The sequence below is a fragment of the Pseudomonas sp. MPDS genome (assembly GCF_013283895.1).
In the GTDB taxonomy this organism is placed as follows: Bacteria; Pseudomonadota; Gammaproteobacteria; order Pseudomonadales; family Pseudomonadaceae; genus Aquipseudomonas; species Aquipseudomonas rhizophila.
On sequence record NZ_CP054128.1, the window covers coordinates 1 to 57,671 of the forward strand.

Annotated in this window: 51 protein-coding genes and 2 pseudogenes (1 of these 53 running past the window's edge); 28 read left to right on the forward strand and 25 right to left on the reverse strand. The window is 61.5% G+C overall.

Translation table 11 applies throughout. The features are described from left to right. Together rep and HQ912_RS00010 are read left to right on the forward strand one after the other, a co-directional pair. The gene (gene rep / locus HQ912_RS00005; RefSeq protein ID WP_107321364.1) at positions 1-2,010 is read left to right on the forward strand and encodes a DNA helicase Rep; all 2,010 of its coding nucleotides are present in this window, start codon (positions 1-3) and stop codon (positions 2,008-2,010) included. A 69-nt stretch (positions 2,011-2,079) separates the two neighbouring features. Then, a complete protein-coding gene (locus HQ912_RS00010; RefSeq protein ID WP_047226147.1) occupies positions 2,080-2,652 on the forward strand; it encodes a xanthine phosphoribosyltransferase in 573 nt (190 codons plus the stop codon). A 122-nt stretch (positions 2,653-2,774) separates the two neighbouring features. Here HQ912_RS00010 and HQ912_RS00015 read toward each other — a convergent pair whose 3' ends face one another. The 6 genes from HQ912_RS00015 to dadA all read right to left on the reverse strand — a co-directional run bounded on the left by HQ912_RS00015 (position 2,775) and on the right by dadA (position 8,902). Next, on the reverse strand, positions 2,775-4,697 hold the full coding sequence (locus HQ912_RS00015) for an acetyl-CoA hydrolase/transferase C-terminal domain-containing protein (protein WP_076383086.1): 1,923 nt from the start codon (positions 4,695-4,697) through the stop codon (positions 2,775-2,777). Positions 4,698-4,833: 136 nt separating this feature from the next. Continuing rightward, the gene (locus HQ912_RS00020) at positions 4,834-5,244 is read right to left on the reverse strand and encodes a c-type cytochrome (protein WP_047226149.1); all 411 of its coding nucleotides are present in this window, start codon (positions 5,242-5,244) and stop codon (positions 4,834-4,836) included. A 183-nt stretch (positions 5,245-5,427) separates the two neighbouring features. Next, a complete protein-coding gene (locus HQ912_RS00025; RefSeq protein ID WP_047226150.1) occupies positions 5,428-5,976 on the reverse strand; it encodes a cupin domain-containing protein in 549 nt (182 codons plus the stop codon). 128 nt (positions 5,977-6,104) lie between these two features. Then, positions 6,105-7,178 (reverse strand): alanine racemase, encoded by a 1,074-nt coding sequence (alr, locus tag HQ912_RS00030; RefSeq protein ID WP_047226151.1) that lies wholly within the window; start codon positions 7,176-7,178, stop codon positions 6,105-6,107. A 94-nt stretch (positions 7,179-7,272) separates the two neighbouring features. Then, positions 7,273-7,626 (reverse strand): RidA family protein, encoded by a 354-nt coding sequence (locus HQ912_RS00035; protein ID WP_047226152.1) that lies wholly within the window; start codon positions 7,624-7,626, stop codon positions 7,273-7,275. Continuing rightward, positions 7,598-8,902, reverse strand: coding sequence for a D-amino acid dehydrogenase (gene dadA / locus HQ912_RS00040; RefSeq protein WP_047226153.1), 1,305 nt, complete (start codon positions 8,900-8,902; stop codon positions 7,598-7,600). The genes HQ912_RS00035 and dadA overlap by 29 nt, the downstream gene beginning before the upstream one ends. Before the next feature lie 155 nt (positions 8,903-9,057). Between dadA and HQ912_RS00045 the strand changes: the two genes are divergently transcribed. Continuing rightward, positions 9,058-9,546: an Lrp/AsnC ligand binding domain-containing protein gene (locus HQ912_RS00045; protein WP_003206849.1), complete on the forward strand. Its 489-nt coding sequence runs from the start codon at positions 9,058-9,060 to the stop codon at positions 9,544-9,546. Positions 9,547-9,559: 13 nt separating this feature from the next. On the opposite strand, the gene HQ912_RS00050 is transcribed toward HQ912_RS00045, so the two are convergent. Then, a complete protein-coding gene (locus HQ912_RS00050; protein ID WP_003206850.1) occupies positions 9,560-9,913 on the reverse strand; it encodes a YkgJ family cysteine cluster protein in 354 nt (117 codons plus the stop codon). 146 nt (positions 9,914-10,059) lie between these two features. On the opposite strand from HQ912_RS00050, the gene HQ912_RS00055 reads away from it, so the two are divergent. Further along, positions 10,060-11,373, forward strand: coding sequence for an NAD(P)/FAD-dependent oxidoreductase (locus HQ912_RS00055; protein ID WP_047226154.1), 1,314 nt, complete (start codon positions 10,060-10,062; stop codon positions 11,371-11,373). A 113-nt stretch (positions 11,374-11,486) separates the two neighbouring features. On the opposite strand, the gene HQ912_RS00060 is transcribed toward HQ912_RS00055, so the two are convergent. Continuing rightward, positions 11,487-11,732 carry a DUF1127 domain-containing protein gene (locus HQ912_RS00060; protein WP_047226155.1) on the reverse strand — a complete coding sequence of 82 codons (246 nt, stop codon included), beginning with the start codon at positions 11,730-11,732 and terminating at the stop codon, positions 11,487-11,489. Between the two features lie 179 nt (positions 11,733-11,911). Between HQ912_RS00060 and HQ912_RS00065 the strand changes: the two genes are divergently transcribed. Continuing rightward, complete coding sequence (locus HQ912_RS00065) at positions 11,912-13,345, forward strand: PLP-dependent aminotransferase family protein (protein WP_047226156.1); 1,434 nt, start codon at positions 11,912-11,914, stop codon at positions 13,343-13,345. Between the two features lie 61 nt (positions 13,346-13,406). Beyond that, a complete protein-coding gene (locus tag HQ912_RS00070) occupies positions 13,407-14,972 on the forward strand; it encodes a phospholipase D family protein (RefSeq protein WP_047226157.1) in 1,566 nt (521 codons plus the stop codon). Between the two features lie 40 nt (positions 14,973-15,012). Here the strand turns inward: HQ912_RS00070 and HQ912_RS00075 are convergent, their stop codons facing one another. Together HQ912_RS00075 and HQ912_RS00080 are read right to left on the reverse strand one after the other, a co-directional pair. After that, positions 15,013-16,155 carry an MFS transporter gene (locus HQ912_RS00075; protein WP_047226158.1) on the reverse strand — a complete coding sequence of 381 codons (1,143 nt, stop codon included), beginning with the start codon at positions 16,153-16,155 and terminating at the stop codon, positions 15,013-15,015. Positions 16,156-16,342: 187 nt separating this feature from the next. Next, entirely contained in the window at positions 16,343-17,836 is a 1,494-nt protein-coding gene (locus HQ912_RS00080; RefSeq protein ID WP_107321363.1) for an aldehyde dehydrogenase, read from the reverse strand. A gap of 232 nt (positions 17,837-18,068) precedes the next feature. Between HQ912_RS00080 and HQ912_RS00085 the strand changes: the two genes are divergently transcribed. Continuing rightward, positions 18,069-18,431, forward strand: a complete 363-nt coding sequence (locus HQ912_RS00085; RefSeq protein ID WP_173406318.1) for a cupin domain-containing protein — start codon at positions 18,069-18,071, stop codon at positions 18,429-18,431. A gap of 121 nt (positions 18,432-18,552) precedes the next feature. Here HQ912_RS00085 and rpmG read toward each other — a convergent pair whose 3' ends face one another. After that, positions 18,553-18,708 carry a 50S ribosomal protein L33 gene (gene rpmG / locus HQ912_RS00090; protein WP_003177274.1) on the reverse strand — a complete coding sequence of 52 codons (156 nt, stop codon included), beginning with the start codon at positions 18,706-18,708 and terminating at the stop codon, positions 18,553-18,555. Positions 18,709-18,719: 11 nt separating this feature from the next. Further along, positions 18,720-18,953, reverse strand: coding sequence for a 50S ribosomal protein L28 (rpmB, locus tag HQ912_RS00095; RefSeq protein ID WP_003229474.1), 234 nt, complete (start codon positions 18,951-18,953; stop codon positions 18,720-18,722). Positions 18,954-19,389: 436 nt separating this feature from the next. On the opposite strand from rpmB, the gene HQ912_RS00100 reads away from it, so the two are divergent. Further along, complete coding sequence (locus HQ912_RS00100) at positions 19,390-20,976, forward strand: ABC transporter substrate-binding protein (protein WP_076383090.1); 1,587 nt, start codon at positions 19,390-19,392, stop codon at positions 20,974-20,976. Positions 20,977-21,110: 134 nt separating this feature from the next. Here HQ912_RS00100 and radC read toward each other — a convergent pair whose 3' ends face one another. Continuing rightward, positions 21,111-21,785: a RadC family protein gene (gene radC / locus HQ912_RS00105; protein WP_047226162.1), complete on the reverse strand. Its 675-nt coding sequence runs from the start codon at positions 21,783-21,785 to the stop codon at positions 21,111-21,113. Positions 21,786-21,930: 145 nt separating this feature from the next. On the opposite strand from radC, the gene coaBC reads away from it, so the two are divergent. From coaBC to argB, 4 genes and pseudogenes are all read left to right on the forward strand, one after another. Further along, positions 21,931-23,139 (forward strand): bifunctional phosphopantothenoylcysteine decarboxylase/phosphopantothenate--cysteine ligase CoaBC, encoded by a 1,209-nt coding sequence (coaBC, locus tag HQ912_RS00110; RefSeq protein WP_047226163.1) that lies wholly within the window; start codon positions 21,931-21,933, stop codon positions 23,137-23,139. 5 nt (positions 23,140-23,144) lie between these two features. Next, complete coding sequence (gene dut, locus HQ912_RS00115; RefSeq protein WP_173406319.1) at positions 23,145-23,600, forward strand: dUTP diphosphatase; 456 nt, start codon at positions 23,145-23,147, stop codon at positions 23,598-23,600. Between the two features lie 251 nt (positions 23,601-23,851). After that, positions 23,852-25,255: pseudogene (locus tag HQ912_RS00120) on the forward strand (phosphomannomutase/phosphoglucomutase); the annotation flags it as partial. Positions 25,256-25,281: 26 nt separating this feature from the next. Then, entirely contained in the window at positions 25,282-26,187 is a 906-nt protein-coding gene (argB, locus tag HQ912_RS00125) for an acetylglutamate kinase (RefSeq protein ID WP_047226166.1), read from the forward strand. 161 nt (positions 26,188-26,348) lie between these two features. Here argB and pyrE read toward each other — a convergent pair whose 3' ends face one another. Next, positions 26,349-26,993: an orotate phosphoribosyltransferase gene (pyrE, locus tag HQ912_RS00130; RefSeq protein WP_047226167.1), complete on the reverse strand. Its 645-nt coding sequence runs from the start codon at positions 26,991-26,993 to the stop codon at positions 26,349-26,351. A gap of 82 nt (positions 26,994-27,075) precedes the next feature. Here pyrE and HQ912_RS00135 point away from each other — a divergent pair, with 82 nt between their 5' ends. Then, entirely contained in the window at positions 27,076-27,855 is a 780-nt protein-coding gene (locus HQ912_RS00135; RefSeq protein WP_003177265.1) for an exodeoxyribonuclease III, read from the forward strand. A gap of 175 nt (positions 27,856-28,030) precedes the next feature. Here the strand turns inward: HQ912_RS00135 and HQ912_RS00140 are convergent, their stop codons facing one another. Both HQ912_RS00140 and rph read right to left on the reverse strand, forming a co-directional pair. Then, positions 28,031-28,399, reverse strand: a complete 369-nt coding sequence (locus HQ912_RS00140) for a DUF4870 domain-containing protein (protein ID WP_047226168.1) — start codon at positions 28,397-28,399, stop codon at positions 28,031-28,033. Positions 28,400-28,429: 30 nt separating this feature from the next. Then, entirely contained in the window at positions 28,430-29,152 is a 723-nt protein-coding gene (gene rph / locus HQ912_RS00145; RefSeq protein ID WP_047226169.1) for a ribonuclease PH, read from the reverse strand. A 280-nt stretch (positions 29,153-29,432) separates the two neighbouring features. On the opposite strand from rph, the gene HQ912_RS00150 reads away from it, so the two are divergent. The 6 genes from HQ912_RS00150 (at position 29,433) to HQ912_RS00175 (ending at position 34,728) form a co-directional block, all read left to right on the forward strand. Then, the gene (locus HQ912_RS00150; RefSeq protein ID WP_047226170.1) at positions 29,433-30,296 is read left to right on the forward strand and encodes a YicC/YloC family endoribonuclease; all 864 of its coding nucleotides are present in this window, start codon (positions 29,433-29,435) and stop codon (positions 30,294-30,296) included. A 12-nt stretch (positions 30,297-30,308) separates the two neighbouring features. Further along, positions 30,309-30,929, forward strand: a complete 621-nt coding sequence (gmk, locus tag HQ912_RS00155) for a guanylate kinase (protein WP_047226171.1) — start codon at positions 30,309-30,311, stop codon at positions 30,927-30,929. Positions 30,930-31,095: 166 nt separating this feature from the next. After that, complete coding sequence (gene rpoZ, locus HQ912_RS00160; protein ID WP_003177259.1) at positions 31,096-31,359, forward strand: DNA-directed RNA polymerase subunit omega; 264 nt, start codon at positions 31,096-31,098, stop codon at positions 31,357-31,359. A gap of 60 nt (positions 31,360-31,419) precedes the next feature. After that, complete coding sequence (gene spoT, locus HQ912_RS00165) at positions 31,420-33,525, forward strand: bifunctional GTP diphosphokinase/guanosine-3',5'-bis pyrophosphate 3'-pyrophosphohydrolase (protein WP_047226172.1); 2,106 nt, start codon at positions 31,420-31,422, stop codon at positions 33,523-33,525. 27 nt (positions 33,526-33,552) lie between these two features. After that, positions 33,553-33,933 carry a RidA family protein gene (locus tag HQ912_RS00170; protein ID WP_003229509.1) on the forward strand — a complete coding sequence of 127 codons (381 nt, stop codon included), beginning with the start codon at positions 33,553-33,555 and terminating at the stop codon, positions 33,931-33,933. A 54-nt stretch (positions 33,934-33,987) separates the two neighbouring features. Beyond that, complete coding sequence (locus HQ912_RS00175) at positions 33,988-34,728, forward strand: hypothetical protein (protein ID WP_076383093.1); 741 nt, start codon at positions 33,988-33,990, stop codon at positions 34,726-34,728. 142 nt (positions 34,729-34,870) lie between these two features. Here the strand turns inward: HQ912_RS00175 and HQ912_RS00180 are convergent, their stop codons facing one another. Continuing rightward, positions 34,871-35,728, reverse strand: a complete 858-nt coding sequence (locus tag HQ912_RS00180; protein WP_076383094.1) for an SDR family oxidoreductase — start codon at positions 35,726-35,728, stop codon at positions 34,871-34,873. Between the two features lie 187 nt (positions 35,729-35,915). Here HQ912_RS00180 and exbB point away from each other — a divergent pair, with 187 nt between their 5' ends. From exbB to HQ912_RS00210, 6 genes are all read left to right on the forward strand, one after another. Beyond that, positions 35,916-36,896: a tonB-system energizer ExbB gene (gene exbB / locus HQ912_RS00185; RefSeq protein WP_047226197.1), complete on the forward strand. Its 981-nt coding sequence runs from the start codon at positions 35,916-35,918 to the stop codon at positions 36,894-36,896. 6 nt (positions 36,897-36,902) lie between these two features. Beyond that, the gene (exbD, locus tag HQ912_RS00190) at positions 36,903-37,331 is read left to right on the forward strand and encodes a TonB system transport protein ExbD (RefSeq protein WP_047226179.1); all 429 of its coding nucleotides are present in this window, start codon (positions 36,903-36,905) and stop codon (positions 37,329-37,331) included. After that, the gene (locus HQ912_RS00195) at positions 37,328-38,083 is read left to right on the forward strand and encodes an energy transducer TonB (RefSeq protein ID WP_076383095.1); all 756 of its coding nucleotides are present in this window, start codon (positions 37,328-37,330) and stop codon (positions 38,081-38,083) included. Before exbD ends, HQ912_RS00195 begins: the two co-directional genes overlap by 4 nt. Before the next feature lie 295 nt (positions 38,084-38,378). After that, a complete protein-coding gene (locus HQ912_RS00200) occupies positions 38,379-39,299 on the forward strand; it encodes a hydrogen peroxide-inducible genes activator (RefSeq protein ID WP_047226181.1) in 921 nt (306 codons plus the stop codon). A gap of 9 nt (positions 39,300-39,308) precedes the next feature. After that, positions 39,309-41,384, forward strand: a complete 2,076-nt coding sequence (recG, locus tag HQ912_RS00205; RefSeq protein WP_173406320.1) for an ATP-dependent DNA helicase RecG — start codon at positions 39,309-39,311, stop codon at positions 41,382-41,384. 78 nt (positions 41,385-41,462) lie between these two features. Then, positions 41,463-42,860, forward strand: coding sequence for an aminoacyl-tRNA deacylase and HDOD domain-containing protein (locus HQ912_RS00210; protein ID WP_047226183.1), 1,398 nt, complete (start codon positions 41,463-41,465; stop codon positions 42,858-42,860). A 174-nt stretch (positions 42,861-43,034) separates the two neighbouring features. Here HQ912_RS00210 and HQ912_RS00215 read toward each other — a convergent pair whose 3' ends face one another. Then, entirely contained in the window at positions 43,035-43,415 is a 381-nt protein-coding gene (locus HQ912_RS00215; protein WP_047226184.1) for a helicase, read from the reverse strand. A gap of 475 nt (positions 43,416-43,890) precedes the next feature. Between HQ912_RS00215 and HQ912_RS27655 the strand changes: the two are divergent. Next, positions 43,891-44,106: pseudogene (locus HQ912_RS27655) on the forward strand (DUF6124 family protein); the annotation flags it as partial. 210 nt (positions 44,107-44,316) lie between these two features. Here HQ912_RS27655 and HQ912_RS00220 read toward each other — a convergent pair. Genes HQ912_RS00220 through HQ912_RS00240 form a run of 5 tightly spaced genes read right to left on the reverse strand, consistent with a single transcriptional unit; the run spans position 44,317 to position 54,819 of the window. Next, positions 44,317-45,273, reverse strand: a complete 957-nt coding sequence (locus tag HQ912_RS00220) for a sulfotransferase family protein (RefSeq protein ID WP_173406321.1) — start codon at positions 45,271-45,273, stop codon at positions 44,317-44,319. Continuing rightward, a complete protein-coding gene (locus HQ912_RS00225; protein ID WP_107321357.1) occupies positions 45,261-46,046 on the reverse strand; it encodes an aspartyl/asparaginyl beta-hydroxylase domain-containing protein in 786 nt (261 codons plus the stop codon). Before HQ912_RS00225 ends, HQ912_RS00220 begins: the two co-directional genes overlap by 13 nt. A 12-nt stretch (positions 46,047-46,058) precedes the next feature. Then, on the reverse strand, positions 46,059-47,570 hold the full coding sequence (locus HQ912_RS00230; protein WP_076383244.1) for a TolC family protein: 1,512 nt from the start codon (positions 47,568-47,570) through the stop codon (positions 46,059-46,061). A gap of 39 nt (positions 47,571-47,609) precedes the next feature. Then, positions 47,610-53,921, reverse strand: coding sequence for an Ig-like domain-containing protein (locus HQ912_RS00235; RefSeq protein WP_173406322.1), 6,312 nt, complete (start codon positions 53,919-53,921; stop codon positions 47,610-47,612). Between the two features lie 52 nt (positions 53,922-53,973). Continuing rightward, the gene (locus HQ912_RS00240; protein WP_107321355.1) at positions 53,974-54,819 is read right to left on the reverse strand and encodes a sulfotransferase family protein; all 846 of its coding nucleotides are present in this window, start codon (positions 54,817-54,819) and stop codon (positions 53,974-53,976) included. A 249-nt stretch (positions 54,820-55,068) separates the two neighbouring features. Here HQ912_RS00240 and HQ912_RS00245 point away from each other — a divergent pair, with 249 nt between their 5' ends. Next, complete coding sequence (locus HQ912_RS00245; RefSeq protein WP_047230435.1) at positions 55,069-55,656, forward strand: phage tail protein; 588 nt, start codon at positions 55,069-55,071, stop codon at positions 55,654-55,656. Positions 55,657-55,702: 46 nt separating this feature from the next. Continuing rightward, positions 55,703-56,014 carry a DUF6916 family protein gene (locus tag HQ912_RS00250; RefSeq protein WP_047230436.1) on the forward strand — a complete coding sequence of 104 codons (312 nt, stop codon included), beginning with the start codon at positions 55,703-55,705 and terminating at the stop codon, positions 56,012-56,014. 120 nt (positions 56,015-56,134) lie between these two features. Here the strand turns inward: HQ912_RS00250 and HQ912_RS00255 are convergent, their stop codons facing one another. Further along, positions 56,135-56,626, reverse strand: coding sequence for a GNAT family N-acetyltransferase (locus tag HQ912_RS00255; protein ID WP_047230437.1), 492 nt, complete (start codon positions 56,624-56,626; stop codon positions 56,135-56,137). A gap of 9 nt (positions 56,627-56,635) precedes the next feature. Beyond that, positions 56,636-57,671, reverse strand: partial view of a biotin/lipoyl-binding protein gene (locus HQ912_RS00260; protein WP_047230438.1) — the final stretch only. 1,061 nt of this gene lie beyond the right edge of the window; only the last 1,036 of its 2,097 coding nucleotides appear in the window; its start codon lies beyond the right edge, outside the window; the stop codon is at positions 56,636-56,638.

A 57,671-nucleotide genomic window follows, 5' to 3' on the forward strand; every position in this document is an offset into this window, starting at 1 on the left:
ATGTCCCGACTCAATCCCCGGCAGCAAGAAGCCGTGAACTATGTCGGCGGCCCTCTTTTGGTGCTCGCCGGTGCAGGCTCCGGCAAGACCAGTGTGATCACCCGCAAGATCGCGCACCTGATCCAGAACTGCGGTATCCGCGCCCAGTACATCGTCGCCATGACCTTCACCAACAAAGCTGCCCGGGAAATGAAAGAGCGGGTTGGCGGCCTGCTGCGCCCTGGTGAAGGCCGCGGCCTGACAGTCTGCACTTTCCACAACCTGGGCCTGAACATCATCCGCAAGGAACATGCACGGCTGGGCTACAAGCCGGGTTTCTCGATTTTCGACGAGACCGATGTCAAGGCGCTGATGACCGACATCATGCAAAAGGAATATTCGGGCGACGACGGCGTGGACGAGATCAAGAACATGATCGGCGCCTGGAAAAACGACCTGATCCTGCCGCCCCAAGCCTTGGAAAACGCCCGCAATCCCAAGGAACAGACCGCCGCCATCGTGTACGCCCATTACCAGCGCACGCTCAAGGCGTTCAACGCGGTGGACTTCGACGACCTGATCCTGCTGCCGGTCAAGCTGTTCCAGGACCACGCCGACATCCTCGAGAAATGGCAGAACAAGGTCCGCTACCTGCTGGTGGATGAATACCAGGACACCAATGCCAGCCAGTATCTGCTGGTGAAGCTGCTGATCGGCATCCGCAACCAGTTCACCGTGGTGGGCGACGACGACCAGTCGATCTACGCCTGGCGTGGTGCGCGGCCGGAAAACCTGATGTTGCTCAAGGAAGACTATCCGTCGCTCAAAGTGGTGATGCTGGAGCAGAACTACCGCTCCACCAGCCGCATCCTGCGCTGCGCCAACGTGCTGATCTCCAACAACCCCCACGAGTTCGAAAAGCAACTGTGGAGCGAGATGGGCCACGGCGACGAGATCCGCGTGATTCGCTGCCGCAACGAAGACGCCGAAGCCGAGCGCGTGGCCATGGAAATCCTCAGCCTGCACCTGCGCACGGACCGGCCGTACAGCGATTTTGCCATCCTGTATCGCGGTAACTACCAGGCCAAGCTGATCGAGCTGAAATTGCAGCATCACCAGATCCCCTATCGCCTGTCGGGGGGCAACAGCTTCTTCGGCCGTCAGGAAGTAAAGGACCTGATGGCTTATTTCCGCCTGATCGTGAACCCGGACGACGACAACGCCTTCTTGCGAGTGATCAACGTCCCACGCCGGGAAATCGGCTCGACCACCCTGGAAAAACTCGGCAACTACGCCACCGAGCGCAAAATCTCGATGTACGCCGCCACCGACGAAATCGGCCTGGGCGAGCATCTGGACAGCCGCTTCACCGACCGTCTGGCGCGCTTCAAGCGCTTCATGGACAAGGTGCGCGAACAGTGCGCCGGCGAAGACCCGATCTCGGCGCTGCGCAGCATGGTCATGGACATCGACTACGAGAACTGGCTGCGTACCAACAGCTCCAGTGACAAGGCCGCGGACTACCGCATGGGCAACGTCTGGTTCTTGATCGAGGCGTTGAAAAACACTCTGGAAAAGGACGAAGACGGCGACATGACCGTCGAGGACGCCATCGGCAAACTCGTGCTGCGAGACATGCTCGAACGCCAGCAGGAAGAGGAAGACGGCGCCGAAGGCGTGCAGATGATGACCCTTCACGCCTCCAAGGGCCTGGAATTCCCCTACGTGTTCATCATGGGCATGGAAGAAGAAATCCTGCCCCACCGCTCCAGCATCGAAGCCGACACCATCGAAGAAGAACGGCGCCTGGCCTACGTCGGTATTACCCGCGCACGTCAGACGCTGGCCTTTACCTTCGCCGCCAAGCGCAAGCAATACGGCGAGGTGATCGACTGCGCCCCGAGCCGCTTCCTCGATGAGCTGCCGCCAGACGACTTGGCCTGGGAAGGCAATGACGACACACCGACCGAGGTCAAGGCCGTTCGCGGCAATAGCGCCCTGGCCGATATACGAGCGATGCTCAAGCGCTAGAATCGACTACTTTTTACCGAACTTTTTACCAAATCCAGGGGCGCCGAAGGCGTCATTAAAGGAGGCTTGATGGAAGCCCTGCACCAGAAAATTCGTGAACACGGCATCGTACTTTCCGATCAGGTTCTGAAAGTCGATGCTTTTCTGAACCACCAGATCGACCCGCAATTGATGAAGCTGATCGGCGACGAATTTGCCGCGCTGTTCAAGGACTCGGGCATCACCAAAATCGTTACCATCGAAGCCTCGGGCATTGCCCCGGCGATCATGACCGGCCTGAACCTGGGCGTTCCGGTGATTTTCGCCCGCAAGCAACACTCTCTGACCCTGACGGAGAACCTGTTGTCCGCGACCGTGTATTCGTTCACCAAAAAGACCGAAAGCACCGTGGCCATCAGCCCGCGCCACCTGACCAGCAGCGACCGGGTACTGATCATTGATGACTTCCTGGCCAACGGCAAGGCCTCCCAGGCACTGATCTCCATCATCAAACAGGCCGGCGCCACCGTGGCAGGCTTGGGGATCGTGATCGAGAAATCGTTCCAGGGTGGACGTGCGGAGCTGGATGCCCAAGGCTATCGCGTTGAATCGTTGGCCCGGGTGCAATCGCTGGCCGGTGGTGTCGTGACCTTTATCGAATAATCGCCCTGCGTCCCTGTGGGAGCGAGCCTGCTCGCGATGAGGCCGGCACATCCAACACCAATGTTGACTGACAGTCCGCTATCGCGAGCAGGCTCGCTCCCACAGGGGCTTTGAAGTGGCCGTTAAGGCGCGGTGATCTTGAGACCAGCGAGCAACAAGCGCTGACCCAGCTCTTCTTTCAGCCCTTCGGGGCTCGCCAACTGCATCCGCTCCAAATGCTCGGGAAACTCCGACGGCGGCGGCGCATCCAGTGCAGCCTTGCCCAGCTCCAGCATTTCGGTGAGTTTGAACTTGCTCTTGAGCCAGTTCAGCGCCCGCAACAGGTCCCGCTCCACCCCGTCGAAATCGCTGCCCAGCGGATACTCCGGGAACAAATTCGGATGCCGTGCCTGGATGGCCTGCAAGCGTTCCGAGGTGTTCTCGGCGAAGCGCGGATCGAGGCGAAAATCCTTCGGCAACTTGCCGGCATTTTGCGCCTGCTCGATCAACTCCGGCTGGAAGCGTGAGTCGCTGATGTTCAGCAGCGCCTCGATCACCGCGGCATCAGTCTTGCCCCGCAGGTCAGCGATACCGTATTCAGTCACCACGATGTCTCGCAAGTGTCGGGGAATGGTGCAATGGCCGTATTCCCAGACGATGTTCGAACTGATCTCGCCCCCCGCCTCGCGCCAACTGCGCAGAAGCAGAATGGAGCGCCCGCCCTCCAGCGCATGGCCCTGGGCAACGAAGTTGTACTGCCCGCCGACGCCGCTGAGTACGCGACCATCTTCCAGTTGGTCCGCCACCCCGGCGCCCAGCAAGGTCATGGTGAAAACCGTGTTGATAAAACGTGCATCGAGTCGCTGCAGGCGCTTGAGTCTTTCCTGGCCGTACAGCTCGTTGATGTAACTGATGCGGGTCATGTTGAATTCGAGGCGCCGACTCTGGGGCAACTCGCGCAAGCGTTCGTAAAAACTGCGAGGGCCGAGGAAGAATCCGCCATGGATGCAGATGCCATCGGGTTGCGCCGCCTCGTCGAGGGTGCCGGCGTTGGCTCGTTCCTGGGTCGGCTCGTCGGGATAGACCCTGCGCCGGATAATTCCGGCCTCTGCCAGCACCAGCAAGCCGTTGACGAACATTTCGCTGCAACCGTACAACCCTTTGGCAAAGGGTTCGACCCCGCCCTCACGCTCGATCAACTGCGCCCACTGGCTGAGATTCAGCTCCGCCAGCAACGCCTGGTAAGCGGCATTGTCGGCTTGACGCGCCAGCAGCGCCGCCGTCAACGCATCGCCCATGGAGCCGATGCCGATCTGCAACGTACCGCCGTCACGCACCAGGGCACTGGCGTGCAGGCCGATCATATGATCCTGAAACCCCACCGGCATGTTCGGCGTGGAAAACAGCGTGTGGCTGTCCTTTTCGTCGATCAACAGGTCGAACGTGTCGATGCCGACTTCCGCATCACCGGGCATGTAGGGCAGATCACTGTGAACCTGGCCCACCATGAGGATGGTCTCCCCCGCTGCACGCCGCTTGGCGACCATCGGCAACAGGTCGAGGGTGATGTCCGGGTTGCAACTCAGGCTCAGGCGGTCAGGATGCTGCGCATCACTGGCCACCAGTTGCGCGATCAGGTTCAAGCCAGCGGCATTGATGTCCCGCGCGGCGTGGCTGTAGTTGCTGCTGACGTAATCCTGCTGGGCCGACTCGCTGTGCAACAGGCTGCCCGGTTGCAGGAAGAATTGCTGAACGTGGATGTTGGCCGGCAGGCTGTCACGGTGCAGATCGGCCAGGTAATCCAGTTCCGGATAATCGCCAAAGACCCGTTCGATAAAGGGCTCGAGAAAGCGCTTCTGCAAACCATCGCCCAGATTGGGTCGGCCCAGGCTCAGAGCGGTGTAGATGGTCAGTTGTCGCTCAGGCAGTTGCGCGATACGCCGGTACAGGGCGTTGGCGAACAGATTGGGTTTGCCCAACCCCAGGGGCATGCCCAGATGAATGTGCGCTGGCAGGCGCGCGAGTACGTCATCCACCGCCTGTTCGATTGAACACAACTGCACCATCCGACCCTCCGGGACATTCCATGAATGTGGGTTGGACCGAGCTTGCCGGGTCTTGGTTGCGATGAACAGCCTTTGTAAAACCACCGGGCACAAAAAAGCCGCTCGTAAGCGGCTTTCTTGCGGAAGATGCTGGCTATTACAGACCCGACATCTCTTTGATCGCGCCCATGAGCTCTTCATCCGAGCAATCGGCGCAGGTGCCTTTAGGCGGCATGGCGTTGATGCCAGTGATCGCCTTGGCCAGGATGCCGTCGAGGCCGCCCTGATGATCGGCGCGCTCTTTCCAGGCAGCCGTGTCGCCGATTTTCGGAGCGCCCAGCAGGCCGGTGCCGTGGCAAGCATTGCAGTGTTTTGCAATAACATCCTTCGGCGTCTTGGCTCCACCGCCGCCAGCCGAAGCCACGACCTCCATGCCCTTGCATTCCTGCCCCTGAACGCAGACCTGGCCGACCGGTTCAAGGCGCTTGGCGATTTCGTCGTTGGGCGCTGCTTGGACACTGGCTGCCCATAGGGCCAATACGGTTGCTGGTGCAGCCAGCATTTTCATAATTAGATTCACGCGTACACCCTCAATGGTGGCTAGTCACGCCTGCGGCCACGGTTTGCAGGCGGGCGCAAGTATAGCGGGAAGGCCGTCACACTGAAACAACCCCAAAGTCGCAAGGGTCTTGTTTGTCATGACAGCTCATCCTTCGGGCGCCTTTGCCGTCCGGGCACGGCGCCTCTTTTCCTAGAAATTGGCCGGTGTGGCTGCGCTGATCAGTCGCGCCGGCGCATCGAACGGATTACGGAAACGGTGTGGCTTGGTGCTCTCGAAATAGTAGCTATCGCCCGCTTCGAGTACGAAGGTTTCGGCGCCGACCACCAACTCCAGCCGCCCTTCCACCAGAATCCCGGTCTCTTCGCCCTCATGGGTAAGCATCTCGTCACCGGTATCGGCGCCAGGCGGGTAGATCTCGTTGAGAAAGGCAATCGCCCGGCTGGGGTGCGCCCGGCCCACCAGTTTCATGGTGACGGCACCGTCGGAAATGTCGATCAGTTCATTGGCTTTGTAGACGATCTGAGTCGGTTTCTCCTGCAGAATTTCTTCGGAGAAAAACTCGACCATGGACATGGGAATCCCGCCAAGGACCTTACGCAGCGAGCTGATCGAGGGGCTGACGCTGTTTTTCTCGATCATCGAAATGGTGCTGTTGGTGACGCCCGCGCGCTTGGCGAGTTCACGCTGGGAAAGGCCTTTGAGTTTACGAATGGATTGCAGTCGTTCACCGACGTCCAATGCTGGAGCCTCCAGGGAATCAGGTTGTGTGGAAAGTGAGCGTTATCATGGCGACAGCGTTCAGTATTTACAACACTTTGACCTCAATCCCGTGCGGTGAAGCGACTTTCGGTAGATTGCGCTTTGCGTCAGCCCCCGGAATAGAGCCGTGGAACCCGGCGCAGGTTGCAGAAAATCTGATAAGGAATCGTGCCGGCCGCCTTCGCGACATCACTGGCCAGGATAGTCTTGCCCCACAGCTCCACGGTCGAACCGAGCCCGGCGTTGGGGATATTCGTCAAGTCGACACACAGCATGTCCATGGAGACCCGACCGACCAGTTGACTAGGCTGCCCGTGCACCAGCACCGGCGTACCGTTCGGCGCCTGGCGCGGGTAACCGTCGGCGTATCCCATGGCAACCACGCCGACCCGCGTCGGTTGCGCGGTGACAAAACGGGCGCCATACCCCACCGGCTCGCCGGCGGGCAATTCACGCACGCTGATGATCTTGGACTCCAGAGTCATGACCGGCTGCAGCCGCGCAGCGACGGCGTTGGCTTCCTCGAAGGGGGTCGCACCGTACAGCATGATGCCTGGCCGCACCCAGTCGCTTGGTATCTGCGGCCAACCCAGCACTGCCGGGGAGTTGCGCAAACTGATCTGCGCCGCCAGCCCCTGGCGGGCCGCCTCGAACACGGCCAGTTGCTCGGTGCTGCTGGGATCGTGCAGTTCATCGGCGCGGGCGAAATGGCTCATCAACACGATCTTCGCCACCTTGCCGCTGGCCAGCAGTCGACGATAGGCCGCCTGATAATCCGCCGGATGCAGCCCCACCCGATGCATCCCCGAGTCGAGCTTGAGCCAGACCGTAATCGGCTTGCTCAGGGTCGCGTTTTCAATCGCTTCGAGCTGCCACAACGAATGCACCACACACCAGAAATCGTGTTCGACGATCAGCGACAGTTCATCGGCCTCGAAGAATCCTTCCAGCAGCAAGACCGGCCCACGAATCCCGCCGGCCCGCAGTTCCAGCGCTTCTTCGATGCAAGCCACGGCAAACCCATCGGCCGTGTCCTGCAAAGCCTCGGCGCAGCGCACTGCGCCGTGCCCATAGGCATCGGCCTTGATCACCGCAAGAGCTTTGGCCCCCGTCACTTCGCGGGCCAATTGGTAGTTGTGACGTAAGGCTTGAAGGTCGATCAGAGCACGGGCAGGACGCATGGCGGCAGGCTTCTAGGCGGACTAGGTAAAAAAAACGGCGCTGGCTGACGGCATGAACCACCAACAGCACCGCAAGAGGGATCGTTTTCCGGGTTTAGGGCAGCGCTGCCACGACGGACAGCTCCACCAGGATTTCCGGTTCGCACAGTTTGGCTTGCACAGTGGCCCGGGCCGGCGCGACGCCCTTGGGCAGCCATTTGTCCCAGATCGCGTTCATGCCTTCGAAATGGGCGTCGATGTCTTTCAGGTAAATCGTCACCGACAACAGATGATTTTTGTCGGTCCCGGCCAGGTCCAGCAAACGCTCGATATTGGCCAGGGTTTCACGGGTCTGCTGTTCGATACCGGCACTCATGTCGTCACCAACCTGCCCGGCCAGGTAAACAGTGCCGTTGTGCAGGACGACCTGACTCATGCGGTCATTGGTGAGCTGGCGCTGGATTGACATGTTTTGCAGACTCCTGGTGTTTACTGCCATAACGGGAAATATCGAGGCCTTCGGCGCTGATCTGTGGTTTTTTCTTCGCCATCAGGTCCGCTAGCAAGCGCCCGGAACCACAGGCCATGGTCCAACCGAGGGTGCCATGGCCGGTGTTCAGGAACAGGTTCTTGAACGGGGTGGCGCCCACGATCGGTGTGCCATCCGGAGTGGTCGGACGCAGACCGGTCCAGAAACTGGCCTGGGCCAGATCGCCGCCCTGAGGATAAAGGTCGTTGACGATCATCTCCAGGGTTTCACGCCGACGCGGGTTGAGAGACAGGTCAAAACCGGCGATTTCCGCCATGCCGCCCACACGGATGCGGTTATCGAACCGGGTAATCGCGACCTTGTAGGTTTCGTCGAGAATGGTCGAGGTCGGAGCCATCGCCGGATTGGTGATCGGCACCGTCAGGGAATAACCCTTGAGCGGATACACCGGCGCACGAATGCCCAGCGGTTTGAGCAATTGCGGTGAATAACTGCCCAGGGCCAGGACGTAGCGGTCAGCGGTTTCCAGCTTGCCGTCGATCCAGACGCCGTTGATGCGATCACCGGCGTAGTCCAGGCGCTGGATGTCCTGGCCAAAGCGGAATTCCACACCCAGTTTTACGGCCATTTGCGCCAGACGCGTGGTAAACATCTGACAGTCGCCAGTCTGGTCATTGGGCAGACGCAAGGCACCCGCCAGGATGTCGGTGACATTGGCCAATGCCGGCTCGACGCGGGCAATGCCTTCACGGTCCAGCACTTCGAAGGGCACACCGGACTCTTTCAGCACGGCGATGTCTTTGGCCGCACCATCAACCTGAGCCTGGGTACGGAACAATTGAGTGGTCCCCAGACTGCGGCCTTCGTAGGCAATCCCGGTTTCGGCGCGCAGTTCGTCGAGGCAGTCGCGGCTGTACTCGGACAGACGCACCATGCGCTCCTTGTTCACGGCATAACGATTGGCAGTGCAGTTGCGCAGCATCTGCGCCATCCACAGGTACTGGTCGATGTCAGCGGTGGCTTTGATCGCCAGCGGTGCGTGGCGCTGCAACAGCCACTTGATGGCCTTGAGTGGCACACCTGGTGCGGCCCACGGCGAGGCATAACCCGGCGACACCTGGCCGGCATTGGCAAAACTGGTTTCCATGGCTGGCGCCGGCTGACGATCAACCACCACGACTTCAAACCCGGCACGGGCCAGGTAGTAAGCACTGACGGTACCGATGACGCCGCTACCTAAAACCAGAACGCGCATGTTGAAGCCCTCATCGCGGATAACCGCTGACGTTTTGTTGTACAGACCGTAATGTGCGCAGTTTAGAAAAGATCAGGCAGTGCTTTTCACTATATAAATGCCTATATTTGGCGAGAATTCTCGGCAAAAACCCTTTTCATGGAGGAGCATCACCTGTGCGGACCAACACTCAGACCAAACGTGAGCTGGACAAGATCGACCGCAACATCCTGCGCATCCTCCAGGCGGATGGACGGATTTCCTTTACGGAGCTTGGGGAAAAGGTCGGCCTCTCCACCACCCCCTGCACCGAGCGGGTTCGTCGCCTGGAGCGCGAGGGAATCATCATGGGCTACAACGCCCGGCTCAATCCGCAGCATCTGAAGGGCAGTCTGCTGGTGTTCGTCGAAATCAGCCTCGACTACAAATCCGGCGACACCTTTGAAGAATTCCGGCGCGCGGTGCTGAAATTGCCTCACGTGCTCGAATGCCATCTGGTGTCAGGCGACTTTGACTATCTGGTGAAAGCGCGGATTTCCGAGATGGCTTCGTACCGCAAGCTGCTGGGCGACATCCTGCTCAAGCTGCCCCACGTGCGCGAATCCAAGAGCTACATCGTGATGGAAGAAGTGAAGGAGAGCTTGAACCTGCCGATTCCGGATTGAGGGGCGTTCTTGGCTACACCAATACCTGCCGGGTGCTGGCCATATATTCGTGAATCTGCTTCTCGACCCGCGGATGAATCAGTTCCACCGGCCGCCGGCCATTGGGACACGGCAAGGTCGCCGTGGTGCCGAACAACCGGCAGATCAGCGGCCGCTCGTCATAGACCGTGCAGCCATTGGGTCCCAAGTGCACGCAGTCGAGCGCTTCCATGGCCGCGTCCTGTTCGGCGCGAGTCTTGCGTGGCAAGCGGGCCATTTCCTCGGGCGAGGTGGTCACTGGCCCGCAGCAGTCATGGCAGCCCGGTACGCACTCGAACGAGGGAATCTGTTGGCGCAGCGTGCGGATTTTTTGACTGTTGCAGCTCATCGAAGCGGCTACCGAGACGGGACAAGGCAGGATTTTGCACGAAAAGCCCTGTCCCAGACAGCGCCAACCGACCGGTGTTGCCCATGGACGAATCCCCGGCTTATGCTCCGTAAAATTTCTCAAACACAATAATCAGGATTACGCACATGAACGCCCGTGTTCAGCAACCTGTCCCGAGCCATTCGCACGCCGCCTCTTACTACGCCGCCAGCAGCTTGCCGCAACCGGATCATCCGCTGCTGCAGGGCGAGCTGGTGGCGGATGTCTGCGTGGTAGGCGGTGGGTTCTCGGGGTTGAACACAGCGATCGAACTGGCCGAGCGCGGCATGAGCGTAGTGCTGCTGGAAGCGCACAAGATCGGCTGGGGGGCCAGCGGGCGCAACGGCGGTCAACTGATTCGCGGCGTCGGTCATGGCCTCGATCAGTTCGCCCCGGTCATCGGTGCCGACGGCGTACGCCAGATGAAGCTCATGGGCCTTGAGGCGGTGGAAATCGTCCGTCAACGGGTCGAGCGCTTTCAGATCCACTGCGACCTCACCTGGGGTTATTGCGACCTCGCCAACAAGCCAAGCGATCTGGAAGGTTTCGCTGAGGACGCTGAAGAGCTGCGCAGCCTGGGGTATCACCATCAGACCCGGCTGCTGCAAGCCCACGAAATGCACAGTGTGGTGGGTTCGGATCGCTACGTCGGCGGCCTGATCGACATGGGCTCGGGCCATTTGCATCCGCTGAACCTGGCCTTGGGCGAAGCCTGCGCCGCGCAGCAACTGGGGGTCCGGCTGTTCGAGCAATCGGCGGTCACGCGCATTGATTACGGCCCGGAAGTGAAGGTGCATACCCAACAGGGCGCGGTCCGGGCCAAGACCCTGGTGCTGGGCTGCAACGCCTACCTCAATGGGCTCAACCCGGAACTCAGCGGCAAAGTGCTGCCCGCCGGCAGCTACATCATCGCCACTGAACCTTTGAGCGAGGCTCAGGCCCAGGCGTTGTTGCCGCAGAACATGGCGGTCTGTGATCAACGGGTGGCGCTGGATTACTACCGGCTTTCCGCGGATCGACGCTTACTGTTCGGCGGAGCCTGCCATTACTCGGGTCGTGACCCGCAAGACATTGGCGCGTACATGCGTCCGAAAATGCTCAAGGTGTTCCCGCAACTGGCGCAGGTGAAAATCGACTTTCAATGGGGCGGGATGATCGGCATCGGCGCCAACCGCTTGCCGCAGATCGGTCGACTCAAGGATCAGCCCAACGTGTACTACGCCCAGGCCTACTCCGGCCACGGAGTGAATGCCACGCACCTGGCCGGCAAGCTGTTGGCCGAAGCCATCAGTGGGCAACAGAGTGGTGGTTTCGATCTGTTCGCCCAGGTGCCGCACATGACCTTCCCGGGCGGAAAGCATCTGCGCTCGCCACTGTTGGCACTGGGGATGCTGTGGCATCGGTTGAAAGAGTTGGTTTAAAGCGCCCAGCGCTACTGGTGACGCTATCGCGGGCACGCCTTGCTCGCACAGATTGAAAGAGGGCTGTAAGAGCAAGGCGTGCCCGCGATAGCAGTTTCAGGCCCGGTACCGCTTCAAAGCCGCCAGAACGGCTTCAAGCCCTCCTCCCGCGCCTGCTCTCGGCTCAGCCCGATATCACGCAACTGTTCCGGTGTGAGCTCCAACAAGGCCTTGCGTGTATGCAGACGACGCCAGAACAGGGCCCAGCGGCTCAGGCTGGACGGGGCACTGTGCAACATCGCATTGCGTAGCTCCTTTTCCTGCCCCGCCGCCAGTTCCTGGCTGTGTAACGTCAGCCGCACATCGCTCAAGCCGTTCATTTTGATCGCTCCTGTTTACTTGGGTAGCCAGAGCTTTCATGATGCGCGGACGGCCATAATCAATACAGATTCAAACAATGTGTTTTCCATGCATACAGATTGCGGCTTTTCGACACTGAATTGTCTTTTTCCGCCGCAACTGTATTGGTTACCGTTGTCCACTTCATCGAGAGCGCGCCATGACCCTTTATGTGAACCTCGCCGAATTGCTCGGCACCCGCATCGAACAGGGCTTCTACCGTCCCGGCGACCGGCTGCCGTCAGTGCGCGCGCTGAGCATGGAGCACGGTGTCAGCCTGAGTACGGTGCAGCAGGCCTATCGCGTGTTGGAGGACAGCGGGCTGGCGATGCCAAAACCCAAATCAGGGTATTTCGTACCGGCCAGCCGTGAACTGCCGGACCTGCCGGTAGTGGGTCGCCCAGCCCAACGACCGGTGGACATCTCCCAATGGGACCAGGTGCTGGAGCTGATACGCTCGGTACCACGCAAAGACGTGGTGCAACTGGGCCGAGGCATGCCGGATATCAACTCGCCGACCATGAAACCGCTGTTGCGCAGCCTTGCGCAGATCAGCCGCCGGCAAGACATGCCGGGCCTGTATTACGACAACATCTACGGCAACCTCGCGCTGCGCGAACAGATCGCTCGCCTGTCGCTGGACTCGGGTTGCAAACTGGGAGCCGGCGACCTGATCGTCACCACGGGCTGTCACGAAGCGCTGTCGGTCAGCATCCGCGCCACCTGTGAACAAGGCGATATCGTCGCGGTGGACTCCCCCAGCTTTCACGGCGCCATGCAAACCCTCAAGGGCCTGGGCATGAAGGCCCTGGAAATCCCCACCGATCCACTGACCGGCATCAGCCTGGAGGCCCTGGAGCTGGCGCTGGAACAGTGGCCCATCAAGGCCATACAGTTGACGCCCAGTTGTAACAACCCGCTAGGCTACATCATGCCCGAGGCCAACAAACGCGCGTTGCTGACCTTGGCGCAGCGCTTCGACGTGGCGATTATCGAGGACGATGTGTATGGGGAACTGGCCTACACCTACCCGCGCCCCCGCACGATCAAATCCTTCGACGACGATGGCCGCGTCCTACTCTGCAGTTCTTTTTCCAAGACACTGGCACCGGGTTTGCGAGTGGGCTGGGTCGCACCCGGCCGCTATCTGGAACGGGTGCTGCACATGAAATACATCAGCACCGGCTCCACCGCACCGCAACCGCAGATAGCCATTGCGGAGTTTCTCAAGGGCGGGCACTTCGAACCGCATTTGCGGCGGATGCGCAGCCAATACCAACGCAATCGCGACGTCATGATCGACTGGGTCAGCCGCTATTTTCCAGCGGGTACTCGCGCCAGCCGCCCGCGCGGCAGCTTTATGCTCTGGGTCGAACTCCCCGAAGGCTTCGATACACTCAAGCTTAATCGGGTCCTGCATGACCAGGGCGTGCAGGTGGCGGTCGGCAGCATATTTTCCGCCTCGGGCAAGTACCGCAATTGCCTGCGCATGAACTACGCTGCCAAACCAACGGCACAGATCGAGGACGCCGTCCGCAAGGTCGGCGCCGCGGCCATTGCGTTGTTGAACGAAACCCGACTCGACGCCGTCTGAGCTTTACTCAGGGAAGCAGCACCCACAAGCCGATCAACGCAAACAAGCGGAACGAGCCTACGTGAGACCCAGACCCATCCTGCCTGTGCTCCTGCTAGTCGCCTCGCTGCTGGGCGGCTGTGCCAGTTTTGACATCACCCGCGAACCTTCCCAGGCGCTCCCGGCAACCGAATCTTCGTTCGGACGCTCGGTACAGGCCCAGGCCGCTCCACACGAGGGACGCTCGGGTTTCCGCCTGCTATCTGACAGTACCGACGCCTTCTCCGCCCGGGCCGAGTTGATCCGCAACGCCCAAAGCAGCCTGGATTTGCAGTACTACATCGTTCATGACGGCATCAGCACGCGAATGCTGGTGGATGAATTGCTCAAAGCCGCCGACCGCGGCGTACGCGTGCGCATCCTGCTGGATGACACCACCAGCGATGGCCAGGATCAGATCATCGCGACCCTCGCCGCTCATCCGCGGATCCAGATACGCCTGTTCAACCCACTTCATCTGGGGCGCGCCACCGGGGTAACCCGCAGCCTCGGGCGGCTGCTCAACCTCTCACTGCAACACCGGCGCATGCACAACAAACTTTGGCTGGCGGACAACAGCATGGCCATCGTCGGCGGTCGCAATCTGGGGGATGAATATTTCGACGCCGAACCCAACCTGAACTTCACCGACATCGACCTGCTTGGCGTTGGGCCGGTGGCCGAACAATTGGGGCACAGCTTCGACCAATACTGGAACAGCGCCCTGAGCAAACCCATCGAACAATTCCTGTCCCGTCGGCCAACCCCCAAGGATCTGGCCAACAGCCGCCTACGCCTGCAAGAGTCACTGGAGCAGACGCACAAGGAAAATCACGCGCTTTACCAGCAGTTGACCTCCTACCGGACCCAACCGCGCCTGGACATCTGGCGCAGGCAATTGATCTGGGCCTGGAACCAGGCGCTGTGGGATGCACCCAGCAAAGTACTGGCCAGGGATGAGCCTGACCCGCAGTTGTTGCTGACCACGCAATTGGGCCCGGAGCTGACGGGGGTCAGTGAAGAACTGATCATGATTTCGGCCTACTTTGTACCCGGCCAGCCAGGGTTGGTCTACCTGACCAGCCGCGCCGATGCCGGAGTGGCGGTGAGTCTTTTGACCAACTCCCTGGAGGCCACCGACGTACCGGCGGTGCACGGCGGTTACGCGCCGTATCGCAGGGCTTTGCTGCAACATGGGGTGCGGCTGTACGAATTGCGTCGCCAGCCCGGGGACACGGGTGGCAGCCCCCATTTGTTCTACAGCAAGTCCTACGGCGAATCGGACTCCAGCCTGCATAGCAAGGCGATCATCTTCGACCGGAAGAAATCCTTCATCGGCTCGTTCAATTTCGATCCGCGTTCAGTGCTGTGGAACACCGAAGTGGGGGTCTTGGTCGACAGTCCCGAACTCGCCGGCCAAGTGCGCGAACTGGCCTTGCAGGGCATGGCACCGGCCTTGAGTTACCAGGCCCGCCTGAAGGACGGGAAGCTGATATGGACCACCGAAGACAACGGCCAACTGCATGACCTGGACCGCGAACCCGGCAGTTGGTGGCGCCGCTTCAACGCCTGGTTCGCCACCACCGTTGGGCTGGAGCGAATGCTGTAGAAGCCCCGGGTTCAGCACGTTTCCCAAGGCTTCACTTTGTTCAGGCAGGTTGCGTGGCGCCAAACGCCCCTTGGCGCAACAACAGAACCACCAAGCCGAACGCTCCCGCGGCCATGAACAAGGGCAGCGCATGCCCACTGATCCATTGACTGCCCGCCCCCGCCGCCAGCGGGCCAATCAGACAACCGATCCCCCACAACTGGGCAATATGGGCGTTGGCCCGCACCAGTGCATCGTCGCGATAACGCTCGCCGATCAGGATCAGTGACAAGGTGAACAACCCGCCTGCGCTGGCGCCAAACAGCACCCACAGTGGCCAGATCAGCAAGGTATCGATCAGCAGTGGAACCGCCAGGCTCGACAGCATCAGCGCCACCGCACAGCCAGTGAACAACGACCGGCGCGACAGGCGGTCCGCAAGGGCGCCAATGGGCAACTGCAACAAGGCATCACCGACCACTACCGTGCTGACCATCGCCAGCGCAATGTCGGCGCTGAAGCCCTGACGCAAACAGTAAACCGGCAACAAGGTCAGGATCATTGCCTCGAACGCCGCGAACAACGATACCGCCCAGGCGATTGCCGGCAACCCACGACAAAACGCCCAGAGATCCTTGAAAGTGACGCTGCAGGCTTCACTGCTGGGCGCGCCGCTGCGCCCCAGCAACAGCAACGGCGAAACCAGCAAAAGACCGACACCCACCCAAAAGCCATAATCGTGATCAGTCCCCAGCGCGCCCAGCAGCAACGGACCAGACAACTGACTCAGGGCGTAGCTGCTGCCGTACAACGCCACCAACCGTCCGCGCCATTGTTCGATCACCAGTTGGTTGATCCAGCTTTCACCCAGAATGAACACCAGGGTCAGGACGACGCCGATCATCAGCCGCAGCACCAACCAGACCGGATAGCTGGGCAACAGCGCCAGCAACCCGATGGACACCGCCCCACCCCACAAGCACAAGCGCATCAACGCCGCCGTGCCGAACCGCGCCGCAAGCCGACTCGACACCTTGGCCCCGACCAGCACCCCAACGGCCGGCATGGCGGCCATCACCCCGATGGCAAACGAACCATAACCCCAGCCTTCCAGACGCAGCGACACCAGCGGCATGCTCACGCCCAGCGCCAAGCCGACACTCAGGACAGATGCCAACACGGCGAAATAGGTCGCCCAACGCATTTCCACGCTCCTGTGGATAGTTATCGATTTTCAGGCCCCACAAAACACTGTGGGAGCGAGCCTGCTCGCGATAGCGGCGCAACATTCAACAGAGTCGTCGACTGTCACACCGCTATCGCGAGCAGGCTCGCTCCCACAGGGGACCAGCACTGCATGCAGCCCCGAACAGGATCCGGGGCCGCCCCTGTCAGAGCTTGATCCAGGTCGCCTTCAGCTCGGTGTACTTGTCGAACGCATGCAGCGACTTGTCGCGGCCGTTACCCGACTGCTTGAAGCCGCCGAACGGTGCGGTCATGTCGCCGCCGTCATACTGGTTGACCCAAACGCTGCCAGCACGCAGCGCCTTGGCGGTCAGGTGAGCCTTGGAAATGTCCTTGGTCCATACCGCCGCGGCCAGGCCGTACGGCGTGTCGTTGGCAATCTGGATGGCCTCCTCGGCGGTATCGAAAGCGATGACCGACAACACCGGACCGAAAATCTCTTCCTGGGCGATTTTCATGGCGTTGCTCACCCCGTCGAAAATCGTCGGCTCGACATAGGTACCGCCGGTTTCTTCGAGGATCCGCTTGCCGCCGGCCACCAGCTTGGCGCCGTCGCTGTGACCGGCCTCGATGTAGGACAGCACGGTGTTCATCTGCTGGGTATCCACCAGGGCGCCGACATTGGTGGCCGGGTCCAGGGGGTTGCCAGGTTTCCAGCCCTTGAGCGCTTCAATCACCAGCGGCAGGAAGGTGTCCTTGATGGAACGCTCCACCAACAGTCGCGAGCCCGCGGTGCAGACTTCGCCCTGGTTGAAGGCAATGGCGCTGGCGGCGGACTCGGCGGCGGCTTGCAGGTCCGGGGCATCGGCGAACACGATGTTCGGGCTCTTGCCGCCGGCTTCCAGCCAGACACGCTTCATGTTGGACTCGCCCGAGTAAACCATCAGTTGCTTGGCGATTTTGGTGGAACCGGTGAACACCAGGGTATCGACGTCCATGTGCAGGGCAAGGGCCTTGCCAACCGTGTGGCCGTAGCCCGGCAGCACGTTGAGCACGCCCTTGGGAATACCGGCCTCCACTGCCAATGCGGCAATGCGGATAGCGGTGAGCGGGGATTTTTCCGACGGCTTGAGCACCACCGAGTTACCGGTGGACAGCGCCGGGCCGAGCTTCCAGCAGGCCATCATCAGTGGGAAATTCCACGGCACGATAGCGCCTACGACGCCCACCGGTTCACGGGTCACCAGGCCCAACTGATCGTGGGGGGTCGCGGCCACTTCATCGTAAATCTTGTCGATGGCTTCACCGCTCCAGCTCAACGCTTGAGCTGCACCGGGAACATCGATATTCAAGGAGTCGCTGATCGGCTTGCCCATGTCCAGGGTTTCGAGCAGCGCCAGTTCTTCGGCGTTCTGCTTGAGCAGGCCGGCAAAGCGAATCATGGTCGCTTTACGCTTGCTCGGCGCCAGGCGCGACCAGACACCGGAGTTGAAGGTGGCGCGGGCGTTTTCGACGGCACGTTGGGCGTCGGCGACGTCGCAACTGGCGATCTTGCCCAGCACACGGCCATCCACCGGGCTGAGGCAGTCAAAGGTTTCGCCGGACACCGCGTCGGTGTATTCGCCGTTGATGAAGGCACGGCCTTCGATGGTCAGGTCGCGGGCGCGTTGTTCCCAGTCGGCACGAGTCAGGGTGGTCATGCGAGTGTCCTCCTCTTATTGAGTAAGAACGCCACGCGATGCGCAGCGCTCCACGAATTCTGCCCAGCCGGCCTGTTTTCGGCGCGGGGCACCCGCCACCCTAAACCAGCGGCTGGTAATGTTTCAATATATTTGACACAACGCTGGCAAACGGCCTTGCGATGTTCGTTTTAATAAACATAGACTTTGGCTCTTCCAGCCATTCGCGCCGTCATTACCGGAGAATTGCCGCATGAGCATCCAGGACATCGTCGATTTCAGTCAGGCCAGTACCACCGCCGAACGCTATCGCCCGGACGCAGCCAAGGTACTCAAGGGTGATCCCGAACAAACGGTGTTCAACCACTACAGCAGCCCTTGCGGGCAAATGAATGCAGGCGTGTGGGAAGGCGCGGTCGGCCAGTGGACGGTCAACTACACCGAACATGAATACTGCGAGATTGTCCAGGGCGTTTCCGTGCTGCGGGACAATGATGGCAATGCCAAGACCCTGCGGGCCGGCGACCGCTTCGTGATCCCGGCGGGGTTCACCGGCACTTGGGAAGTGTTGGAGGCGTGCCGCAAGATTTATGTGGTGTTTGAACAGAAGATTTGAGGATTTGCATCGTTAGACCTGGCCTGCTCGCGATGAGGCCCCAATAGGCAACAAAAATCCGGCAACAAAAAAGGCCCGTATCTTGCGATACGGGCCTTTTTCGTAAGTAGGGAAAAATCAATTACTTGATTTTGCCTTCCTTGTAGATCACGTGCTTGCGAACAACCGGATCATATTTCTTGATCTCGATTTTGTCCGGGGTAGTACGCTTGTTCTTGTCGGTAGTGTAGAAGTGACCAGTACCGGCGCTCGAGATCAAACGAATCAATTCACGCATGATTAGCTCCCTTAAATCTTGCCATCGCGGCGAAGTTCGGCGAGCACGACACTGATGCCACGCTTGTCGATGATACGCATGCCTTTGGCAGATACGCGCAGACGCACAAAACGTTTCTCTTCTTCAACCCAGAAGCGGTGATGCTGCAGGTTCGGCAGGAAACGACGACGGGTTTTGTTGTTTGCGTGGGAAATGTTATTCCCAGTCACCGGACCCTTACCGGTAACTTGACAGACTCTCGACATGCCTCAGCCCTCTAAAACCACATGCCCAACCCGGCATGGGTTGGCCGCTTAATCTCTCAGTCATTTGGCGCCAGGCGCCGCGTTTCTTTAAGGGTCTTACCGGCTACACCTACAGTGAAGGAACCGGGCCCCTAGAAAAGAGCGCTGCTTTATACCAGAAAGACCACAGTGCAACAACTGCCGGTGTGATTTGTCTTCGTTGGAAAGCGACGCGTAACGCCCCCGAACGGCTGGGGCACAGGCTGGCGCCGCCTTTGACCGCTCGTCGCTGCAGGCCGGTTTTTTTAACCGATGCCGAGCTTGAGCCGTTAATACAGCGCCGCAGGGTGCCGGAAAATGCAAAAAGGGGATAGTTATTTTCCAACGAGGCCACTAGGGTAGGTCTTTTCCAGACTGCACATGCAGATGGGCCTTCGACTTGCACAGGAAACCGACCATGCGCCTCGCTGCCCTCCCACTGTTGCTCGCCCCTCTGCTGATCAGCCCGCTGGCCCAGGCCGCCGCCCTGAGCGTTTGCACCGAGGCCAGCCCGGAAGGATTCGATGTCGTTCAGTACAATTCGCTGACCACCACCAACGCATCCGCCGACGTGCTGATGAATCGCCTGGTGGATTTCGACACCGCCAGCGGCAAGGTCATCCCCAGCCTCGCCGAGAGCTGGGAAGTCTCGTCCGATGGACTGACCTACGTGTTCAAGCTGCGCCCCCAGGTCAAATTCCACCGGACCGAATACTTCACGCCGCGCCGCGATCTGACCGCCGAGGACGTCAAGTTCAGCTTCGAACGCATGCTTGACCCGGCAAACCCTTGGCACAAAATCGCCCAGAGCGGTTTCCCCCACGCCCAGTCCATGCAGCTACCGAGCTTGATCAAGAAAATCGACGCGCTGGACCCGCTGACCGTGCGCTTCATCCTCGATCATGCGGATTCGACCTTCCTGGCCACCTTGAGCATGGGCTTTGCCTCCATCTATTCGGCCGAATACGCCGATCAGCTGATGAAAGCCGGCACGCCAGAAGCACTCAACAATCAGCCCATCGGCACAGGCCCGTTCATTTTCAACCGGTTCCAGAAAGACGCTTCGATTCGCTACAAGGCCAACCACGACTATTTCGCCGGCAAGCCCCAGGTGGATCCGCTGATCTTCGCCATCACGCCGGACGCGAATGTGCGCCTGCAAAAACTGCGGCGCAACGAATGCCAGATCGCCCTGTCACCCAAGCCGCAGGACGTCCAGGCCGCCAGGCAGGAGCCGACGTTGAAAGTGGCGCAGACCGACGCCTTCATGACCGCGTTCGTGGCGATCAACAGCCAGCACCCGCCCTTCGACAAGCCCGAGGTTCGACAAGCCGTCAACCTGGCCTTCGACAAGGCCAGCTACCTCAAGGCCGTTTTCGAGGGCACCGCCGAAGCGGCCAAGGGCCCCTACCCTCCGAACACCTGGAGCTACGCCAAAAACTTGCCCGGTTACGCCCATGACCCGGCCAAGGCCCGTGATCTTCTGGCCAGGGCCGGTTTGAAGGACGGCTTTCAGACCACCATCTGGACCCGCCCTTCCGGCAGCCTGCTGAACCCCAACCCCAGCCTGGGCGCGCAGCTGCTGCAGGCCGACCTGGCGCAGATCGGCATTCAGGCCGAGATCCGCGTGATCGAATGGGGCGAGCTGATCCGTCGCGCCAAGGCCGGCGAACATGACTTGCTGTTCATGGGCTGGGCCGGTGACAACGGTGACCCGGACAACTTCCTCACGCCGCAGTTTTCCTGCGCGGCACTCAAGTCCGGCACCAACTTCGCCCGTTATTGCAACCCGGACCTGGATAAAGTGATCAGTGCCGGCAAAACCACGAGCGAGCAGGGCGTGCGCACCAAACTCTATGAGCAGGCCCAGGCGCAGATCCAGCAACAGGCCCTGTGGCTGCCCCTGGCGCACCCGACCGCGTTCGCCCTGACCCGCAAGGATGTGCAGGGTTACTCGGTCAGCCCGTTTGGGCGGCAGGATTACTCCAAGGTCAGTATCAAGTAACCACTGCCAGCCCCCCCTGTGGGAGCAAAGCTTGCTCGCGATGACGTCGTTACATACAACACTTCCGTTGGCTGTAAAACCGCTATCGCGAGCAAGCTTTGCTCCCACAAGGGATTATTCAAGCCTGACCGTGGCTACATCCACCCATACTCCGCCATGGACAGCGGCTCACCATCGCCGACGATGAAGTGGTCGAGCACCCGCACATCGATCAACTCCAGTGCTTCCTGAAGCCGCTCAGTGAGTACCCGGTCGGCCTGGCTGGGCTCGGTGTTGCCGGAGGGGTGGTTGTGGCACAGGATCAACGCTGCGGCGTTATGGGCCAGGGCGCGCTTGACCACCTGCCGGGGATAGACACTCGCACTGTCGATGGAACCGCGAAACAGCGCCTCATACGCCAGCACCCGATGCCGGGAATCGAGGAACAGACATCCAAACACTTCATGAGGCTCGTGACGCAACATGGCCTTGAGGTAGTCCCGCACGGCCAGCGGACTCTCCAGCACCGATTCCCGCCGCAAATTTTCGGCCAGATGCCGACGCCCCATCTCCAGCACGGCCTGCAACTGCGCGAATTTCGCCGGGCCCAGCCCCAGATGTGCGTTGAAGGTACGCAGATCAGCCTCGAGCAAAACCCGCAGGCCACCAAATTGATGCAGCAGATGTCGCGCCAGGTCCACGGCGCTTTTACCCGACACACCCGTGCGCAAGAAAATCGCCAAAAGCTCGGCGTCCGAAAGACTCGCCGATCCCAACTCCAGTAACCTCTCCCGTGGCCGCTCGGCCACCGGCCAGTCGCGAATACTCATAGCATCTCCCTGATTGTGGGCGCCGCTGTTCCGTAGCGGTCGCTGTGATATCGTAGCCCATCTTTTTTGCAGGCGATTTGCACCCAGGCAGGCTGCTGCCGTGGGGTTCGTCCTGCACTGACCATTGAAATCGAAAGGCAGGCCTATGCAGCGGCTGTATCGGAAACGCATCGTTCTGGGCGTCGGCGGCGGCATTGCCGCCTACAAGAGCGCCGAGCTGGTCCGCAGGCTTATCGACCAGGGCGCGGAAGTACGGGTCGTCATGACTCGCGGCGGCAGTGAATTCATCACCCCGCTGACCATGCAGGCCCTGTCCGGGCACCCGGTCCACTTGGATCTGCTCGACCCGGCGGCCGAAGCCGCCATGGGTCATATCGAACTGGCCAAGTGGGCCGACCTGGTGCTGATCGCCCCAGCCACGGCCGACCTGATCGCCCGCCTGGCCCAAGGCATCGCCGATGATTTGCTGACCACCCTGGTGCTCGCCACCGACGCCGTGGTTGCCCTCGCGCCAGCCATGAACCAGGCCATGTGGCGCGATCCGGCCACCCAGGCCAATCTGCAATTGCTCCAAAGCCGCGACCTGAAAGTCTTTGGCCCGGCTTCCGGCAGCCAGGCCTGCGGCGATGTCGGCATGGGACGCATGCTCGAAGCCAACGACCTGGCCCAGTGCGCCGCCGACTGCTTCCAGCGCCAGGCACTGACCGGCAAGCATGTGCTGATCACCGCCGGACCGACCCAGGAAAACATCGACCCGGTGCGCTACATCACCAACCACAGCTCCGGGAAAATGGGCTTCGCCCTGGCCGAAGCCGCCGTGGAAGCCGGCGCCCGGGTCACGCTGATCACCGGCCCCGTGCATTTGCCAACCCCTGATCGGGTGACCCGCATCGACGTGGTCAGCGCCCGGGACATGCTGGCGGCCTGCGAAGCGGCTATCCCGTGCGACCTGTTCATCGCCTCGGCGGCGGTGGCGGACTACCGCCCCGAAGTAGTCGCCCCGCAAAAACTTAAGAAAGACCCTACGAGCGGCGACGGCCTGCTACTACAAATGGTGCGCAACCCGGACATTCTCGCGACCATCGCCACCCGCCCGGACCGTCCGTTCAGTGTCGGCTTCGCCGCCGAAACCGAGCACCTGCTCGATTACGCCGCGCGCAAGCTCAAGGACAAGAACCTGGACTTGATCGTCGCCAACGACGTCGCCAACCCGAGCATTGGCTTCAACAGCGAAGAAAACGCCTGCAGCGTGATCGACCGCCAGTTGCATGCCACCCTTTTCGCCCAGACCAGCAAGAGCAAGATTGCCCGCCAGCTGATCACTTTTATCGCCGAACGGCTGAACCAGGTTTAATTGACATGCACGCTCTACAAGCCAAGATCCTCGACCCTCGCATCGGCACCGAATTCCCGCTGCCGCATTACGCCACACCGGGTTCCGCCGGCCTCGACCTGCGGGCCATGCTCAAGCAGGACACCGTCCTGGAGCCCGGCCAGACCCTGCTGATCCCAACCGGCCTGTCGGTGTACATCGGCGACCCAGGCCTGGCTGCGTTGATCCTGCCGCGCTCGGGCCTGGGCCATAAGCATGGCATCGTACTGGGCAACCTGGTGGGCCTGATCGACTCCGATTACCAAGGCGAACTGATGGTGTCGTGCTGGAACCGTGGTCAAACGGCATTCAACATCGCCGTGGGCGAGCGCATCGCCCAACTGGTGCTGGTACCGGTGGTCCAGGCGCACTTCGAACTGGTGGATGAATTCGACGAGAGCCAGCGCGGCGCTGGTGGCTTCGGGCATTCCGGCAGCCACTGATCCAGCTGTTTCAGGCCGGGCGCCTTGCCCGGCCCCTTTATTAAGCTTCTGTTTCAGGACGAAAAATGCCCACAGGCTGGCTACAAGGTTTCCCACTTGGAATCAATGTATTAGGCGATAGAGGCGAGGTAACGCTGTCTCATGGCACTTTCCCACCACGAACTCTCTGCCAAAAACGCCGTCATACCCTTCAGTTTGAGCCTGCCGACGCGAACCGTCGGCCTGTCCAGTCATCTTCCTGATAGAGCGCCCCGCCCATGAACACCCCAGCCGCAATCGCCCCAATTTTTCCTGACAGCATCTTCCGCGCCTACGACATCCGTGGCGTGGTACCGGAGACCCTCACCGCCGAAACCGCCTATTGGATCGGCCGCGCCATCGGCTCCCAGAGCCTGGCCCAGGGTGAACCGAACGTGTGCGTCGGTCGCGATGGTCGCTTGTCCGGCCCCGAGCTGGTTGAACAATTGATCAAAGGGGTTGCCGACAGTGGTTGCCATGTCAGCGACGTGGGCCTGGTGCCGACGCCAGCGCTGTACTACGCCGCCAACGTGCTGGCCGGTAAATCCGGCGTGATGCTCACTGGCAGCCACAACCCGTCGAACTACAACGGCTTCAAGATCGTCATCGCCGGCGACACCCTCGCCAACGAGCAGATCCAGGCCTTGCACACCCGCCTCAAGACCAATGACCTGAGCAGCGGCCAGGGCAGCGTCACCAAGGTGGACATCCTGGAGCGCTACAACGATGAAATCGTCAAAGATGTGAAGCTCGCCCGCCGCCTGAAAGTGGTGGTCGATTGCGGCAACGGCGCCGCTGGCGTGATCGCCCCACAACTGATTGAAGCCCTGAACTGCGAAGTCATCCCGCTGTTCTGCGAAGTGGACGGCAACTTCCCCAACCATCACCCGGACCCGGGCAAGCTGGAAAACCTGCAAGACCTGATCGCCAAGGTCGAGGAAACCAACGCCGACCTGGGCCTGGCCTTCGACGGCGACGGCGACCGCGTGGGCGTGGTCACCAACACCGGCAGCGTCGTGTTCCCGGACCGCTTGCTGATGCTGTTCGCCCGTGACGTGGTGGCGCGCAATCCGAACGCCGAAATCATTTTCGACGTTAAATGCACCCGCCGCCTGGTGCCGCTGATCAAGGAATACGGCGGTCGCCCACTGATGTGGAAAACCGGCCACTCGTTGATCAAGAAGAAAATGAAAGAGAGTGGCGCCCTGCTGGCCGGCGAAATGAGCGGCCACATCTTCTTCAAGGAGCGCTGGTTCGGTTTCGACGACGGCATCTACAGCGCCGCACGCCTGCTGGAGATCCTCAGCAAAGAGAAATCCACGGCCGAAGAGCTCTTCGCGACCTTCCCGAACGATATTTCTACGCCGGAAATCAATATCCATGTGACCGAAGAGAGCAAATTCAGCATCATTGATGCACTGCACGACGCTCAATGGGGCGAAGGGGCCGAACTGACCACCATCGATGGTGTGCGGGTCGACTATCCCCAAGGCTGGGGCCTGGTTCGCGCATCCAACACCACGCCGGTGCTGGTGCTGCGTTTCGAAGCCGACAACGAAGCCGAACTGCAGCGCATCAAGGATGTGTTCCACACCCAACTCAAACGTGTTGCACCTGATCTTCAACTACCGTTCTGATTTTTGAAGCACCACCGGAGCCCTGAATGACCCTCGAACGCGAAGCCGCCGCCAATACCGCCAAGGTCCTGTCCGAAGCGTTGCCTTATATCCGACGCTATGTCGGCAAGACCCTGGTGATCAAATACGGCGGCAACGCGATGGAAAGCGAGGAGCTGAAAACCGGCTTCGCTCGCGACATCGTGCTGATGAAGGCTGTGGGCATCAACCCGGTGGTCGTTCACGGTGGTGGCCCACAGATCGGCGACCTGCTCAAGCGCCTGTCGATCGAGAGCCACTTCATCGACGGCATGCGCGTCACCGACGCGCAGACCATGGATGTGGTGGAGATGGTCCTCGGCGGCCAGGTCAACAAGGACATCGTCAACCTGATCAACCGGCATGGTGGCAGCGCCATCGGCCTGACAGGTAAAGACGCCGAGCTGATCCGGGCGAAGAAACTCACCGTTACCCGCCAGACGCCGGAGATGACCCAGCCGGAAATCATCGACATCGGCCATGTGGGCGAAGTGGTCGGCATCAACACCGACTTGCTGAACCTGCTGGTCAAGGGCGACTTCATCCCGGTAATCGCGCCCATCGGCGTCGGCGCCAACGGTGAGTCGTACAACATCAACGCCGACCTGGTGGCAGGCAAGGTTGCCGAAGCACTGAAAGCGGAAAAGCTGATGCTGCTGACCAACATCGCCGGCCTGATGGACAAGACCGGCAAGGTCCTGACCGGATTGTCGACTCAACAGGTCGATGAACTGATCGCCGACGGCACCATCTACGGCGGCATGCTGCCGAAGATCCGCTGCGCACTGGAAGCGGTCCAGGGCGGCGTTGGCAGCTCCTTGATCATCGACGGCCGGGTACCGAATGCGATCCTGCTGGAGATCTTCACCGATACCGGCGTGGGTACGTTGATCAGCAATCGCAAGCGTCCGTAAGCGACACCCCATGAAAAAAGACCCCGCTCAGCCAGACTGAGCGGGGTCTTTTTTTACGCACTGTAGGAGCGAGCTTGCTCGCGATAGCGGTGATTCAGCCAACATGAATGTTGAATGGCTATCGCGAGCAGGCTCGCTCCCACCAGGGAATGTGCAAATCTTTAAACGCCGAACTGCGCCCGATAAGCCTCAACCGCCGGCAAATGCTGCTTGAGCTGCGGGTCGTCGGCCAAAAACTCCAGCACCTGGGTCAGCGACACGATGCTGACCACCGGAATGTTGAAGTCACGCTCCACTTCCTGGATCGCAGACAACTCACCGTTGCCGCGCTCTTGGCGATTCAGGGCGATCAGCACACCGGCGGCCTTGGCGCCTTCCTGGGAACCGATGATCTGCATCACTTCACGAATGGCGGTGCCGGCGGTGATCACGTCGTCGATGATCAGCACTTCACCGGTCAGCGGCGCGCCCACCAGGCTGCCCCCTTCACCATGAGCCTTGGCTTCCTTGCGGTTGAAGCACCAGGGCAGGTCGCGGCCGTGGTGTTCGGCCAGGGCGACCGCAGTGGTGGCGGCCAGAGGAATGCCTTTGTAGGCCGGGCCGAACAGCACGTCGAACGGAATGCCGCTCTCGACAATGGCCGCCGCATAGAAACGGCCCAGTTGCGCCAGGGCGGCACCGGTGTTGAACAGGCCGGCATTGAAGAAGTACGGGCTCGTGCGGCCGGACTTGAGGGTGAACTCACCGAAGCGCAAAACGCCGCGATCGATGGCAAAACGAATGAAATCGCGCTGATACGCCTGCATGAAAAAAGCCCCAAATACCACGGATTTAGCTAAATAGGTACACGCCGTGTATCATACACGCACGTGATTTTTGGGGCCATTTATGCGGATCATCAGTGTGAACGTCAATGGTATTCAGGCTGCAGTGGAGCGAGGGTTGCTCAGTTGGCTGCAAGCACAGAATGCCGACGTCATCTGCCTGCAGGACACCCGCGCCTCCGCCTTTGAACTGGACGATGCAGCCTTCCAACTGGATGGTTACTTCCTTTATGCCTGCGATGCCGAAGTCCCCGCCCAGGGTGGCGTGGCTTTGTACTCGCGGCTGCAACCGAAGGCTGTCATCAACGGTCTCGGTTTCGAGACGGCGGACCGCTACGGGCGCTACCTGCAGGCCGATTTCGACAAGGTCAGCATCGCGACCTTACTGCTCCCTTCGGGGCAGAACGGCGATGAAGATTTGAATCAGAAATTCAAGTTGATGGACGACTTCGCCCGTTATCTGGATAAACAGCGGCGCAAACGTCGCGAGTACATCTATTGTGGCTCGCTGTACGTGGCGCAACAGAAGCTGGATATCAAGAACTGGCGCGACAGCCAGCAATCCCCGGGTTTCCTGGCGCCGGAACGGGCCTGGATGGACGAGATTGTCGGCAACATGGGCTATGTTGACGCCCTGCGGGAAGTCAGCCGTGAAGGCGACCAATACAGCTGGTGGCCAGACAACGAACAGGCCGAGATGCTCAACCTCGGCTGGCGTTTCGACTACCAGTTGCTGACGCCTGGTCTGCGCCGCTTCGTGCGCAGCGCTCGCCTGCCGCGCCAGCCACGCTTCTCGCAGCATGCGCCACTGATCGTGGATTACGACTGGACGCTGACGATCTGAGTGTCGTTTCGCAGCCACAAAAAAACCGACAGCCATGTCGGTTTTTTTGTGAGCAACCCTTTCTACTGTGGGAGCGAGCCTGCTCGCGATGGCGGTGGGTCAGCCAACATTTGTGTTGAATGATGAACCGCTATCGCGAGCAGGCTCGCTCCCACAAGTGGTTACTCGTTGATCGTTATTTGACCAGCCGCCAGGTAAACGGATACCGATACGGCTGCCCTTCATTGGCCTTCACCCCACCGATGATGGTCAGCACCAGCGCACCGATAGCCACCAGCCCGAACAGGAAGAAGCCGATCACCACGATCATCAGGAGCAGGCTGATCGCCGAGGCAATTGCCACAGTGATCTGGAAGTTCAGCGCTTCCTTGCCTTGTGCATCGATGAACGGGTCAGTCTCGCGCTTGAGCTGCCAGAGCACCAACGGACCGATCAGCGTACCGAACGGAATCCAGATGCCCAACAAGGCGGACAAGTGACAGAACATCGCCCATTGGCGCGCCTCCTTGCTGGGCTGGGGCAGTAGGGTTTGCTCATCACTCATGACGTTCTCCTTGTCTGAAGCGCGAAACGATCAGTCAGCCAGTGCGGCTTTTTGCAGTTCGAAAATCTCGTTCATGCCTTTCTTTGCCAATTCCAGCATAGCGCTCAATTCTTCCGGCTGGAACGGCGCGCCTTCGGCGGTGCCCTGGATTTCGATGAAGCCGCCGGCGCTGGTCATGACCACGTTCAGGTCGGTCTCGGCGGCGGAGTCTTCCAGGTAGTCCAGGTCCAGCACCGGCTCGCCCTGGTACATGCCCACGGAGACCGCAGCGATCATCTGCTTGAGCGGATCGCCGCCCTTGAGGCCGCCACGCTTCTTGATCACTTTCAAGGCATCGGCCAGTGCGACCATGGCGCCGGTGATGGACGCGGTGCGAGTGCCGCCGTCAGCCTGGATCACGTCGCAATCGACATACAACGTCACGTCACCGAGCTTGGACATGTCCAGCGCGGCGCGCAGCGAACGGCCGATCAGACGCTGGATTTCCAGGGTACGTCCGCCCTGCTTGCCGCGGCTGGCCTCGCGCTGGTTGCGCTCACCGGTGGAGCGCGGCAGCATGCCGTATTCGGCGGTCAGCCAGCCTTGACCCTGGCCCTTGAGGAACCGTGGCACACCGTTTTCGACGCTGACGGTGCAGATGACTTTGGTATCACCGAATTCGACCAGTACAGATCCCTCGGCGTGTTTGGTGTAGTTGCGGGTAATGCGGATCGAGCGAAGCTGATCGGCAGCGCGACCACTTGGACGTTTCATAGGGAACACCTGTACAGAGGACGGAAAACTGCCGAGCATTATAGAGCCGTGGGCCGCCATAGGGCAGTTTAAACGTCGCGCGGTTCCAAAAAACCGCTGCAACGAGCCAAGCCCCTTTGACCTCTGACCGACGAGCCGCAGCGCTTTGTCACATGCACGGTTTGGGGGCATGCACCTCACTGCGCTACAATCCTGCGCCTTTGCTGCCCTTCGGCTTTTATCCACAGATACCAGGCGCTACGACTAACCGTTGCGTCCGCCTGCATTGCGAGGAATCTCCATGGTGCACAGCATGACCGCCTTCGCCCGCGTCGAGAAAGCCGGCATCCAAGGCACGCTGAGCTGGGAACTGCGCTCGGTCAACAGCCGCTACCTGGAGCCGCACCTGCGCCTGCCCGAATCCTTTCGCGACCTTGAAGGCAGCGTGCGTGAAGCCCTGCGCCAGGGCCTGTCCCGGGGCAAGCTGGAATGCACCCTGCGCTTCACCGAAGAAAGCACCGGCAAGGCCTTGCAGGTGGACCGCGAGCGCGCCGCGCAACTGGTGGCTGCCGCCGAAACCGTCGCCAGCCTGATCAAGCACCCCGCGCCTCTGAACCCGCTGGAAGTCCTGGCCTGGCCCGGCGTGCTGGTTGGTGATGCGAGCGACCCGCAGGCCCTGAATGCCGAAGCGCTGGCGTTGTTCAATCAAGGCCTGAAAGAACTCAAGGCCGGCCGCGAGCGCGAAGGCGCGGAACTGGCCCGGTTGATCGACGAGCGCCTGACTTCCATAGAGGAAGACGTCGTCACCCTGCGCGAACTGGTCCCGCAAATGCTCGCCACCCAACGTCAGAAAGTGCTCGACCGCTTCGTCGACATGAAGGCCGAGCTGGACCCGCAGCGCCTGGAACAGGAAATGGTCATGCTCGCGCAAAAAAGCGACGTGGCCGAAGAACTGGATCGCCTGAGCACCCACATCATTGAAGTTCGCCGGGTACTCAAATCCGGTGGTGCGGCCGGTCGCCGCCTGGACTTCCTGATGCAGGAACTCAACCGCGAAGCCAACACACTGGGCTCCAAAGCCTTCGACCCGCGCAGCACCCAGGCTGCGGTCAACCTCAAGGTGTTGATCGAGCAAATGCGCGAACAAGTGCAGAACATTGAGTAAGGCTAACCCGACATGACCCACAGCACCGGCACTCTCTACATCATTTCCGCGCCCTCTGGCGCCGGCAAGACCAGCCTGGTCAAGGCGCTGATCGACGCCGAGCCGCAGATCCGCGTCTCGGTCTCGCACACCACCCGCGCCATGCGCCCGGGCGAAGTGGACGGGGTGAACTATCACTTCGTCGACCGCGAACAGTTCGTGAAAATGGCCGAGCACGGGGACTTCCTCGAGCGCGCCGAAGTCTTCGGCAACCTCTATGGCACCTCGCAAAGCTATCTGCAGCAAACCCTGGACGAAGGCCACGACCTGATCCTGGAAATCGACTGGCAGGGTGCCGAGCAGGTCCGCAAGCTGATGCCCCAGGCCCGTTCGATCTTTATCCTGCCACCGAGCCAGCAGGCCTTGCGCCAGCGCCTGACCAATCGCGGCCAGGACAGCGACGACATCATCGAAGGCCGGATGCGCGAAGCGGTCAGCGAAATGAGCCACTACGTCGACTACGATTACCTGATCATCAACGACGATTTCGCCCATGCGCTAGACGATCTGAAGGCGATTTTCCGCGCCAGCCAGCTGCAGCAGAAACGCCAGCAGCAACGTTTCGGTAAATTATTGGCCGAACTGCTGGGCTGAACAGCCCTTCCCAAAACCGCTGCGACGGCTTTACATTGGAGCTTGTAGCGGGTCGAGGGGCTGGTCAAAAAATCAGCGCTTCCCTAAACGCTGGCGTTTTTTTAAACTGTTGAGTCCGCTCGCCCAACCGGGCAGCGCGCATATTGCATTCGCTCCGAGGAATACCATGGCCCGCGTAACCGTTGAAGACTGCCTAGAACACGTGGAAAACCGCTTTGAGCTGGTCATGCTCTCTACCAAGCGTGCCCGTCAACTGGCCACCGGTGGCAAAGAGCCGTTGGTCCAGTGGGAAAACGACAAGCCTACCGTGGTAGCGCTGCGTGAAATCGCCGAAGGCCTGATGAGCTACGAGTTCATCGCCAACGCTGAAATCGTTGAAGACGAACCGCTGTTCGCAGCGTTCGAGGACGAGTCCAACGAGGCGGTCTAAGCCTATGCCTGGTCGACGTAGCACGGCGCGGGGTCACAGCAAACGGCAGGAGTCATTATCATGCCGAGCATAGACGCCCTCGCCGATCGCTTATCGGCCTACCTCGGCACGGACCAGGTCAACCTGGTCCGCCGAGCCTATTTCTACGCCGAACAAGCCCACGACGGCCAGCGCCGCCGCAGCGGCGAGGCGTACGTCACGCACCCGCTTGCGGTGGCGAACATTCTTGCCGACATGCACATGGACCATCAGAGCCTGATGGCGGCGATGCTGCATGACGTGATCGAAGACACCGGCATCGCCAAGGAAGCGCTGCAGGCGCAGTTCGGCGAAACCGTGGCCGAACTGGTCGACGGGGTCAGCAAACTGACCCAGATGAACTTCGAGACCAAGGCCGAGGCCCAGGCCGAAAACTTCCAGAAAATGGCCATGGCCATGGCGCGCGACATTCGCGTGATCCTGGTCAAACTCGCCGACCGCCTGCACAACATGCGAACCCTGGAAGTGTTGTCCGGTGAAAAACGCCGGCGAATCGCCAAGGAAACCCTGGAAATCTATGCGCCCATCGCCAATCGCCTGGGCATGCACGCGATCCGCATCGAGTTCGAAGACCTCGGTTTCAAGGCCATGCACCCGATGCGTTCGGCGCGGATCAACCAGGCCGTCAAGCGCGCCCGGGGCAACCGCAAGGAAATCGTCAACAAGATCGAAGAATCCTTGAGCCACTGCCTGACCATCGACGGCATCGAAGGCGAGGTCAGCGGCCGACAGAAACACCTCTACGGCATCTACAAGAAGATGCGCGGCAAGCGTCGGGCCTTCAACGAGATCATGGACGTCTACGCGTTCCGGATCATCGTCGACAAGGTCGATACCTGCTACCGCGTACTGGGCGCTGTACATAATTTGTACAAACCATTGCCTGGGCGCTTCAAGGACTACATCGCGATTCCCAAGGCCAACGGCTACCAGTCGCTGCACACCACACTCTTCGGCATGCACGGCGTACCGATCGAAATCCAGATCCGCACCCGTGAAATGGAAGAGATGGCCAACAATGGCATCGCTGCGCACTGGCTGTACAAGTCCAGCGGCGACGAACAACCCAAGAGCACCCACGCCCGGGCCCGCCAGTGGGTCAAAGGCGTGCTGGAAATGCAGCAGCGGGCCGGCAACTCCCTGGAATTCATCGAAAGCGTGAAGATCGACCTGTTTCCGGACGAGGTCTACGTTTTCACGCCCAAAGGCCGGATCATGGAGCTGCCCAAAGGCTCCACGGCGGTGGACTTTGCCTATGCAGTACACACCGACGTCGGCAACAGCTGCATCGCGTGCAGGATCAACCGCCGCCTGGCGCCGTTGTCCGAACCGCTGCAAAGCGGCTCCACGGTGGAAATCGTCAGCGCCGCCGGCGCGCGGCCAAATCCGGCATGGCTCAATTTCGTGGTCACCGGCAAAGCCCGCACACACATCCGCCATGCCTTGAAGCTACAACGCCGCTCTGAATCCATCAGCCTGGGCGAACGCTTGCTCAACAAAGTCCTCAACGGTTTCGACAGCTCCCTGGACAAGATCCCGGCTGAACGCGTGCAGATCATGCTCAGCGAGTACCGCCTGGAACTGATCGAAGACCTGCTGGAAGACATCGGCCTGGGCAATCGCATGGCCTACGTCGTCGCCCGCCGCCTGCTCGGCGAAGGCGAACAGCTGCCTAGCCCCGAAGGTCCCCTGGCCATTCGTGGTACCGAAGGCCTGGTGCTCAGCTATGCCAAGTGCTGCACGCCGATTCCTGGCGATCCGATTGTCGGCCATCTGTCCGCAGGCAAAGGGATGGTGGTGCACCTGGATAACTGCCGCAACATCAGCGAAATCCGCCACAACCCGGAAAAATGCATCCAGCTCTCCTGGGCCAAGGATGTCACCGGCGAATTCAATGTCGAGCTGCGGGTCGAACTGGAGCACCAGCGTGGCCTGATCGCCTTGCTGGCCAGCAGCGTCAACGCCGCCGACGGCAATATCGAAAAAATCAGCATGGATGAGCGCGATGGCCGCATCAGCGTCGTCCAACTGGTGGTCAGCGTGCACGACCGCGTGCACCTGGCCCGCGTGATCAAGAAGCTACGCGCCCTGACTGGCGTCATCCGTATCACTCGTATGCGTGCATAGCTCCCCATCCATTACAAGGAGTCATAAATGACCAAGACCGTTATCACCAGCGACAAAGCCCCGGCCGCCATCGGTACGTATTCCCAGGCAATCAAGGCGGGCAACACCGTGTACATGTCGGGCCAGATCCCGCTGGACCCGAAAACCATGGAACTGGTAGAAGGCTTCGAAGCCCAGACCGTGCAGGTGTTCGAGAACCTCAAGGCCGTGGCCGAAGCTGCCGGCGGTTCGTTCAAGGACATCGTCAAGCTCAACATCTTCCTCACCGACCTGAGCCACTTCGCCAAGGTCAACGAGATCATGGGCAAGTACTTCGACCAGCCTTACCCTGCCCGCGCCGCCATCGGCGTAGCAGCCCTGCCGAAGGGTTCGCAGGTTGAGATGGACGCCATCCTGGTCATCGAGTAACACGCCCGGCGCAGCCTCCCCCCGGCTGCGCCGTTTTCGTTTAAGGATTCCACCATGCGCAAAGCGCTTGCTCTTTCGCTGGCTGCCCTGCTGTTGGGCGGCTGCGCCAGCGACCCTGCCGACCGTGATATCAGCGGCACCTGGATCAACCAGGCGGCAATCGACGCCGCCGCCAAGGGCGGCCCGCTGCGCGAGGCGCTGCAGGCCTATGGCCCGAACCTGGAATGGGACGTCAACACCCGGGCCGGCCAGGCGCGTTACACCAACGGTTTCGAGAATGTCGAAGGCAAGCTGCTGGGCGAAGAAGACGGTGCGTGGAAAGTCGATTTCTACGGCAGCTCCGCCAGCGAACTGCAACGCGACGGCGACCAGTTGAACCAATCCGCCACCGAGAACGAGCCGCAGCAAGTGTTCGAGCGCGCCCAGGTCCAGGTGCCCGAGGGTGCGCCGCTGGGCGCCAGTTTCGAACGGGCGCTGTATACCGCTTATCTGGGCGGCACCTGGAACATCGTCAACGGCCCTGGCCAGGGCGCCAGCGTGCAGTTCCAACCCGACGGCCAGGTCAGCGGACTACCAGGCGCCGACCGCTACGCCCTGTGCCTGGCCGGCGACTGCGCGTCCATGAGCGGCGGCAACGACAACATCTGGCTGCAACAGAACGGCCAGGGCAACACCTGGATCTTCTCTCGCGACGGCAAGAAGCTGGAAATTTTCCAGACCGTGAATGCGGCACTGGCGGATGAAATGCCTTCGTTCACGCCGGGTGACCGGCAGTGGGTGTTGGAGAAGCAGTAAGTCGGACTCCCTGTGGGATCGAGCCTGTGGGAGCAAAGCTTGCTCGCGATGACGTCGTCACAGACAACACCTCTGTTGGCTGTAAAACCGCTATCGCGAGCAAGCTTTGCTCCCACCGTTTGTTTTTGGGGTGCTTAAAAGATCAGCAGCGCCCCTCCAGAATCGCCGCATACCCCTCACGAAAACTCGGATACCTCGGTGTCCAGCCCAAGGCCTTCGCCCGTGCATTGCTGCAGCGCTTGCTGCCGGCGCGGCGGACGCTGGCGTTTTCGGCCCATTGGGTGACGCCCATGTAATCACGCAGCCAACCCACCACCTCGGCCAGCGCGGCGGGAGTGTCGTCGACGCCGATGTAGCAGTCTTCCAGGGGCTTGCCCTGGCGGTCGGCTTCCAGCAGGAAGGCCAGCAGGCCCGCCGCGTCGTCGGCATGGATGCGGTTGGCGTAGAGGGGCGGATCTTCCACCACGCTATAGCCCTGGCGCACCTGGCTCAGCAACCATTCACGGCCCGGACCATAGATACCGGTCAGACGCACGCGGCTGGCCGGGATGCCGCTGTCGAGCGCCACCTGTTCAGCTTCGAGCATCAGCCGGCCGGAATAGCCACCGGCCACGGTGGGCGAGCTTTCATCGACCCACTCGCCACCCTTCTGTCCGTAGACGCTGCTGCTGGAGACAAAAAGCAGTCGTTTTGGCTGCTGTCCATGCTGCTTCAGCCAGCTCAACACATGCTGTAAGCCTTGGACATAAGCCGCGCGGTAACCCGCCTCGTCATGCTCGGTGGCGGCGACGCTGTACACCACGTAATCCAGTGGACCGGTGGGCCAATCAGCGGGACATTGCTCGTTGAACAAGTCCCCCGCTACCCCGACAACCCCGGCCGGCAGCTGCGAAACCGTACGGCGCAAGCCGTAGACCTGCCACTGCTCGGCCCGCAACTGACTCGCCAGGCGGCCACCGATATCACCGCAGCCGGCGATCAAAACAGAAGGCGCGGACATCAAAATCTCCTCTCGTAAAGCCGCAGACTAGCTGCCAGAGGGGACGAGCGGCTAGCAATGCAGGAAAAAAAGATACTGTATTACTTTTGTTAACAAGAATTACTTGCAATAATGCGAGCCAGTTTTGTTCTCGGCCCACGAGGCCTGGAAGAACATCAACCTTCTTTTTCTCTCAGGTCCGGCCAGCATGACACGCTATCTCCCCTCCGCTTCGCCAACCAACCGACCTCGCGCCTGGAGTGCCATGGCAGCCCTGCTGCTAAGCCTGCTGCTAGCACCCGCCGCCGCGTTCGCCGATGCCCAAGCGCCAGCCACGACCCCGGCCACCGCACCCGCCGCCAGCCAGGCGCCGGTCGATGCAGCCGAGCCTGTAGCGGCTCCTCAGGCCAGCGAGCCGGCCCAGGCCGTCGAAGCCGACGCCGCAGACGCACCTCAAATGCTCGAAGCCGACAATACCTTGGGCATGGCCCACGATCTGTCGCCATGGGGCATGTACCAGAACGCCGACATTATCGTGAAAATCGTCATGATCGGCCTGGCCATCGCCTCGATCATCACCTGGACCATCTGGATCGCCAAGGGCTTCGAGCTGATGGGCGCCAAGCGCCGCTTGCGCGGTGAAATCGCCAACCTGAAAAAAGCCACCACCCTCAAAGAGGCCAGCGCCTCTGCGGCCAAAGAGGGCACCCTGGCCAATCTGCTGGTTCACGACGCCCTCGAAGAGATGCGCCTGTCGGCCAACAGTCGTGAGAAGGAAGGCATCAAGGAGCGCGTGAGTTTCCGCCTCGAGCGCCTGGTCGCAGCCTGCGGTCGCAACATGAGCAGCGGCACCGGCGTGCTCGCCACCATCGGTTCCACCGCGCCGTTCGTCGGCCTGTTCGGCACCGTGTGGGGCATCATGAACAGCTTCATCGGCATCGCCAAGACCCAGACCACCAACCTCGCTGTCGTGGCGCCCGGCATCGCCGAAGCCCTGCTCGCGACAGCTCTGGGTCTGGTCGCAGCGATCCCGGCGGTGGTCATCTACAACGTGTTCGCCCGCTCCATTGCCGGTTACAAGGCCCAGGTCTCGGACGCTTCGGCCGAAGTCCTGTTGCTGGTCAGCCGCGACCTCGACCACCTGCCACCCGAGCGTGGCTCGCAACCGCACATGGTGAAAGTGGGGTAATCGGCCATGGGCCTGCATTTGAAAGAAGGCGCAGACGACGATCTGGCCGAGAACCACGAAATCAACGTCACGCCGTTCATCGACGTGATGCTGGTGCTGTTGATCATCTTCATGGTGGCCGCTCCGCTCGCCACCGTGGACATCAAGGTCGACCTTCCGGCTTCGACGGCCAAGCCTTCGCCGCGGCCGGAAAAACCGGTATTCCTCAGCGTCAAGGCTGACCAACGCCTGTTCTTGGGCGAAGACGAGGTCAAGGCCGATAGCCTCGGCGCGACCCTCGACGCCAAGACCCAAGGCAAAAAGGACACGACGATCTTCTTCCAGGCGGATAAAGGCGTGGATTACGGCGACTTGATGAGCGTGATGGACGCCCTGCGCGCCGCCGGATACCTGAAGGTCGGCCTGGTCGGACTTGAGACGGCGCCCAAGAAATGATCACGACGCGCCAAAAGCTGACGCGTTACAGCGGTAGCCTGGCCGTGGTGCTGGGCGTGCATGCGCTCGCCATTGCCCTGGCCCTGAACTGGACGTCAAACCCGCCCATTGAATTGCCGCCCCAGGCAATGATGGTCGAGCTGGCGCCGGTTCCGGCCCCACCACCGCCCGCACCGCCTAAAGTCGTCACGCCACCGCAGCCTCCGGAGCCGGTCGAAGAACTGCCGCTGCCTAAAATCGCCGAAGCCGAGAAACCGGAGATTTCGGTGCCCAAGCCGGTCAAGCCCAAGCCTAAACCGCCCAAGCCCAAACCCAAGCCCGTGGAGAAAAAACCGGAACCGCCCAAGGAAGAACCGTCGGAGCAAAAGCCCAGCGATACTCAACCGACCAAGGCTCCGACCGAGAAATCCGCGCAACCGGCGCCTGGCCCATCCCCCGCGCAAATGGCGGCCAAGGCCAGTTGGCAAGGCACCTTGCTTGCGCACTTGGGCAAGTACAAGAAATACCCCGCCAGCGCCCAGTCGCGCGGCAAGGAAGGCTTGAACCGTTTACGGTTCGTGGTGGACGCCGAAGGCAATGTGTTGTCCTTCGAGCTGGTGAGCAAGTCCGGCAACGCCGCCCTGGACCGGGCGACCCTGGAAATGATTCGCCGCGCCCAACCGCTGCCCAAGCCTCCGGCCGACATGCTAGTTAACGGCTCCATCGAAATCGTCGCGCCGTTCGTGTACTCCATCGACAAGCGTCGGCGTTAACCCATTGGCAAGCCCCTGTTACAGGGGCTTATTGTTTCTGGTGAAGGGAATGTATCTGTAGAGCAAGGGGGCCTGTGTGAGCAAAACTTGCTCGCGATACAGGCACCTCGGTTCCGGAGAGGACCGCGCTCGCTTCATCGCGGGCAAGCCTTGCTCCCACAAATAATCCATATGCGTCGTTAAATCCCCTCACCATACCCACATTAGGCAGTGTCACACCGCACCCCCAGTCTGATAACGTGCGTCTATCGATTGCAGCCGGTATGCTTGGCTCGCAACTTCACGGACGCTCGCCATGACCCTCACAGAATTACGCTACATCGTCACCCTCGCCCAGGAGCAACATTTCGGCCACGCCGCCGAGCGTTGCCATGTCAGCCAGCCGACGCTTTCGGTGGGCGTGAAAAAGCTTGAAGACGAGCTCGGCGTGCTGATTTTCGAGCGCAGCAAAAGCGCCGTGCGCCTGACCCCAGTGGGCGAAGGCATCGTTGCCCAGGCACAGAAAGTCCTGGAACAGGCTCAGGGCATCCGTGAACTGGCCCAGGCCGGCAAAAACCAGCTGACCGCCCCACTGAAAGTCGGCGCGATCTACACCGTCGGCCCGTACCTGTTCCCGCACCTGATTCCGCAACTGCACCGGGTCGCCCCGCAGATGCCGTTGTACATCGAAGAAAACTTCACCCATGTGCTGCGCGACAAACTGCGCAACGGCGAACTGGACGCGATCATCATCGCCCTGCCGTTCAACGAAGCCGATGTCCTGACCCTGCCGCTCTACGACGAGCCGTTCTACGTGTTGATGCCGGCCCAGCATCCGTGGACCCAGAAAAAATCCATCGACGCCGGCCTGCTCAACGACAAGAGCCTGCTGCTGCTCGGCGAAGGCCACTGCTTCCGCGACCAGGTGCTGGAAGCCTGCCCGACCCTGACCAAAGGCAGCGAAGGCGCCAAGCACACCACGGTGGAATCCAGCTCCCTGGAAACCATTCGCCACATGGTCGCCTCGGGCCTGGGCATTTCGATTTTGCCGCTGTCGGCGGTGGACAGCCATCATTACGCCCCTGGCGTGATCGAGGTTCGCCCACTGACGCCGCCCGTGCCGTTCCGCACCGTTGCCATCGCCTGGCGCGCCAGCTTTCCGCGACCCAAGGCCATCGAGATCCTCGCTGACTCGATCCGCCTGTGTTCCGTGGCCAAGCCGCCCACTGCCAAGTAAGCCCCGGCCATGACTGAGCTGTCGAAAGTGCCGGTCACGGCACTCAAGGGTGTCGGTGAAGCCATGGCCGAGAAGCTGGCCAAGGTTGGCCTGGAAAACCTTCAGGACGTGCTGTTCCACCTGCCGCTGCGTTACCAGGACCGCACCCGCGTCGTGCCCATCGGGCATTTACGTCCGGGCCAGGACGCCGTGATCGAAGGCACCGTCAGCGGCGCCGACGTGGTCATGGGTCGGCGCCGTAGCCTGGTGGTGCGCCTGCAGGACGGCACCGGCGGGCTGAGCCTGCGCTTCTATCACTTCAGCAATGCGCAAAAGGAGGGCCTCAAGCGTGGCACCCGCGTGCGCTGCTACGGTGAAGCGCGGCCCGGTGCATCCGGGCTGGAGATCTATCACCCGGAATACCGCGCCATCACCGGCGACGAGCCGCCCCCGGTGGATGAAACCCTGACCCCGGTCTACCCGCTCACCGAAGGCCTGACCCAACAGCGTCTGCGCCAGCTCTGCCAGCAAACCCTGACCCTGCTCGGCCCCAGCAGCCTGCCCGACTGGCTGCCCAACGAACTGGCCCGGGATTATCAACTGGCGGCGCTGGCGGATGCGATTCGCTACCTACACCATCCGCCGGCCGATGCCGATGTCGACGAACTGGCCCTGGGGCATCACTGGGCCCAGCACCGGCTGGCCTTTGAAGAGCTGCTGACCCATCAACTGTCCCAGCAACGCCTGCGCGAAAGCCTGCGTTCCCTGCGCGCCCCGGCCATGCCCAAGGCCAAGGATCTGCCGGCCCGTTACCTGGCTAACCTCGGCTTTAAACCCACAGGGGCCCAGCAGCGGGTCGGCAACGAAATCGCCTACGACCTGAGCCAGCCCGAACCGATGCTGCGGCTGATCCAGGGCGATGTGGGTGCCGGCAAGACCGTGGTCGCCGCCCTCGCCGCGCTCCAGGCCCTGGAAGCCGGCTATCAAGTGGCGTTGATGGCGCCCACCGAGATTCTCGCCGAACAACATTTCATCACCTTCCAGCGCTGGCTCGAACCCCTGGGGATCGAAGTCGCCTGGCTGGCCGGCAAGCTCAAGGGCAAGAATCGCGCAGCCGCCCTGGCGCAGATCGCCGAAGGTGCACCGATGGTGGTCGGCACCCATGCGTTGTTCCAGGACGAAGTGCAGTTCAAGAACCTGGCGCTGGTGATCATCGACGAACAGCACCGCTTCGGGGTGCAGCAGCGCCTGGCGCTGCGGCAGAAAGGCGTGGGCGGGCGGATGTGCCCTCACCAATTGATCATGACCGCCACGCCGATTCCGCGGACCCTGGCCATGAGCGCCTATGCCGACCTCGACACCTCGATCCTCGACGAACTGCCTCCCGGACGCACACCAGTCAATACCGTGCTGGTCACCGACACCCGGCGCGTCGAAGTGATCGAGCGCGTGCGCGGTGCCTGCGCCGAAGGGCGACAGGCCTATTGGGTGTGCACGCTGATTGAAGAATCGGAAGAGCTGACCTGCCAGGCGGCCGAAACCACCTATGAAGACCTCACCGCCGCCCTCGGCGAACTGAAAGTCGGGCTGATCCACGGGCGCATGAAACCCGCCGAGAAAGCCGCCGTCATGGCCGAATTCAAGGCCGGGGCACTGCAATTGCTGGTCGCCACCACGGTGATCGAAGTCGGGGTCGATGTGCCCAATGCCAGCTTGATGATCATCGAGAACCCCGAGCGCCTGGGTCTGGCACAGTTGCATCAGCTACGCGGCCGCGTCGGCCGGGGCAGTGCCGCCAGCCATTGCGTCTTGCTGTATCACCCGCCGCTGTCGCAGATTGGTCGCCAGCGCCTGGGCATCATGCGCGAAACCAACGATGGTTTTGTCATCGCCGAAAAAGACCTGGAATTACGCGGACCCGGTGAAATGCTCGGCACGCGCCAGACCGGCCTGCTTCAATTCAAGGTAGCCGACCTGATGCGCGACGCCGATCTGCTCCCCGCCGTACGCGACGCCGCCCAGGCGCTGCTGGAGCGCTGGCCGGAGCATGTCAGCCCGCTGCTGGATCGCTGGTTGCGTCACGGGCAGCAATACGGCCAAGTGTGAGCACGCTCTCAGTTTCTGGGCGCGCCTGCCCGGCAAGCTGGTTATACTGCTGAACTTGTAGGAAAACGGATACAGACCATGACAGAAGCTGCCCTCGTCCCCGAAACCCCGCACGCTCCGTCTGTTATTCGGCTGTTGCTCGAGAAACTGGGCATCGGCTTTGACGAAGTAATCGAACGACCAGGCCTGAATCCCGCCCGTAAAGTGCAGGCTGTTTTGTTGCACGATGCCGTTGGCGCCCTCATGGTGCTGTTTCCGCAAAGCCAACTGCTGGACCTCAACCGCTTGGCCGAACTCACCGGTCGCAAACTCACGGCGGTACCTACTGACCGTCTGGAGCGCATGCTCGGCAAACATAGCCTGAGCCTGCTGCCCGGCCTGCCGGCGCTGACCAGCTCCCCTTGCCTGTATGAAGAAAGCCTGCTGCGCGAGCCGAAGCTGCTGATCAACTCAGGCGAACCAGGGCTGCTGCTGGAAGTGACCAGCGAAGCCTTCAAGAGCATGCTCACCAAGGCCAGTGCCGCGACCTTCGGCGAAGCCGTGAGCAACATCACCCCCAACCTTGATCGCCCGCACGACGACCGCGCGGAAATCACTCAGGCTGTGCAGGCGTTCACCGCCCGACGTATCCAGCAACGGCTGGAAGAAACCATCGAAATTCCACCACTGGCCGAAACGGCGCAGAAGATCATCAAGCTGCGGGTCGACCCGGACGCCACCATCGATGACATCACCGGCGTCGTGGAAACCGATCCGGCCCTGGCCGCGCAAGTGGTGAGCTGGGCTGCCTCGCCTTATTACGCCTCGCCCGGCAAGATCCGTTCGGTGGAAGACGCCATCGTCCGGGTACTGGGCTTCGACCTGGTGATCAACCTGGCACTGGGCCTGGCCTTGGGCAAGACCCTGAGCCTGCCTAAGGACCACCCGCAACACACCACGCCGTACTGGCATCAGTCGATCTACACCGCCGCCGTCATCGAGGGCCTGACCCGCGCCATGCCGCGCGCCCAGCGCCCGGAAGGCGGCCTGACCTACCTGTCCGGCCTGCTGCACAACTTCGGCTACCTGTTGCTGGCCCACGTCTTCCCGCCGCACTTCTCGTTGATCTGCCGGCACCTGGAGGTCAACCCGCACTTGTGCCACAGCTATGTGGAGCAGCACCTCTTGGGCATCAGTCGCGAGCAGATCGGTTCATGGCTGATGCGCTACTGGGACATGCCCGACGAACTGGCCACCGCCCTGCGCTTCCAGCACGACCCACATTACGACGGCGAATACGCCGCCTACCCGAACCTGGTGTGCCTGGCCGTACGCCTGCTGCGCGCCCGTGGCATTGGCTCGGGTCCCGACGAGGAGATTCCCGACGCACTGCTCGAACGCGTCGGCCTGAGTCGCGACAAAGCCAATGAAGTGGTCAGCAAAGTGCTGGAGGCTGAGGTGTTGTTGCGCGAACTGGCTTCGCAGTTCAGCCACTGACCGCTGACGCAGGCCGCTGAGCTTTGATCGTTCCCACGCTCTGCGTGGGAATGCATCCCGTGACGCTCTGCGTCACATCCCAGAAGCGGAACGCGGAGCGTCCCTGGCGACGTTCCCACGCAGAGCGTGGGAACGATCGAGCGTATCCTGGCTGATTCGCCACAGGGTTCTCGACTAAACCTTCTTGGCCTTCTTCGGCTTCAAATACCGCATCAACCCCTGAAACCAGATCACCAGCGCCGGGTTGCCCTTGATCTGGATCGACTTGTCCTGAATCCCGGTCATGAACGCCAACTGCTTGTTCTTCGCCTGCATCGTGGCAAAGCCATAAGCCGCGTCCTTGAAGGCGATGGCGAACGCAGGCGTCGGGTAAGTGCCGGACTGGCTGGTGATGCGCTGGTCTTTCACCGTGAAGTGCCGGGCGACCTTGCCGTCCAGGGTTTGCAGTTGAAACACCAACTCCTTATCGCCCAACTGCTGCTGGAACGCCGGATTGGTCCGGCTGGCCCTGCCCATCAACAACCCCAGCATCCACAGCAGAAAGCGAAACTTCATGGGCACGGCCTCGTAAGAAAGATGAATGGCGGGAGCAGTTTAGCGATTCCACAGCGGAACGCCATCATCGGATCGCTTTAACGGGAGATGGATGAGTTTTCTCGCATGATGACTGCCAAGTCACCTTTTCACGTTTTTCGTTTCCTCTCAGGTTCCTCGGAGATTTCCTTCAAAACACCGGGCTGTTCATGAACTAGGCAGTGCTTCCGAGCGCCGCTAACCTTTGTCCGTCATCGCAAAAAACGGTGATACGGACGTGCAAGTCCGGACTGGTACCCAATCGGTTATAGCTATTGACCGAGCATTTTTTATGCTCGCGTCCGTTATGGCGATTGTGCGTGGGAGACCTTCGGGTCTGCCGGCGGTACCGGACCGGTCTTGCACACCTACGCACAGTTGCCGCCTCTTCGAATGCAAGAGAAAGGATGCCAACCCCAACTCTGGTACATGAATATGGTCAAGCCTTCACCGAATCCCCCACATTGACACCGAAACCCTGCTCGCCAATGCCTCCGAAGACCTGCTGTCCATCAGCACCATCGCCGCCGACCTGGCTGACGATGTCGATGACTCACGCCGCTGCGTAGCCCTGGCGATCAGCCGCATGGCCGATGGGGTTCAGTTGTTGGTTGAACGGGCGTTGGACCATCTGGAAACAAAAGAAATGGCGGCGCTTGGGGCCAAGGGGTAGAGCTTTGCTTTGATGCAAACGGTGCCGACGCCATCGCGAGCAGGCTCGCTCCCACAATTGGATTGGAGTACACCCGCAAGAGCCAGGCCGGCTATAAGGCCGCCTCGCGAGCAAGCTTTGCTCCCACAGGGGATTGAGGGCAGTCGCGGATACTCAAACCAGCACAAAACAAATGTGGGAGCGAGCCTGCTCGCGATTGCGCAGGGTCAGTCAACATTGATGCCGGCCAACGCGCCAGGTTTCGAGCGCCTCATAGGCCCCCTGCGCCCAATGCATCACCTGATTGCGCAGCCGTGACGAAGCCTCCCGACGCTTGTCCTCGCTATCACCGGCAAACGCCTGCCCCGGCTGCTTGGCATGCTGCCCCGTCATGGCAAACACTTGCCGGCGCTGGGCGTCATTCAGCCCGAAAAACACCGCCAGCCGCCCTGCCATCGCATCAGGCAACTCAGCGTAATTAACCGCCAGCCCGGCAAACTCATGGCAGTGCTCCAACCCCGCCTGCAACAACCGCCCCAGCCGGCGCGCGATGAAATCTTCCTGGCCGCCGAAGGGCAATCCGTCGTCCAACACGCTTGTCCCGATCATCCCCGGCACCATGTGCATGCCGGGACGACGCCAATGGGAAACGGCGATTTCCAAAGGGTCGCGGTACACGAACAACCAAGGCGTGTCGGGAAAACATTCGCGCAGCAGCGCCAGTTCACCGATGTTCCAGGCGTCAAGCTTGATCACCAGCCGCTGTTCCACGCCTCGGCGGCGCTGCCCATAGGCCGACATCAGCCCCCTGAGTGCCACGCAGCGGTCAGCGTGCACCATATCGCTGCGCAGCAGAGTATCCAGAGGCGGCGGTTCTGAAATGACGATGTGGTCGTCCAGTTGCGCCAGCATCTGGCTGATCAATGTCGAGCCACAGCGGGAGGCATGGAAAATAAATGCACTCGGGGGCAGGCCTGGGCTTTGTTGTCTCCACTGGTCCAGGGCGCTCAAGGCTGTCTGGCGGCGGAACGCCTGATTGAAGGGCAACCGCAGGGCGTGTTCCACCGCGTCGCCGAAGAACGGTTGCGACAATCGCTCCTCCCCGAACCAGCACCAGTCAACCCGCCACTGCCCCGCCGCTTGCCACACGCGGATCGGCAGCCAGCCGTCCAGGTTCAGGCCTTCCACTGATCACTCCACTGCCGGCGACCGTTGCGCATGGTCGCCTGCAATTGCTCCCGGGTAACGTGTAAATCGCGTGCGGCAGCCATCGCGATTGCGCACTCAATGAAAGCGTCTACGTCATGCAGGCTCTGCAAAGTCCGGGCAAGGTGAGGGTCGGTTTCAACGAGCTGCTCAAAGCACACCAGATCACTTCGCTCAGCCACGATTGCCGGTGTGCTGAGCAGCCCGGCGGCGACCTGCCGTTGCAGCCATGGGCTGGGGCGGCAATCGAGCACCAGATGAATCCGCGGCTGACTGCTGTGGTTATCGACGCGATGAGGCAGCGACAGATCAAGAAACCAGCATTCGCCCGCCGTCATCGGAATGCGTTGCCCATCCAGCCAGAAATCCACGCCAGACGGGCTGAGCAGCGGCACATGCAGGCGCAGATCGGCGTTCGCGCCACCCAGGTCATAATCGCGATGCTCGTGGATACACCCGCCGGGACCGAGTCGCAGCAAGCGGGCCGAGACGATCTCCAACGGCCAGTCGCGCAACGCCTCGTGCCACCGGTCATCCTCTGACCAGAGCGCGCGCTGCACGGGCTGACCGCGCCCGGGAGACAACGGGGTCAAGGCATCGACCGCCGAAATCAGCGCCACGCCACTCCAGTCACCACTGTAGTACGCGCTGTTGAAGTGGCCTTGCCAATGATCGTCCTCAACGGCTGCCAGTGCCTGCAACAGCAAAGGCAGGTTCACCGTTACCGGCAGCCGGGAAAACGCCGGGCGCACCATGCGTACGGCCTGTTACTGGGTCACCGCCGCGGTCGGCACCGCGATATCGCCCTGGGCCCACGCCGCTTCGCGGTTGGCCAACGCCGTGGCAATGGACTGCACTTGGGTCGATTGCACTTCATCGGGCAACGGGTCGAGGCCAGCGCTGGCAAAGATCTGGCCGTAGGCGTTGCGCAGGTCGGCATAGGCCAGATCCCGCCGCAAGTCAGCCTGCAGCGTATTGAGTTCGCCCTGGATCAGGTCCAGCTCACCCAAGCCGGCGGCCTGATGGCGGTTGCGCAGTTGACCCACGATCTGCCCATCGATCTCCGACAGCTGCTGGCTGGTCTTGAACTGGCGCAGCGCCTCGCGGTAATTGGCATTGGCCACGTACAGCTGCGCCAGCACGGCGATCGACATCGCCTGGCGCCGCGCCGCCGCGACCTCTTCACCGGCCTTGGCCACGTTGATGGCCGCCGGGGCGGAGATCACGTTGAACAGATTCCAGGTGACCTTCACGCCATAGTCAGCCCAGCCCTGCTCCACCAGGAACGAGTTGCTGTCGTAATGCCCCCCAGCGGAGAACTCCAGCCCAGGTAACAGGCGCAGCATGGCCTTGCGGGTTTCAGCGGCGGTAATGCGCGTCTGGTAGTCCTGCTCGCGCAGTTCCGGGCGACTGGTCAGGGCTTCCTGTTCCAGGCGCGCGAGGTCGACCTTGAGTTCCGGGATGACGTACTCATCCTGGGTGGCCAAGGTCAGCTCGGTGCCCAGGGGCAGGTTGATCAGCGTCGCCAGTTCCGTCTTGGCCAGGGACAACGCCCGGCGCTGCTCTTCGAGCTGGCGGGTGGCCTGGATCAGCGAACGCTGGTAACCCAGTGCCTGCACTGGGTCGCCAATGCGTTGCTCGCTCATGCTCTGACTGTTGCCGCGGGCCGTATCGACTCGGACCATCAGGCTGTCGATCTGCTTGAGCAGGCGCTCGGCGGCCATGGCTCGCCAGTAAGCCGAACGCACATCCTGGACGATGGTGTTGATGACTTTGCGCCGACGCTCCTGCACGATCAGCCGCTGGTCCCCGGCCTGCTTGGCGCTGATGTAACTCACGCCGAAATCGAGCACGTTCCAGACCATGGTCAGGTCGGCTACTTCGCGATCGCGGTCCTGGGAGGTCGACGGTTCCAGAGACTGGGTACCGGTTTCCACACTCTGGCTGCTGGAAGCGCTGACGTTGTTGCGGCCCACGTAGCCCGCGTCCAGGGCCATGCGCGGCAGCATGTCGAAACTGGCCAGGTCCAGCTGACGCTTGGCCAGGGCTTCTTCCATGATCTTCAAACGGCCTTCAAGGTTGTACTTCACCGCACGGGCCATGGCCTGGTGCAGGGTCAGCGGGCCGCTGAGGGGCTCCTGATCCTTGTACATATTCTGCAGGTCGGTCCGGGCGCGCTGTTCGCTGACGCTACGCTCGATCGGCTCGCTGGTGACCGCACATCCGCTGACCGTCAACGCCAGCACACTCATTGCGAATAACTTCTGACTTCTATTCATTCCCTGGATTGCCCCTGGCTGCCCCAATTTTTTAGTTGTTCAGGCCTGCGCCTGGCTCATGCCGACCTGTTGCAATGCCATTGCCAGGCTGTCGACCTGACGCTGCTCGGTGTCTTTGAGTTGTTGAAGTTGCTGGCCCAGGGTTGGTGCGCCGAATACCCCTTGAGACCCATCACCGCCCTGCATCGACTGGCTGTCGAAGGCGTCCAGCGATTCACCATCGGAACCGGCATCCTGGCTGAACAGACCGGCGATCGTGCTGCTGCCGAACACCCCGCCATCGCCACCCCCGAAGCCCAGGAAGCCCTGGCCGGAGCCATCGCCCGCAGCGTCGGAGCTGAATACCTGGGCGATATAGCTCGGCGCCAGTGCACCACGGTTGATGAAAATGTCGCCGATCGGCCGAATGCCGCCGCCCACGTCGCGTTGTTCAAACAGCGGTGGAAAGCCCAGCGGCGAGCCGAGGTCACCGGTTGGCGGCGTAAAGACAATCGGCTGCAACGGCACCTCGGAGGGCGGCACGACCGTGACAGGGTCGGACGTCAGGAACTCCGGCGGTGGCTTCACATCGTTGGCCACCACGGTGTCGATGGCGTAATTGTTGGACACCGCCACGCTTGCTCCGGCGTTGCCTGTCAGGTCGCTGACGTTACTGGTGTCCAGAGCGATGAAGTTGCTCGGGTCCGTGAGGTTCACCGTGGGCGTGAACGTTGCCGTCCAGGTCCTACCGCCGTCGCTGGTGGTCAGGTTGGTCAGTTCACCGTTGGTGACGCTGAGGTCTGACAGATCGAAATCAGTCACCGGTTCGCTGAAGGTGAACGTCACCAGAGTCGTCTCGCCCGCCGTCAGGTTCGGGTCGGCGACCACGATGGTGGCCGTCGGCCGGGTGGCGTCGAGTGCGTAGTTGCTGGAAATCGCGATGCCCACGCCGGCGTTGCCGGCCAGGTCCTGCACATTGCTGGCGTCGAGCAGGATCAGGTTGGTGGCATCGTTGACGCCCGCGGTAGGCGTCAGGGTCGCCGTCCAGGTCAGGCCGCCGTCACTGCTGGTGAGGTTGGACAACACACCATTGGCGACGCTGAGATCCGACAAGTCAAAACCGGACACTGCCTCGGTGAAGCTGATGGTCACAGTAGTGCTCTGGCCGATGCCCAGGCTGGTGTCGCCCACTGTGATGGTGGCGCCGGGGCGAACCGTGTCGATGGCGTAGTTGTTGGAGTTCACCACGCCGACACCGTTGTTGCCCGACACGTTGACCACACCGCTGGTGTCCAGGCTGATCAGGTTGCTGGTATCGGTGATATTGCTCGTCGGGGTGAACGTGGCTGTCCAGGTCACGCCGCCGTCGGTGGACGAGACGTTGCTCAGTGTGCCGTTGCTCACGCTCAGGTCGGCATTGTCAAAACCGCTGACGGCCTCCGAGAAGGTGATGGTCACCAACGAGGTTTCCCCCACGCTGAGGGCGTTATCAGCCACCACGACGGTGGCCGTTGGCACCCGCGTCTCCACGGCATAATTGGCCGAGTTGGTGGTGCCTGTTCCGGTATTGCCCGCCGCATCGCTCACACCGGTATTGTCCAGCACGATCAGGTTGGTGGCGTCGGTCACGCCCAGGTCCGGCGTGAAAGTGGCGGTCCAGGTCAAGCCGCCGTCGCTGCTGCTCACCGCGCTCAATGTGCCATTTGCCACGCTCAGGTCGGCGTTGGTGAAGCCGGTCACCGCCTCGCTGAAGGTAATGGTCACTTGAGCGGTTTCGCCCGGTCTCAGCGCAGAGTCGCTCAGCACAATGGTCGCGGTCGGACGCTGGCTGTCGATGCTGTAGTTATTGGAGTCGGTCGTGCCGACGTTGACGTTGCCCGCCAGGTCGACGATACCGCCGCTATTGAGCGAAATGACGTTGCTGGTGTCGGTGACGCCAGCGGTCGGCGTGAAGGTCGCGGTCCAGGTGATGCCGCCGTCGCTGCTGCTCAGGCCGGAAATCACGCCGTTGGCAACCGTCAGGTCGGCACTGGTGAACGCGGTCACCGCCTCGCTGAAGGTGATGGTTACCAGCGAGGTCTCGCCGGCGGCAATGGCGGTGTCGGCCACGACGATAGTCGCCGTTGGGCGCACCGTGTCGACGGTGTAGTTGTTGGAGTCGGTAGTACCGACACCGGCGTTGCCCGCGCCATTGATCAGGCCGGTATTGTCCAACGTGATCACGTTGCTGGTGTCGGAAATACTGGCGCTCGGCGTGAAGGTGGCCGTCCAGGTGACGCCGCCGTCGGTGCTGCTCATGGTGCTGAGCGTGCCGTTGCTGACGGTCAGGTCCGAATTGTCGAACCCGCTGACCGCCGAGTTGAAGGTCACGGTGACCAATGACGTCTCGCCGATGCTCAGGGTGGTATCGGCAATCACGATGGTCGCCGTCGGTACGTTGGTGTCGACCTGGTAATTGTTGGAGTTGGTAGTGCCGGTGCCGGAGTTACCCGCCGCGTCACTGACCCCGGTGTTGTTCAGGGTGATGACGTTGGAGGTGTCGGTGACGCCGAGGGCCGGAGTGAAGGTGGCGGTCCAGGTAAGGCCGCCATCACTGCTGCTGACCGCACTCAGCGTACCGTTGGCGACGCTCAGGTCCGAATTGTCGAACCCGCTGACCGCCTCGCTGAAGGTAATGGTCACCAGCGAGGTTTCGCCGACGCTCAGCGCCGTATCGGCGACCACGATGGTGGCGGTCGGACGCAGGGTGTCGACGGCGTAGTTGTTCGAATCGGTGGTGCCGCTGCCGGTGTTGCCCGCGCCGTCCACCACGCCCGTGTTATTGAGCGTGACCAGGTTGGTGCTATCGCTGACGCCCGCGCTCGGCGTGAAAGTCGCGGTGTAGGTGATGTTATCGCTGGTGCTCAGCCCGCTCAGGCTGCCGTTGGCAACGGTAAGGTCGGCCAGGGTGAAACCGGTCACCGCCTCGCTGAAGGTAATTGTCACCAGCGAGGTTTCGCCGACGCCAAGGGTCGAGTCGGCGACCACGATGGTCGCGGTCGGACGCGCGGTGTCGATGGCGTAGTTGTTCGAATCAGTGGTGCCCGTACCGACGTTGCCCGCCGCATCCGCCACACCAGTGTTATCCAGGGTGATGAGGTTGCTGGTGTCGCTGACGCTAGCGCTTGGTGTCAACGTGCCGGTCCAGGTGATGCCGCCGTCGCCACTGCTCAGGCCGGTGATCGTACCGTTGGCGACCGTCAGGTCGGCGGCGGTAAAGCCTGTTACCGCTTCGTTGAAGGTGATGGTCACCAGGGATGTTTCGCCAACGCTCAGCGCGGTGTCGGCCACAACGATGCTAGCGGTGGGTCGCTGGGTGTCGACTGCATAGTTGTTGGAGCTGGTGGTGCCGCTGCCGGTGTTACCGGCCGCGTCCGCCACACCGGTATTGGCCAGGATGATCAGATTGGTGGCGTCGCTGATGCTGGCGCTCGGGGTGAGCGTCGCGGTCCAGGTGATGCCGCCGTCGCTGCTGCTCAGCCCGCTCAAGGAGCCATTGGCCACAGTCAGGTCTGCCAGGGTAAAGCCCGTGACAGCTTCGCTGAAAGTGATCGTCACCAGCGATGTTTCGCCGATATTTAGCGCAGTATCGGCCACCACGATGGTGGCGGTGGGACGCAGCGTGTCGATTGCATAGTTGTTCGAATCGGTGGTGCCGGTGCCAACGTTCCCGGACAGATCGGCAATGCCGGTGTTGTTCAGTGTGATCAGGTTGGTGGTGTCGCTGATGCTGGCGCTCGGGGTCAGTGTCCCGGTCCAGGTGATACCGCCGTCGCTGCTGCTCAACCCGGTAACCGAACCGTTGGCAACCGTCAGGTCAGCGGTGGTAAAACCGCTCACCGCCTCGTTGAAGGTGATGGTCACCACCGAGGTTTCACCGACCCTGAGGGCAGTGTCGCTGACCACGATGGTCGCTGTCGGACGCAGGGTGTCGATAGCGTAGTTGTTGGAGTTGGTCGTCCCCACGCCGGCGTTGCCATTGAGGTCCGCCACGCCGGTGTTATTCAGGACAATGAGATTGGAAGTGTCGGTGATCGCAGCGTCCGGTGTGAAGGTGGCCGTCCAGGTGATGCCACCGTCGCTGGAGCTCAGGCCGCTGATCGAGCCGTTGGCCACCGTCAGGTCCGCTGCGGTAAAACCACTGACCGCTTCGGAGAAAGTGATGGTCACCAACGAGGTTTCACCGACCCGAAGGGCAGTATCGCTGACCACGATGGACGCCGTGGGCGCCACGGTGTCGTTGACCACGTAATTGTTCGAGTCGGTGGTGCCCACGCCGGCATTGCCGGCCAGGTCGGCAACCCCGGTGTTGTTCAGGGTGATGATGTTGGTGGTGTCGGCGATGTTGCTGGCCGCGGTCAGAGTGCCGGTCCAGGTGATGCCACCGTCGCCGCTGGTCAAGGTGCCGATGGTGCCGTTCTGCACCGTCAGGTCGGCCGCAGTGAGGCCGGTGACAGCTTCGGAGAAGGTGATGGTCACCAGCGACGTGTCACCGGAGTTCAGGTTGGTATTGGCCACCACGACGGTCGCGGTGGGCGGCGTCTCGTCCGGCACATAGTTGGTGTTGATGGTGCCGCCATCGCCGTAGACGTTGGCCACCGACGCCGGCGAAACACCCGCGGTGCCGGCACTGGTCCCACCCACGCCGCTGCCACCGACGTTGCCGGCCAGGGCGGCGAAGTTGGCGGCGGTAATCAGGATCGAGCCTTTGTTCCAGATGGCCCCGACACCGACGCCGCCGGCACCGCCCGTGTGGTTGTAACCACCACCAGCGCCACCGCCACCACCGCCGCCGCCCGCGCCGACGTTGTTGGAAATGACCGAGTTGCCGATGATTCGCAGGGTCGCGCCGGTGTCGTTGTAGATACCACCGACCGCTCCGCCACCGGCGCCGCCAATATCGTTATAGCCGTCGCCACCGCCACCGCCACCGATGGATAGCCCACCGCTGACGGCTGTACCGCCTGCGGAGCCCGTGCTGTAGCCCGGATACGCGGAACCGCCAGCCCCGCCGGTGGAGGAACCACCACGCCCGCCCATGTTGAAGAAGCCCCCCCCGGCGCCGCCCTGGCCGGCCGAGCCGTTGGAGCCCGTGGCGTTGAGGGTATCGCCGCCCTTGCCGCCCGTACCGCCAGTGATCGCGCCACCGCCGCCACCACCGCCGCCGGCGTATTGCGGCGTGACACCACCACCGCCGCCGCCACCCGAAGCGGCGTTCGCGGTGACGGTGACGTTCCTCAGGGTCAGGGTGCCGGCGTTATAGATCCCGCCCCCCTTTGACACCAGCGCATCGTCGCCGCCATTACCGCCGTTACCCGCCACCATACCGCGAGTAATCACCAGGCCATCGAGGGTCGCCGTGGTGCCGGCCGTCACGTTGATGATCTGGGTGCGGTATTGCCCATCGAGGGTGACGTCGGCCACGTTGTCGTTGTTGAGATCGCCATCGATGGTGACGTTCTTGTCGACCACCAGCACCTGGGTCAGCGCGACAGTCATGCCGGCATTGAACGTGACAATGTCACCATTCTGCGCAGAATCCAAAGCGGCGCGCAGAGAACCAATACCGGAATTGAGGTTGTTGGTAGCGGTCCAGGTGGCCAGGCCCCATTGGTACTCGCTCATGGCATTGGCAGAGAGCACGTTGGCGCTTTCGATGTTGCCGGTGGCGATTTCCAGGTCCCAGTCGCCGCCGAGGCCCGTGCGATCGATGGACGCCGCCACGTCGCGGCCGGTCAACTGCGCCAGTGAATTGACCAGGCTCAGGCCACGGTCACCTTCAGCGGTGTAGCAGCCATAGATCAGAATATCGCCACCGGCGTTCATGTCCTGGCCGATCTGCGCCAGCACCTCGCTGCGGGCCTCAACGTTGTCCGCCGACAGGTAGCTGCTGCCCAACCAGAGATCGCCGGCGTTGCCGTGGGCGATGATCTGCACCGAGCTGATGCCTTGGTGGGTGTCCAGGTAATCGGCGATCTGTTGCAGGCCGTCCTTGGTGGCATCCAGTTGCACCACCTGGGTACCGGGCGCGACGCCTTCGAGCAGGCTGGCCGAGTCTTTGACCCGGGAATCGACAAACACCACGGCCTTGCCGGGCACAGCGGCCTGGGTGGCATCGGTCTGCCCTTGAGGCGCGTGGCTGTCTGAAGCCTGGTCAGCCGCAGGCGTCTTGGCCGCGTCTGCAGTGGGTTGGGCGTCCGCCTGTGCGGCATCGGCCACGGTCGCCGCCACCGCGCCGTCGAACAGCATTCGCGGCTCCAGGGACATGATCATTGGCGATGCCAGGGCCTGTGCGCCCTCGGTTACCCGCGATTTGCCTTTGCTCCACCACATGACGTTCACCTGGACTCGAACTTTTTAAACACGCAAATGAAAAAACCGCGAATCAGTTGACCGCGGCGTCGGTTTTCATACGAATGACATTGGCAGCGCTGGCGGACCCATCGCGCCAGAACGACAACTCGGCATACTTTTCAAACAGATCCGGCGGCAACAAGGTCCGCCGGGCTTGCGGCGCGACCTTGGGCTTGACCTTGTGCAGGCCGGCAACGCCCAAGGCCTGGTCGAAGGCCGGTGCGTCATAGGTCAAGTGATTGAAGTCGTGTTCGAACCAGGGCTCACCGATGAACTCGTACACCAGGCGCATCACCCGCTCCGGGGCCTGGCTCAACAGGTCATAGTCGACGATCAACATGGACTCGGCGTTTTCGCCGTAATACGCCTCTTTGAGCGCTGTCCAGGCAAAGCCAACCAGGCGGTTGCGCTGGGCCAGGGTTTCGCAGCGGCTGTAGACGGTGTTGCGCTCGTCATCGTCATTGAACAGCTTGGTGTTCTCGAACGGATTGGCGCGGTAAAGCCGCTCCAGGCTGTCCAGCACCCAGGCGACGTTGCGCACGCAGGCGATGGTCTTGGCCTGGGGGAACAGGTCCTGCAACGCAGGCAAGCGGGCGCACCACTGGCGATTTGTATCGAAGATGACGGGTTTGTCGGCCTTGTCGGCGTAGTAGGAGTCGAACAGCCCGCGCAACAGGCGACGGCGCAGGTCGGTGTCGATCACCGAGCCAAACTCACTGCCGGCGCTGCATTGCTGCAGGACGCTGCTGAACAGCGAACCGACGGGGCTGGTCATGCCGGCATGAAAGCGCGGGTTCTGCAGCAAAATGGCAGAAAGCAGGGTCGAGCCCGAGCGCGGTAAACCGGAGATAAAGTGAAACTGCGGCAATCCCTTCACCTTGTTTGTATTCCATTTGTAGCGCAAAGCGTAGCTGAGGAAATAATCCGCGACTAGTACTACTTTGATATCAAACCCAGCCAGATCTGTAAAAAAGATGGACGGTATAGGCGCCATGCGAACCTGAATCGATTAAGCCACTGGACAACATTTTTCCTCCCTTCCAGCCCAGCAGAATGAAATATCTCGGTCTACGCTCAGCCGTGCGTGACGAGTCGCCATACCAATAACCTGATGGATGAGGATTCTATGGAAGTATTCATCGGCACTATCCAGTCGTTCGCCTTCAACTTCGCGCCCAGAGATTGGGCCCTGTGCAACGGGCAGACGCTTGCCCTTTCCCAGTACCAAACCTTATTCGCCCTGATCGGCGTGACGTACGGGGGCAACGGCCAGACCACCTTCATGCTCCCCAACCTGCAGGGTCGCCTGCCCATGGGCATGGGCAACGGTTTGGGCCTGACGCCGCGTGTCATCGGCGAAATCTCCGGCACCGAAAACGTCACCGCGACGCAGGCCAACCTGCCCGCGCACACTCACGCCCTCACAGGGGCTACCGCCGCGACCGCTTTGCAGCTGGCGAACCCGGCCAGCAATCCGGTGAATACTCCAACGGCCACCAACTCGTTCATCGGCACCTCGGGCACCGGACCGGGCGCAGCGAATATCTATTCCGACCAGCTCGGCGCTTCACCGGTAGCGCTGCAAGGCGTGACCACCACCATCAGCGGCACGGTGTCCCCAGCGGGAAGCAGTACACCGATGGCGATCATGAACCCGTTCCTGGCGATCAACTTCAGCATCGCCCTGCAAGGCTTTTTCCCCTCCCGTAACTGATCACCCGCCGGAGGGCTGCGGTCCTCCGGCCTTTTGGAGCGCCGAGATGCTGCTGCAAGTCCAAAGCCGTCATTTCCAGCCGCTGCTGGGCCAGGTCAGCAACCTGACCCTACCCGATGGAAGTACCCTGCCCGTGCGGTTCGAAACCCTCGAGCAAGCACCTCGGGCGAAGATGCCGAACGCTGAGCGCATGCCGTTCAGCGTGGAGTTCAACAGCCTGCAGAACACGGACTTCGTGGACGGGCCCTGTGGCCTGGAGGTGCCAGAACTGGGAAGACTCGAAGGGGTGTTTGTGTCGCGGATACCGCCCATGGGACGGGATCCGGCGCTGGGGTATTTCTACATTGCGTTTAACTGAAGACTGATGATCCCTTGTGGGAGCGAGCCTGCTCGCGATGACGGTGGCATAGCCAACATCACTTCAAACTGAACCACCGCTATCGCGAGCAGGCTCGCTCCCACACGAGCCAGAAGCAGCTCAGTTCCCCTTCGGATACCAAACCAGCCGCTCCGCCGCCGGGTTGCGCTCCTGCACTTCAAAGCCCAATGCCAGGTAATGCTGGCGTGCGTGCGGGTTACTGCTCCAGACCACGGTCGCCACCGGGCAGCGGATCTGTTGTGCGGCTTTCTGTACCCCTTGCAGCACGGCCCGACCGTAACCTTGCCCGCGCGCCTGGGGGATGAACGCCAGGTACAGCACACGGATTTCATTGGGGCCAAAATCAGTGCTCAAGGCGCCAATGGCGGTGCCGAGCTTTTCCACGACGTAATGCATGGCGTTGGGGAAGTTATCCCCAAGCCCTTGCTCCTGCACCTGGAACTGCTGTGCGATCACCTGCTGTACTTGCTCGTGCTCGCCGTCGATCCATTGCAGATCCGCTCGCGCCGTCTGGTAAAGACTCTGCAGAAACGGCCCATCGCTGACCTGCGATGGCCGTACCACCAACCCCTCCGCCGCCACTGAATTCATGCTCGCTCCTTAAAACCCGCTTTCCCTGACACCCAGCGCCGCCAGCCGACGCCAGGTCGCTCCCAACACCGACTCACCGTGCCCCTGCAACACCACTACGCCACGCAGCGGTTGCGCCGGCGCAGGCGTGTTATCAACAGCACTCAAACGCACGCCATATTGCGCCTGCACCGGCTCCGCCCGTTGCTGCGAGTCACGCCGTACCGCGATCGGCCCGTGGTGATCGGACGTCAACGCCTGTTGCTCGACCCAGGCCACGCCATTGGTATCGATCTCGTTCAATTGCACGGCAATCGAGGGGTGCATTGGATCGTCAGCAATGAAACGCCCCGTGGCCCCGGGTTCGACCCGCCAAAGCTCGGCTTCGGTCAGGTAGCCGCGTAAGCGGGAGTCGGCCTGTACCACCCGCGCCAGCGGCTGTGTGGGCGACAACCAGCGCCCCACCGACAACTGTGGTAACAGATCACGCACCTGTCCGGCATGGGGCGCGCGTAACAGCAGGCGCTCACGCTGGGCGACCAGGCCCCGGTATTCGGCCACCGCTTCGGCCAGTTGTTGTTCGACGATACCGGCATCGGCGGCGGTTTCGCTGCGGCCGGCCTGGCGACGCATCTGTAACTGCTGGATCTCGATTTCCCGCCGCACAATCGCCAGGCGCGAAGCCATGTCCGGTGACTCCAGCTCGATCAACACATCGCCCTGGGCCACGGTCTGGCCGTCATGCACATTCACCTGTTTGATCCGTGCCGCCACCGGCGCATGCAAGGCACTGGCGCGACCGGCCTCAAGCATGACCGGTACCTCGACGGCGCTGCGCCAGGGCAACAGCAGCGCCAACGCCAACGCCAGTAACACCAGGCCACTGAGCAGCACTCGCGGACCATGGGCCTGCTCGCGCCGGCTCCACCACTGCCGCCATTCGTTCACGATGGGCATAAAAATGAACCACACCAATTCCACCAGCATCAGGAAAATGCCCAGCACCTTGAAGAACAGGTGATAGACCGCCAGGGCAATACCCAAAAACAACGCCGCGCGCCATAAC

Coding starts and splice junctions, on each gene's coding strand:
- rep (WP_107321364.1), top strand. CDS start 1: ATGTCCCGACTCAATCCCCGGCAGCAAGAAGCCGTGAACTATGTCGGC.
- HQ912_RS00010 (WP_047226147.1), top strand. CDS start 2,080: ATGGAAGCCCTGCACCAGAAAATTCGTGAACACGGCATCGTACTTTCC.
- HQ912_RS00015 (WP_076383086.1), bottom strand. CDS start 4,697: ATGGTGCAGTTGTGTTCAATCGAACAGGCGGTGGATGACGTACTCGCG.
- HQ912_RS00020 (WP_047226149.1), bottom strand. CDS start 5,244: ATGAAAATGCTGGCTGCACCAGCAACCGTATTGGCCCTATGGGCAGCC.
- alr (WP_047226151.1), bottom strand. CDS start 7,178: ATGCGTCCTGCCCGTGCTCTGATCGACCTTCAAGCCTTACGTCACAAC.
- HQ912_RS00035 (WP_047226152.1), bottom strand. CDS start 7,626: ATGTCAATCCAGCGCCAGCTCACCAATGACCGCATGAGTCAGGTCGTC.
- dadA (WP_047226153.1), bottom strand. CDS start 8,902: ATGCGCGTTCTGGTTTTAGGTAGCGGCGTCATCGGTACCGTCAGTGCT.
- HQ912_RS00050 (WP_003206850.1), bottom strand. CDS start 9,913: ATGAGCTGCAACAGTCAAAAAATCCGCACGCTGCGCCAACAGATTCCC.
- HQ912_RS00055 (WP_047226154.1), top strand. CDS start 10,060: ATGAACGCCCGTGTTCAGCAACCTGTCCCGAGCCATTCGCACGCCGCC.
- HQ912_RS00060 (WP_047226155.1), bottom strand. CDS start 11,732: ATGAACGGCTTGAGCGATGTGCGGCTGACGTTACACAGCCAGGAACTG.
- HQ912_RS00065 (WP_047226156.1), top strand. CDS start 11,912: ATGACCCTTTATGTGAACCTCGCCGAATTGCTCGGCACCCGCATCGAA.
- HQ912_RS00075 (WP_047226158.1), bottom strand. CDS start 16,155: ATGCGTTGGGCGACCTATTTCGCCGTGTTGGCATCTGTCCTGAGTGTC.
- HQ912_RS00080 (WP_107321363.1), bottom strand. CDS start 17,836: ATGACCACCCTGACTCGTGCCGACTGGGAACAACGCGCCCGCGACCTG.
- HQ912_RS00085 (WP_173406318.1), top strand. CDS start 18,069: ATGAGCATCCAGGACATCGTCGATTTCAGTCAGGCCAGTACCACCGCC.
- rpmG (WP_003177274.1), bottom strand. CDS start 18,708: ATGCGTGAATTGATTCGTTTGATCTCGAGCGCCGGTACTGGTCACTTC.
- rpmB (WP_003229474.1), bottom strand. CDS start 18,953: ATGTCGAGAGTCTGTCAAGTTACCGGTAAGGGTCCGGTGACTGGGAAT.
- HQ912_RS00100 (WP_076383090.1), top strand. CDS start 19,390: ATGCGCCTCGCTGCCCTCCCACTGTTGCTCGCCCCTCTGCTGATCAGC.
- radC (WP_047226162.1), bottom strand. CDS start 21,785: ATGAGTATTCGCGACTGGCCGGTGGCCGAGCGGCCACGGGAGAGGTTA.
- coaBC (WP_047226163.1), top strand. CDS start 21,931: ATGCAGCGGCTGTATCGGAAACGCATCGTTCTGGGCGTCGGCGGCGGC.
- dut (WP_173406319.1), top strand. CDS start 23,145: ATGCACGCTCTACAAGCCAAGATCCTCGACCCTCGCATCGGCACCGAA.
- argB (WP_047226166.1), top strand. CDS start 25,282: ATGACCCTCGAACGCGAAGCCGCCGCCAATACCGCCAAGGTCCTGTCC.
- pyrE (WP_047226167.1), bottom strand. CDS start 26,993: ATGCAGGCGTATCAGCGCGATTTCATTCGTTTTGCCATCGATCGCGGC.
- HQ912_RS00135 (WP_003177265.1), top strand. CDS start 27,076: ATGCGGATCATCAGTGTGAACGTCAATGGTATTCAGGCTGCAGTGGAG.
- HQ912_RS00140 (WP_047226168.1), bottom strand. CDS start 28,399: ATGAGTGATGAGCAAACCCTACTGCCCCAGCCCAGCAAGGAGGCGCGC.
- rph (WP_047226169.1), bottom strand. CDS start 29,152: ATGAAACGTCCAAGTGGTCGCGCTGCCGATCAGCTTCGCTCGATCCGC.
- HQ912_RS00150 (WP_047226170.1), top strand. CDS start 29,433: ATGGTGCACAGCATGACCGCCTTCGCCCGCGTCGAGAAAGCCGGCATC.
- gmk (WP_047226171.1), top strand. CDS start 30,309: ATGACCCACAGCACCGGCACTCTCTACATCATTTCCGCGCCCTCTGGC.
- rpoZ (WP_003177259.1), top strand. CDS start 31,096: ATGGCCCGCGTAACCGTTGAAGACTGCCTAGAACACGTGGAAAACCGC.
- spoT (WP_047226172.1), top strand. CDS start 31,420: ATGCCGAGCATAGACGCCCTCGCCGATCGCTTATCGGCCTACCTCGGC.
- HQ912_RS00170 (WP_003229509.1), top strand. CDS start 33,553: ATGACCAAGACCGTTATCACCAGCGACAAAGCCCCGGCCGCCATCGGT.
- HQ912_RS00175 (WP_076383093.1), top strand. CDS start 33,988: ATGCGCAAAGCGCTTGCTCTTTCGCTGGCTGCCCTGCTGTTGGGCGGC.
- HQ912_RS00180 (WP_076383094.1), bottom strand. CDS start 35,728: ATGTCCGCGCCTTCTGTTTTGATCGCCGGCTGCGGTGATATCGGTGGC.
- exbB (WP_047226197.1), top strand. CDS start 35,916: ATGACACGCTATCTCCCCTCCGCTTCGCCAACCAACCGACCTCGCGCC.
- exbD (WP_047226179.1), top strand. CDS start 36,903: ATGGGCCTGCATTTGAAAGAAGGCGCAGACGACGATCTGGCCGAGAAC.
- HQ912_RS00195 (WP_076383095.1), top strand. CDS start 37,328: ATGATCACGACGCGCCAAAAGCTGACGCGTTACAGCGGTAGCCTGGCC.
- HQ912_RS00200 (WP_047226181.1), top strand. CDS start 38,379: ATGACCCTCACAGAATTACGCTACATCGTCACCCTCGCCCAGGAGCAA.
- recG (WP_173406320.1), top strand. CDS start 39,309: ATGACTGAGCTGTCGAAAGTGCCGGTCACGGCACTCAAGGGTGTCGGT.
- HQ912_RS00210 (WP_047226183.1), top strand. CDS start 41,463: ATGACAGAAGCTGCCCTCGTCCCCGAAACCCCGCACGCTCCGTCTGTT.
- HQ912_RS00215 (WP_047226184.1), bottom strand. CDS start 43,415: ATGAAGTTTCGCTTTCTGCTGTGGATGCTGGGGTTGTTGATGGGCAGG.
- HQ912_RS00225 (WP_107321357.1), bottom strand. CDS start 46,046: ATGGTGCGCCCGGCGTTTTCCCGGCTGCCGGTAACGGTGAACCTGCCT.
- HQ912_RS00230 (WP_076383244.1), bottom strand. CDS start 47,570: ATGAATAGAAGTCAGAAGTTATTCGCAATGAGTGTGCTGGCGTTGACG.
- HQ912_RS00235 (WP_173406322.1), bottom strand. CDS start 53,921: ATGTGGTGGAGCAAAGGCAAATCGCGGGTAACCGAGGGCGCACAGGCC.
- HQ912_RS00245 (WP_047230435.1), top strand. CDS start 55,069: ATGGAAGTATTCATCGGCACTATCCAGTCGTTCGCCTTCAACTTCGCG.
- HQ912_RS00250 (WP_047230436.1), top strand. CDS start 55,703: ATGCTGCTGCAAGTCCAAAGCCGTCATTTCCAGCCGCTGCTGGGCCAG.
- HQ912_RS00255 (WP_047230437.1), bottom strand. CDS start 56,626: ATGAATTCAGTGGCGGCGGAGGGGTTGGTGGTACGGCCATCGCAGGTC.